This is a genomic window from Trinickia camelliae (assembly GCF_053525655.1).
In genome coordinates, this window is sequence record NZ_JBCHAA010000014.1 from 170,158 (window position 1) to 226,692 (window position 56,535).

Sequence of the window (56,535 nt, forward strand, 5' to 3'; positions counted from 1 at the left end):
CGCCGCCGCGCGCACGACGGGCTTCGCGCGGAACGCGACCGACAAGCCGCCTTCCGCCATCATCTTCAAGTCGTTCGAGCCGTCGCCCATCACGATCGCTTGCGTCGGCGCGATGCCGAGCTTCGCGCAGGTCTCGCGCAGCGTGCGCGCCTTGACGTCGGCATTGACGATCTCGCCGAGCACGTTCCCGGTCAGCTTGCCGTCGACGATTTCGAGTGTGTTCGCGTTCGTGAAGTCGAGATCGAGGCGCGCTTTGAGCTTCTCGGTGAAGAACGTGAAGCCGCCCGACACCAGCAGTGTGCGCAACCCCGCGGCCTTCGCGCCCGCCAGCATCGCCTCGGCGCCCGGCGACAGCTGCAGCCGCTCGTCATAAACGCGTTCCAGCGCGCTCGCGTCGAGCCCCTTCAAGAGCGCCACACGCCGCGTCAGGCTTTCGTTGAAATCCTTGATTTCGCCGCGCATCGAGGCTTCGGTGATCGCGGCGACTTCGGCTTTCAGCCCGCAAAAATCGGCGATCTCGTCGATGCACTCGATCGTGATGAGCGTCGAATCCATGTCCATTGCGACGAGCCCGAAATCGCGCAGCGTCTTGCCCGGCTCGACGAACGCGTAATCGAGCGCGTGCGTGCCGCAATAGACTTCGAGGTCCCCGCGCTGGGCCGGGTCGGCGCCTTCGATGCGAAGGGCGCAGTCGTCGATGGACGTGGGGCCGGTGCCGCGCGCGAGCGCGACGAGCGGTTTGACGTGGGCGGCGGCTATGGGCGCGGGGCTTTGGATGACGAGGTTCATGAGGCGCGTGGGGGCGGAGGGCGCGAGCGGCGCGTGGAAAATCCGGCTATTGTAGCGGGTCGGTGTACTGCGGAGACCGCCGATGTGTCCCGAACCCCAAGCGCCGGCGTCCGGCCCTGCAAGCGAACTGGCGCGCGATTTCGATTTGCGTCGTCTGAACGCGGCGTTCTACGCCGATCCGTATCCCGTCTACGACGCGCTGCGCACCTTCGCGCCCATCAAGCGCATGCCCGACGGCTCGCTATTTCTCACACGTTACCGCGACGTGCAGGCCGTCTACCGCGACCCGAAGACGTTCAGCTCCGACAAAACCGTCGAATTCAAGCCGAAGTACGGCGACTCGCCGCTCTACGAGCATCACACGACCAGCCTCGTCTTCAACGATCCGCCGCTGCATACGCGCGTGCGCAAGCTGATCGCCGGTGCGCTGACGGCGCGCGCGATCGCGGCGATGGAGCCGGATCTCGTGCGGCTCGTCGATGGTTTGCTCGACCAGGCGGCGGGCCGCGGCGCCTTGGATCTGATCTCGGACTTCGCCGCTGCGATTCCCGTGGAGATCATCGGCAATCTGCTCGCCGTGCCGCACGACGAACGCGCGCCGCTGCGCGACTGGTCGCTCGCCATCCTCGGCGCGCTCGAACCGGCGCCGAGCGCCGCGCAACTCGAACGCGGCAACCGCGCGGTGACGGAGTTCGTCGCTTATCTGCAGGGCCTGGTGGCGCGCCGCCGCAGTGCGCCCGGCGACCCGCAGCACGATGTGCTGACGCGTCTCATCGTCGGCGAGGTGGACGGGGAGCGATTGTCGGAGACGGAGCTGCTGCAGAACTGCGTCTTCATTCTCAACGCGGGGCATGAGACGACCACCAATCTGATCGGCAACGGGCTCGTGACGCTCGCGCAATGGCCCGATGAGCGAGCGTTGCTGCTGCGCGAGCCGGGGCTGATCGAATCGGCGGTCGAAGAATGTCTGCGCTTCGAGAGCTCAAATCAGCTCGGCAACCGGATCGCGACCGCCGACACGACACTCGGTGACGTATCGCTCGCGCGCGGCACGCTGATCACACTGTGCATCGGCGCGGCGAATCGCGACCCGGAGCAGTTCGAAGCGCCGGAGCGTTTCTCGATTCGCCGCACGCCGAATCGGCATCTCGCGTTCGGATTCGGCATTCATCAATGCGCGGGGCTGTCGCTCGCGAGGCTCGAAGCGCGTATCGCGATCGGGCGGTTCGTCGAACGTTTTCCTGCGTATCGGATCGAGGGCGAGCCAGTGCGAGGTGGGCGCGTGCGCTTTCGCGGGTACACGGCGGTGCGGTGCGAGGTGCGTTGACGTCGCGGTACGAAGCTACTCGGCTGCGCCCGTGCTCGGCAAATCCCAATACGGCGGATCGCCGAAATGCGCCGCCAGAAAATCGATAAACGCCGTCGTCTTGGTCGGCACGAACGCGCGCGTCGGATAGACCGCCCAGATCGCCACCGTTTCCGCGAGCGGATAGCTGTCGAGCACGGTCACGAGCTTGCCGCTCGCCAGATGGCCGGCGACGTCCCACGTCGATTTGATGGCGATGCCGAAACCGGCGAGCAGGGCGTCGCGGATCACCTCGCCGTTGTCGGTGGCGAGCCGCCCGCCGGCGCGGACGCTGACCGGTCCCGCCGGCGTCATGAACGACCAGTCGCGCTGGCCCGACAGCACGATACATTCGTGTCGCGCGAGTTCCTCCGGATGATGCGGGACGCCATGCGCTTCCAGATACGCGGGCGCGCAGCAGATCACGCGCCGGTTCACCGCGAGCTTGCGCGCGACCAGCGACGAATCCTTGAGCGCGCCGATGCGGATCGCCACGTCGATGCCTTCGTCGACGAGATCCACGATCCGGTCCGACATCCTCAAATCGACCGAGACGCCTGAAAAGCGCCGCAGGAACTCGGGGATCACGGGCGAGATATGCTGGCGCCCGAACGACGACGTCATCGAGACGCGCAGCCGTCCCTGGGGCTCGTCGCGCGCGTGGCCGACCGACGCGCGAGCGGCATCGGCCGCATCGAGTAGCGCTTGCGCGTGCTTGATGAACGCCTCGCCTTCTTGCGTGAGGCTCACGCGCCGCGTCGTCCGATGCAGCAGGCGCGCGCCGAGCAGCCTCTCGAGATTGGCGAGCCGGGCGCTCGCGACCGCCGCCGACAAGCCAAACTCCCTCCCGGCCGCGGAGACGTTGGCAAGCAAAGCTGCCCGCAGGAACAGCGCGACGTCGAGCAAATCGAGGCGGCTGCCGGTCCCCGCTGGGACGGCTGGAAGCGACGGTGTTTCCATTCTTCTGAAAATCAAGAAAATGTTTCAGTGATTATGGCGGTTTTCTCAGATGGCGGGTCGCTTTACGATGAACTCAAATCAGCTCGCCGAGCTCGATAGCAAACCGAAAACCCATCTGGAGCCGCTATGAAAGCCGTTGGCCTTTACCGTTATCTGCCGATCGACCACCCGGAAGCCCTCATCGACGTCGAGATCGACAAGCCGCAGCCGACCGGCCGCGACCTGCTCGTCAAAATCGAGGCGATCTCCGTCAATCCGGTCGACTACAAGGTGCGCTCGCCGAAGGACACCGTCGAAGCCGCGCCGCGCGTGCTCGGCTGGGACGCCGCGGGCATCGTCGAGGCGGTCGGCCCGGATGTCACCCTGTTCAAGGCGGGCGACCCCGTGTTCTACGCGGGCAGCATCACGCGGCCGGGCGCGAACAGCGAATACCACCTCGTCGACGAGCGCATCGTCGGCCGCAAGCCGGCGTCGCTTGATTTCGCTCAGGCCGCCGCGTTGCCGCTCACGGCGATCACCGCCTGGGAAGCGCTGTTCGACCGGCTGCGCGTGTCACCGCAGGGCGCGGACGCGGGCAAGTCGGTGCTGATCGTGGGCGGCGCGGGCGGCGTCGGCTCGATCGGCATTCAGCTCGCGAAGCAGTTGGCGAAGCTAACCGTGATCGCGACGGCCTCGCGCCCCGAATCGGCGAAGTGGGCGCGCGAGCTCGGCGCCGATCACATCGTCGACCACTTCGGCGATATCCCCGCGCAATTGAAGGAAGCGGGTTTCGCCGAGGTCGACTACGTGCTGATCTTCAACGACACCGATAAGCATTTCCCGGCGGCGGCACAAGCGATCCGCGCGCAAGGCGGCATCTGCACGATCGTCGAGAACGACAAGCCGATCGCGGTGGAGCTGCTGAAATTGAAGAGCGCGGCGTTTCACTGGGAATTCATGTTCACGCGTTCGATGTTCGGCACGCCCGACATGATCGAGCAGCACAAGCTTCTGACCGAAGTTGCACGGCTCGTCGATGCTGGGGCGCTGCGCACGACGGTCGGTAAAAATCTCGGAGCGATCAACGCTGACAATGTGCGGCGCGCGCATCAAATGCTCGAAGAAGGGCGCGCGATCGGCAAGCTGGTGCTGAGCGGGTTTTGAGGCTGCGTTTTGACCCCGTGTTTTGACGCAACCGCAAGCGGGGTAATACCCGATCACCAACCGGCGCGGCAAGGGCCGGTTGGCGTTAGACTTTAAAGGCATCATGCATCCGGCTCGCGCGGCCTGCGTCGCGTGTCGCGGGGCCGCACAACGAGGAGGTCACAGCATGAGCCGTCGCCACAAACCCTTCGCCGTCTACGCTTCCCGTTCCGCTGCTGTTGCCGTTGCCGCCCTGGCTGCGGGACTGTTCGCCGCAGCCGCCTACGCGGCGCCTCCGATCACCGTCACGTCGCAAGTGCCGTTCGACGGACCGATCCAATACACCGTCAAGGTCACGTCCAAGCAATTCGGCAACTCGCAGGAGACGCGCACGATCAGCTCCGGCCAGACCGACGACTTCAACTGGAAGACCGTGCCGCCTGGCGGCCCCGTCGCGGTCGTCGAGCAGTGTCCGGACTACGCGTCGCTGCCGCTCGATGCGAACGGCGCGATGATCCGGCAGACGCAGATCCGCTTCGCGCCCGTCGTCGCGCCGGACGGCACGGCGACCGTGCAGATGAGCTTCCAGGCGCTGACGCCGCACGGCATGGCTGCCGTCAAGTCAGGCGGGAAAGATATCCAGTGTCCGAAGAACGCGTCCCTCGCGCAGATCGTGCGATTCACGATGCCGACCAACGGCAGCGTGAAGACGCTCACGTTGAGCGACGGCTCGACGGTATCGGTGTCCGCCAAGCGCTGAAGCGTCGAAGAGGAAACGCGCGCAGCGCGCTAGCGCCGCGCGCTGCGCTCGACGAGCCGCGACGCCAGAAACCGGTGCTCCGGCGAAAAGAGCCGCCGGTAGGTGAGCAGCACGGCGCCCACCGTGCCGAGCGCCGATGATGCCGCGATCAGGAACATGATCACGATCTGATATCTCACGGCCTGCAGCGGCGACTGCCCGGCGAGCACCTGGCCGGTCATCATCCCCGGCAGGCTCACGACGCCGACCACGGCCATCTGATTCAACGTCGGAATCATGCCTGCGCGCACGGCCTGCTTCGCGGGCCCTTGCGCGGCTTCCCAGCGCGTGGCGCCTAGCGCGAGCGCCATGTCGACGCGATCGCGCCGCGCCGTCAATTCCTCCGTCATCCGCTCGATGCCGAGCGACACGCCGGTGAGCGTGTTGCCGAGCACCATGCCGAGAATGGGGATCGCGTACTGCGGCTCGTACCACGGATGGATGCGGATCACGACGAAGAGTCCGACAGCGGCGACGAGCCAGGAGCTGACCCAGATCGACATGATGCTGTCCGCGAGCTGGCCGCGATAGGTGCGCGCGCCGCGCTGCGAGCCGGCGAAGCCCGCGATGATCGTCATCAGCGCCATCAGCGGCAGCACGACGTACCAGCGCGCATTCGCGAACACCCAGCTGAGCACATAGCCGATCGCGAGGAGCTGCACGACGGTGCGCACCGCGGCCCAGGCGAGCTTGCGCCCGAGATCGAGCGACAGCGCGACCGACACCGCCCCGTTCACGACGATCAAGAGCGCCGCGATCGCGACATGCCAAAGGCTCAGGTCCTGCAGCACGTTGTTCATCGCACGGTCTCCGTCAGCGCGCCAAGCTGGCCCGCGCGCATCGACAGGGCGCGCTCGCACATGCGTTCCGCCTGCGCCGGATCGTGCGAGACCCATAGATAGGCGCGCGCGTCGCGCGCGGCCTCGAACCAGCGCGTGACGAGCCGTTCGATCTCGAGCGACGCCTGCGGGTCGAGCGACGCAGTCGGCTCGTCGAGCAGCAGCACTTCAGGTTCGAGCTGCAGCACGCGGATCAGCGCGGTGATCTGCGCTTCGCCGCCCGACAGTTCGCTGGCCTGCTTGTCGAGGAAGTCGGCGGCGCGGCCGGCCTGCGTGGCGAGCGTCGCGGCCCGCGCGCGGTCGAAGCGCGCGTCGCGGTAGGCTGCGAGGGTGTACGGATAGCGCAAGTTGTCTTCGACGGTGCCGTCGAGCAGCGCCGGCCGCTGACGGATATAGGCGACGCTGCGCCGGTAGCGTGGAATCGCCGAGCGCTCGATGCGCTTGCCCTGCCACGCGACATAACCGGCCGCGAGCGGATCGAGGAGCGCCAGCGCGCGCAAGAACACGCTTTTGCCCGACCCGGACGGCCCGTTGATCGCGACGCGCTCGCCGGCATAAAGCGCGAAGTCGGTTGGCGTGAGCAATGTTTGTCCGCGCTGCGAATCGCGCCGGACGATGCCGTGTGCTTCGACGAGAGCAGAAGGCGTCATGGATGTGGGGATGCTTGATGAATGGCAACGGCAGCGAACGGCGCGAGGGCCGTTTCGTTGCGGCGGTGCGTCATAATATGCGCCCTTGGCCGGGCACGCTCGCTGCGGCTCTGCATGTGAACCCAAATTGAGATGGGCGTCAATCGAGCCCCAACCCGCTCATGTCCTCAGAAAAGAAAGAAGACGGCACAAGCGCCGCAGTGGCGTCGCGCAGCGTTCCGCGAACGCTTGGCAAGATCATTGCGTGGCTGCTCGCGATCGTCGTTGTTGTCATTGGCGCGACGGTCATTTTTGCGGTGACCTTCGACTGGAATCGCGCGCGTCCGTGGATCGACGACAAGGTGACCCAGGCAATCGGGCGGCCGTTCGCGATCAACGGCGATCTGCGCATCGGCTGGCAGCGTCCGGCCAGCGAGACGGGCTGGCGCGGCTGGGTGCCGTGGCCGCGCTTCACCGCGCAGAACATCACGGTCGGCAACCCGGACTGGGCCAAGTCGCCGCACTTCGCGACCCTCGACCAGATCGGCTTCGAAGTCGAAGTGCTGCCGCTCCTCACGCATACGATCGTGATTCCGTCGATCGATCTCGTGAATCCGTCGATCGACGTCGAGCGGCTCGCCGACGGACGCAACAACTGGACGTTCAAGCTCGCGTCGTCCGACGGGCCGAGCACGTGGACCTTGCAGTTGCGCGACCTCGCGTTCGCGAAGGGCAGCGTTGCGGTGGCGGACGCGCAGAATCAAGTCGATATGCAGATCGGCATCGATACGCTCGGGCAGGCTGTTCCGCTTGGGGACGTGTTGAAGGAGCAGGAAGCGTCGTCGCGGACAGCGTCGGCGCAGGCGGTCGGGCAGCGCGGCGCGCAACAGCTGGCGGCGCAGGCGAGCGCGGCAGCGGCCGCGCAGGCGGCGTCGGGCGCGTCGGGTATGTCCGAAGCGGCAGCGGGTTCCGGCGCGATCATCCCCCCGGCGTCCGGCGCTGCCGCCAACGGACAACCCGCGCTCACGTACGCACTCGGCTGGACCGCGAAGGGCACTTACAAGGGCACCGCGATCTCGGGCTCCGGCAAGCTCGGCAGCGTGCTCGCGGTGCAGGGCAGCGACCGGCCATTCCCGCTGCAAGCGGATGTGCGTATCGGCGACACGCATCTCGCGCTCGTTGGCACGCTGACCGACCCGACGCACCTCGCCGCGCTCGACCTGCGGCTTTGGCTCGCGGGCGTGAGCCTCTCGCACCTGTATTCGATCACCGGCGTCACGCTGCCGCGGACGCCACCCTATGCGACCGATGGGCGCCTCATCGGCCGCCTCAAGGCGGGCGGCAGCGAATTCACGTACGAGAATTTCACGGGGCGCGTGGGCGGCAGCGACATCAACGGCTCGATCACGTACACGGGCCGCGAACCGCGGCCCATGCTTTCGGGCGAACTGGTCTCGAACGTGCTGCAGTTCTCGGACCTGGCGCCGATCATCGGTGCGGACACGAACGCGAGCAAGGCCAAGAGCGGCGACACCTCGAGACAGCCGGCGAACCGCGTGTTGCCCGTCGAGCCGTTCCAGACCGACCGCTGGAAAGCGATCGACGCCGACGTGAAGTTCACCGGCAAGCGCATCGTCAAGAACGCGGATCTGCCGATCACCGACCTGTATACGCACGTCGTGATGCAGGACGGCGTGCTGTCGCTCGAGCCGCTCAATTTCGGCGTGGCGGGCGGCACGTTGTCCTCGACCATCCATCTCGACGGCAGCGCTGCGCCCCTCAAGGGACGCTTTACGACTTCCGCGCGGCACCTGAAGCTCAAGCAGCTTTTCCCGAGCGTGAAGACGATGCAATCGGCGCTCGGCGAGGTCAACGGCGACGCGGCGCTGTCGGCCACCGGCAACTCGCCGGCGGCGCTCGCCGCGACCTCCAACGGCGAAGTGAAGGCGGTGGTGACCCAGGGCACCATCAGCCGGTTTCTCATGGAGGCGGCGGGGCTCAACGTCGCCAATGTCGTCTACGAGAAAATGTTCGGTAGCCAGGACGTGAAGATCAACTGCGCGGTGGCCGATTTCGTCGCGACCGACGGCGTGCTCGATTCGCGCACGTTCGCGCTCGATACCGACGACGCCATCATCAATATCGACGGCCATGTCGACCTGCGCGACGAGTCGATGAATCTGGGCATCCATCCGCACACGAAGGGCTTTCGCGTCTTCACGCTACGCTCGCCGCTTTACGTGAAGGGCACGTTCAAGGACCCGCACGTCGGCGTGGACGCGGGGGCGCTCGCGCTGCGCGCGGGGGCGATGGTGGGGCTCGGCCTCATCAACCCGTTCGCGGCGCTGATCCCGCTGATCGCTCCGAGCAACAACCAGCCGCTGCCTTGCAACGACTTGCTCTCGCAGATGAAAGCGGCGCCGAGTGCGCCGCCGCCCGGCAAAAAAGAGCCGAGCAAGCCGCCGCTCGCCGCTTCCGGCGCGCAGGCGGGCGCCGCGGGCAGCGCGCGCACGGCGCCGCCCGCCGCGGGCTCGTTGAGCCCGGCCGAAGCCGCCCAGTACAAGGGAAGCTGACGCGCGCGCCGTTTCACGCAGCGAGCATTGGGTGCCGAAGGCGCCAAAGCCGACGCCGCCGTCACGCGCTTGCCTCATCGCGTCGCCAAATTGACAGGCGTGTGGCCGGCCCGGCATCGGCCGTGGCGCCCATTCGCGCCAAAAACTTGCTAAAATACCCGGTTTTTCGCCGATCTATCATTCAAAGGGACGCGCCGTGCTGTCTACTGCCAATATCACCATGCAATTCGGGCCTAAGCCCCTCTTCGAGAATATCTCGGTCAAATTCGGGGGAGGGAATCGCTACGGTCTGATCGGTGCGAACGGCTGCGGCAAGTCGACCTTCATGAAGATCCTGGGTAGCGACCTCGATCCGAGCTCGGGCAACGTGATGCTCGAGCCGAACATCCGCTTGGGCAAATTGCGCCAGGACCAGTTCGCCTACGAAGACGTGCGCGTGCTCGATGTCGTGATGATGGGCCACGCCGAAATGTGGGCCGCGATGAGCGAGCGCGACGCGATCTATGCAAACCCCGACGCCACCGACGACGACTACATGCACGCCGCCGAGCTCGAAGCGAAGTTCGCCGAATACGGCGGCTACACGGCCGAAGCGCGCGCGGGCGAACTGCTGCTCGGCATCGGCATCCGCATTGAAGATCACAACGGTCCGATGAGCAACGTCGCCCCTGGCTGGAAGCTGCGCGTGCTGCTCGCTCAGGCGCTGTTCTCGAACCCCGACGTGCTGCTGCTCGACGAGCCGACCAACAACCTCGACATCAACTCGATCCGTTGGCTGGAAGACATCCTCAACCAGTACAACTCGACGATGATCATCATCTCGCACGATCGTCACTTTCTGAACCAGGTCTGCACGCACATGGCGGACATGGATTACGGCACGCTGAAGGTCTACCCGGGCAACTACGACGACTACATGCTCGCGTCGACCCAGGCCCGCGAGCGCCAGGCCGCCGCGAACGCGAAGGCGAAGGAACGTGTCGCCGACCTGCAGGACTTCGTGCGCCGCTTCTCGGCGAACAAGTCGAAGGCCCGCCAGGCCACGAGCCGCTTGAAGATGATCGACAAGATCAAGATCGAGGAATTCAAGCCGTCGTCGCGGCAGAACCCGTTCATCCGCTTCGAGTACGAGAAAAAGCTGCACAACATCGCGGTGGTCGCCGAAGCCATCACGAAGCAGTACGACCGCACGATCTTCAAGAACTTCAGCATCAGCGTGCAGCCGGGCGAGCGCATCGCGATCATCGGCGAGAACGGCGCGGGCAAGACCACGTTGCTGCGCTCGCTGCAGGGCGGTGTGGCGGTGGACGGCGGCACGGTCAAGTGGGCCGAGAACGCGAACGTCGGCTACATGCCGCAAGACACCTACGAAGAATTTCCGAAGGACGTCACGCTCACCGACTGGATCGACGATTACCGCAAGGACGGCGACGACGAGCAGATGGTGCGCGGCACGCTGGGCCGCTTGCTCTTCAACGCCGACGACATCAAGAAGTCGGTCAAGGTGCTCTCGGGCGGCGAGAAGGGCCGCATGATCTGGGGCAAGCTGATGCTCGGCCGCCATAACGTGCTCTTGATGGACGAGCCGACCAACCACATGGACATGGAATCGATCGAGTCGCTGCAGATCGCGCTCGAGAAGTACGAAGGCACGCTGATCTTCGTGTCGCATGATCGCGAGTTCGTGAGCGGGTTGGCGAACCGGATCATTGAAGTGCGGACGGATGGGACGCTGTATGACTTCGGTGGGAATTACGAGGATTTCCTGGCGAGCCAGGGTGTGGAGTAATTTCGGTTCCCGCCTGAAGTCAGCTGACTGACCCAAATCAAAACGGCGCTTGCGATACATCGCAAGCGCCGTTTTTCTTGATCTTGCGCAAAATGCGCCCCGCATGAACCCCGATCATCTGGCCTTTACATCGCTATATCAAATTGAGGCCATCGATGATCTCCAGTTCTTCGTTCCCCCCGCTCAAGATTCGCGGCCGTACGCTGCTGCCCATCGTGCAGGGCGGCATGGGCGTCGGCGTGTCCGCGCATCGTCTGGCCGGCAGCGTCGCGCGCGAAGGCGCGCTCGGCACGATCTCCAGCATCGATTTGCGCCATCATCACGCCGACCTCATCGAGATGTGCAAGGCCAAGCCCGAACGCGAGACGCTCGAGCAAGCGAACCTGATTGCGCTCGAGCGTGAGATTCGCGCGGCGAAAGCGCTCGCCGAAGGGCACGGCATGATTGCCGTCAACGTGATGAAGGCCGTACGCTCCCACGCGGACTACGTCCGCACCGCCTGCGAGCACGGCGCCGATGCGATCGTGATGGGCGCGGGCCTGCCGCTCGATCTGCCCGATCTGACGCAGGGACACGATATCGCGCTGATCCCGATCCTGTCAGACAGCCGAGGCATCGCGCTCGTGCTCAAGAAGTGGATGAAGAAGAACCGCTTGCCCGACGCCATCGTGATCGAGCATCCGGCGTATGCGGGCGGCCACCTTGGCGTGACCGATCTCGCCGACATGAACGACGCGCGCTTCGGTTTCGCGCGCGTGATCGAAGAAACGACACAGACGATCGAATCGCTCGGCCTTTCGCGCGCGGACATTCCGCTCATCGTCGCCGGCGGCATCAACAGCCATGAAGCGTTGCGCGCGTGCCTCGCGGCCGGCGCAAACGGCGTGCAGCTCGGCACGCCGTTCGCCGTGACGGAGGAGGGCGATGCGCATCCGAACTTCAAGCGCGTGCTCGCCGACGCAACGCCCGAGGACATCGTCGAATTCGTGAGCGTCACCGGCCTGCCGGCGCGCGCGGTGAAGACGCCGTGGCTCGATCGCTATCTGCGCAACGAGGCGCGCATCCGTAACAAAATCGGCTTGGTCAAGAACTCATGTCCGACCGCGCTCGAATGTTTGTCGGTGTGCGGCTTGCGCGACGGGATCGAGAAGTTCGGCCACTTCTGCATCGATACTCGCCTCGCGGCGGCGCTGCGCGGCGACGTCAACAACGGCTTGTTCTTCCGCGGACGCGAGGCCTTGCCGTTCGGTCGCGCGATTCGCAGCGTGCGTGATCTGTTGGAACTGCTAATGACCGGCGTTGCGCGGCCGGTCGTCGAAAACCGTTGCGCGTACGCACTGAGCTAAGTTGAGTTCATCCGGTTGAGTTGATCGAGGTCAATGCGCGCGCGACGCATCATGACGCGCTTGACCAAGATCAACGTGACCTCTCCGTTCTGTCAGGACAATTCACTCAATCTCAATACGACAACGGAGAAGAAGTCATGAACAAGTGGTTACGCGCCGCGTTGTGCGCAGCCTGTGTCGTCGCAGCACCGGCGATCGCCAATGCCGCGTCGAATGGCGATGGCATCTATCAGGGCGATATCCTCGCGCGCGTGCGCGGCATCAGCATCCAGCCGAACATCAGCAAGAGCGATGCGATGGAGGGCCTCGGCGTCGGCGTGAACAACGCGATCGTTCCTGAAGTCGACTTCACCTACATGATTCGCGATGCGATCGGCGTCGAGCTGATTCTCGGCACCTCGCGACACCAGTTGACCTCGACGGCGCTCGGCAATCTGGGCGGCGTGAACGTCCTGCCGCCGACGCTTCTGCTGCAATATCACTTCAATCATGCGGGCAAGATTCGTCCGTATCTCGGTGCGGGTCTGAACTACACGTATTTCTATAACGACGGGCTCCACGTCGGCGATCAAGGCATTCAAGTGACGCGCAGCAGCTTCGGCCCGGCACTGCAGGCCGGTGTCGATGTCCAGGTCGCGAAGAACCTGTTCGTCAATCTGGACGTCAAGAAGATCTGGATGCGCACCAATGCGACGCTCGGCGAGACGAACCTCGGCACGCTGCATATCGATCCGGTGATCGTCGGCGTTGGCGTCGGCATGAAGTTCTAAACGAAACGCAGCGGCACCTGGCGCAGAGGAGACCATACCATCTGTCATACGTCGCGAAAGCGCATCGATATTCGATGCTTTCGCGACACGCGGTGCCCGCAATAAGAAAGCCCCGCGCGTCGGCCATCAACAGCCGGTGCGCGGGGCTTCGTTTTTCTCACGCCAAATTTCAGAGCTTGTCGTACTGAAACCGCATGGCCGTGCCTTCGCGCTCGATGCGCTCCCACACCGCGCGCTTTTCTTCGTCGCTCAGGAAAACCCAGTTCGACACTTCGGCGGCGGTGCGCCCGCATCCTTTGCAGACTTCGTCGAAGAGCGTCGAGCAGACGCCGATGCACGGGCTATCGGGCAGGGCATGGAGGTTGGATGGCATCGAGGACCTTTCATTCGAGACCGGAGACCGGGAAGACCGCCATGTTATCGCAAGCGCGGCAGCGGCCGGCAGCGACTGGTGGCAATGAAAGCGAACCGAAGGTATCGGGCGAATTTCGTGGCGCCCGGCGTCCGTCTCAGGCCCGGCTGGCGTCCCATTCCGCCCCAAATTGTGGCTTCTTGACCCGATGTCTTTTTTGGACGGTAGACAGTCGGCGATAACCCGATAAAATTGCGCCGGTTTCGCCTTGGAGCGAGGCGCCAAGCGTGCGTAAGAAGTCTGTTGGGCGATCGCGGCTGCCAGACGCTGTACCCTTTGCGCGACAACTTGGCGTTTTTTGCAAAAAGCACGATATTTAATGGTAGTTTTCCAGGTTTCAAAGGGGGGCTGCCCGCTTGGCGCTTGGTCAGTGATAGCCATGAGCGGTAGGCACAAAGCGGCAGCACGGGCAAGGGTGTGGGTTCGACCCGGTTCGATCGCAATGGAGAAGCGAATGAAAGTAAAAATGGCGGCACAACTGGCGGCAGTGGCGTTGTGCGCGACCGCGGCCTTGACGGCAAGCGCGAAGGATACGCAACTGAACGTGTACAACTGGTCGGACTACATCGCCAAGGACACGATTCCGAACTTCGAGAAGCAAACCGGCATCAAGGTCAAATACGACAACTACGACAGCGACGACACGCTGCAAGCCAAACTCCTGACCGGCAACTCGGGCTACGACATCGTCGTGCCGACAAGCAACTACGCGGGCAAGCAGATCGCCGCGAACATCTTCCAGCCGCTCGACAAATCGAAGCTGCCCAACCTCAAGTATCTCGATCCGTCGCTGATGGCGCTCGTCGCCGGCGCGGACCCGGGCAACAAGTACGTGGTGCCCTGGGCGTACGGCACGACCGGCCTCGGCTACAACGTGACGAAGGCACAGCAGATCCTTGGCAAGGACGTCGCCCTCGACAACTGGGACATCCTGTTCAAGCCGGAAAACATTTCGAAGCTGAAGACCTGCGGCGTCTCGGTGCTCGACGCGCCGGACCAGGTCTTCTCGGCCGCGCTGCACTACATCGGCAAAGACCCGAACAGCACGAACCCTGACGACTATCGCGCGGCGCTCGCGATGATGAAGAAAATCCGTCCGTACATCACGCAATTCAACTCGTCGGGCTACATCAATGACCTGGTCGGCGGCGACATCTGCTTCGCGTACGGCTGGTCGGGCGACGTCGTGATCGCGAAGCACCGCGCTGTCGAGGCGAAGAAGGCGTACAAGGTCGAGTACTACATTCCGAAGGGCGGCGCGCCGGTCTGGTTCGACGTGATGGCGATTCCGAAGGACGCCGCGCACAAGGACGCCGCGCTCCAGTGGATCAACTACATCGAAACGCCGCAAGTCCACGCGGCCATCACGAACGCGGTGTACTACCCGAGCGTGAACACGGAAGCGCGCAAGTACGTCGACAAGGACGTCGCGAACGATCCGGCCGTGTACCCGAGCCCGGACGTCATCAAGACGCTGTTCCTGCTGAAACCGCTGCCGCCGGAAATCCAGCGGCTCGAAACGCGGCTGTGGACGGAATTCAAGTCGGGCCGCTAAGCGTTACGCCGTAAATCGGCATGTAGTCATGAAGCCCTCGGTGCCGACCGGGGGCTTTGTTCGTCAAACGTCTGGAGTGAAGCAGCAGATCATGAGTGACCAATCGAGCGCGCTGGCAGGGACCGGCACGCCGTCCTTCGCCAAATCTCCCGCCCCGGTGGCGGCGGACAACTTCGTGCAGATCGTCGACGTCGTGAAGAAGTTCGGCGAGACGTTCGCTGTCAAGAACGTCAATTTGTCGGTTCAGAAAGGGGAGCTGTTCGCGCTGCTCGGCAGCTCGGGCTGCGGCAAGTCGACCCTGCTGCGCATGCTCGCGGGCCTGGAGACGGCCACCTCGGGCAAGATCCTGATCGACGGCGAGGATCTCGCGCAGATGCCGCCGTACCGCCGGCCGGTCAACATGATGTTCCAGTCTTATGCGCTCTTTCCGCACATGACGGTCGAAGCGAACGTCGCGTTCGGCTTGAAGCAGGAAGGCGTGCCGAAGGCGGAGTTGAAGGACCGCGTGCAGAGCGCGCTCGATCTCGTGCAGATGGGCCGCTTCGCCAAGCGCAAGCCGCATCAGCTTTCGGGCGGGCAGCAGCAGCGCGTCGCGCTTGCGCGCTCGCTCGTCAAGCGCCCGAAGCTGCTGCTGCTCGACGAGCCGATGTCCGCGCTCGACAAGCAAATCCGCCAGCGCACGCAGATCGAGCTCGTCAACATTCTCAACAAGGTCGGCGTCACCTGCATGATGGTCACGCACGATCAGGAAGAGGCGATGACGATGGCGGACCGCCTCGCGGTCATGAGCGAAGGGGAGATCGTCCAGCTCGGCACGCCGCACGAAGTCTACGAATTCCCGAACTCACGCTTCTCGGCCGAATTCATCGGCTCGACGAATCTGTTCGACGGCCATGTCGTCGAGGACGAGCCGGATCACGTGTTCGTCGAGACCACCGAGCTGTCGACGCGTCTTTACGTGAACCACGGCATCACCGGTCCGCTCGGCATGCCCGTCACGATCTCGGTGCGCCCGGAGCGCATCGCGCTCACGCGCAAGCCGCCTGAGGGCGCGTTCAACTGGGGGCACGGCACGATCTCGAACGTCGCGTACATGGGCGGCTACTCGCTCTATCACGTGAAGCTCGACTCGGGCAAAACCGTGATCGCCAACGTGTCGAGCCTCGCGCTCACCGAAATCGAATCGCCCACTTGGGGCGATGAAATCTACGTGCGCTGGAGCGCCTCGGCAGGTGTGGTGTTGACGGCATGAAAAGCACTCTGAATTCACTGCTGATGTGGCCGACGCGGCGCTTCAAGCTGACGGGCAGCACGGCCGTCGTGGCAGGGCCGTTCATCTGGCTGCTGCTGTTTTTCTTCGTGCCGTTCCTGCTTGTCCTCAAGATCAGCTTCGCCGAACTGCAGCTCGGGATTCCGCCTTATACGGAGCTCGTCGCGATCCAGAACGGCGTCGTGCAGATTTCGCTCAACGTCGCGCACTACGCGTTCCTGCTGAGCGACAGCCTCTACTTCGCGACCTACGTGAATTCGGTCGTCGTGGCGGCGATCACGACGCTCCTGTGTCTGCTGCTCGGCTATCCGATGGCGTACTACATCGCCCGCTCGAATCCGTCGACGCGCAACGTCCTGATGATGGCCGTGATGCTGCCGTTCTGGACGTCGTTCCTGATTCGCGTGTACGCATGGATCGGCATCCTGAAGAACAACGGGTTGCTGAACAACTTCCTGATGTGGACGGGCATCATCCACCAGCCGATCGAGCTCTATCACACGAATACCGCGGTCTATATCGGCATGGTCTATTCGTATCTGCCGTTTCTCGTGATGCCGCTCTACGCGCACTTGGTGAAGATGGACCTCACGCTGCTCGAGGCCGCCTACGACCTGGGCGCCAAGCCGTGGAAGGCATTCGTGACGATCACGCTGCCGCTCTCGAAGAACGGGATCATCGCGGGGTGTCTCCTCGTGTTCATCCCGGCGGTGGGCGAGTACGTGATTCCGGAACTGCTCGGCGGCGCGAACACGCTGATGATCGGTCGCGTGATGTGGAATGAATTCTTCAACAACGCGGACTGGCCGATGGCTTCGGCGGTGACGTGCGCGATGGTGCTGCTGCTGCTCGTGCCGATGGCGATGTTCCAGCACTTCCAAGCCAAGCAAATGGAAGAACGCCGATGATCAAACCGAATCGCACTCTGCAAGTCGTCGCGCTCGGCATCGGCTTTGCTTTTCTGTATATCCCGATCCTCAGCCTGATCATCTACTCGTTCAACGAGTCGCAGCTCGTCACGGTCTGGACGCGTTTCTCGACGCGGTGGTACGAGGCGCTTCTCGACGACGACGAGTTGATCGCGGCGGCGTGGCTGTCGCTGCGCATCGGACTCTTGACGGCGTTCGCGTCGGTGATCATCGGCACGTGGGCCGGTTTCGTGCTTGCGCGCATGGGGCGCTTTCGCGGCTTCACGCTCTACACGGGCATGATCAACGCGCCGCTTGTGATTCCCGAGGTGATCCAGGGCATTTCGCTGCTGCTGCTCTTCATCGAAATGGGCAAGTGGCTTGGGTGGCCCGAAGGCCGAGGCATCGTCACGATCTGGATCGGACACGTGATGCTCTGTATCTCGTACGTCGCGATCATCGTGCAGTCGCGCGTGCGGGACCTGAATCCGTCGCTGGAAGAGGCCGCGCTCGATCTCGGCGCCACGCCGCTCAAGGTGTTCTTCGCGATCACGCTGCCGCTGATCTCGCAGGCGCTCGTGTCCGGGTGGCTGTTGTCGTTCACGCTGTCGATCGACGATCTGGTGCTGTCGGCGTTCTTGTCGGGGCCGGGGTCGACGACGCTGCCGCTCGTCGTGTTCTCGCGCGTGCGGTTGGGGCTCAATCCCGAGATGAATGCGCTCGCGACGCTGTTCATCGTCGTCGTGACGGTCGGCGTGGTGGGTATCAACTACTACATGCTGCGCGCGGAGAAACGGCGCATGGCCGAAGAGCGGGCCTTGGCGCAACTCGAAGTCGCATGACGGGCGGCTTGCTTCTGATCTGACCATCGGTTGTCATGGCGGGCTGGCTGCCGCTTTCGGCGTGTTCGTCGAAAGCGGCAGCGTCAAGGTTTCCGCAACGTCCCCAACAGCTTCAATTTTTCGCCAGACTCTTACCTGCATCGGCGTTGCTCGCGGGCGGCTGGCCCATCGCTTGGAACAGCGCGGCCGTGTCGCTTAAGCGCGCGCTCATATAGCGAATTTCGTCGAGCCGCGCGTTCTGATATTGCTGCTCGCCCGAGCGCGCCGTCGAAATCGGCACGGCGCCGAGCCGGTAGCGGGCGGCGGTTTCGTCGTAGGCTTGCCGCGCGGCGCGGGCCGCCGCGCTCGACGCATCGAGCGCCTGCGCATCGTGTTCGAGCGACGCGAGCGTATCCGCCACGTTTTCGAACGCCGACAGCACCGTCTGCTTGTACTGCAGCACCGCGGCGTCGTAGGCGTCGACGGCGGCGCGCCGCTGCGCGAGCAGGGCGCCGCCGTGGAAGATCGGCTGCGTGAGCGACCCGCCGAGGCTCCAGATCGCCCCCGCGCCCGAGAGCGCGACCGGCCAGCTGAACCCGCCTTGCCCCATCGACGCCGTCAGCGACAAGCTCGGGAACATCTGCGCCGTCGCTACGCCGACATCGGCGGCGGCGCCTTTGAGCGCCGCGTCGGCCGCCTGGATGTCGGGCCGCGTGCGCAGCAGATCCGACGGCACGACGACCGGCACCTGGTCGGGCAAGGAGAGGCTCGCGAGGTCGAGATCGGGCGGCGCGGCATCAGGCGTGCGGCCGAGCAGCACGGCGAGCGCGTGACGCGTCGTGGCCAACTGCTGACGCAGTCCGGGCAGGGTAGCGGCCAAAGAAGAAGCGCTTTGCTGGACGTTCAGCGCGTCGGCATGCGCGAGCGAGCCTAGCTCGTAGCGCCGTTGCGCATCCTGCGCCTGTTCGTTCGCTAGGTCGACGAGCCGTTCAGTGGTGTCGATCTGCGCATGCAGCGCGGCGGCGTTGATCGCGGCAGTCACGATGTTGGCCGCGAGCGCGCGTCGCGCGGCATCGAGCTGATATGCCTGCTGATCCACGCGCGCACCCAGCGCCGCGTTCGCCAAGCGCGCCGCGCCGAAGATATCGAACGTGTAGTGCGTCTGGATCTGCCCGGCGAACACGTTGTAGAGAAACGTCTGCGGACCGGCTTCGGGAATCGCAAGCGCGCGCTGGCGCGTGGCTTGTCCGCCGAGATCGATCTGCGGCAGCAGCGAGCTGCCGATCTGCGCGCGAAGCTGCTCGTGCGCGGAGGCGAGCAGCTTGTCGGTGGCGGCGAGCGTGGGACTGTTGCGCAGGCCCTCGTCGACGAGCGCATCGAGCGCGTCCGATTGGTACAGGCGCCACCAGTCGGGCACGGGCTGCGCGCCCGTTTCGAAATGCTGCGCGACGCCCTGAGCCGCGACCGTCTGCGCGGGCTGCGCTTCGGCACCGTAGTGCGCAGGCGAGGGCATGGCGGGCGGTTCGCCGGAAGGGCCGAACGAGCAGGCTGCAAGGGCGAGCACGGCGGCTGATGTTACGGCTCGAATATTTCCCATGATCAATTCCCCGTGTGCGCGGTGGGCGACGTGGGCGGATCGCGTTCGTCGCGCCGCACCCGGAACGAAGCCGCATACAACGCGGGCAAATAAAAGAGCGTGAGCACGGTCGCGCTCGTGATGCCGCCCATCAGGGCGGTCGCCATTGGGCCGAAGAAGTTCGAGCGCAACAGCGGAATCAGCGCGAGCACAGCGGCCGCGGCGGTCAGCGTGATCGGCCGGAAGCGCCGCACCGTCGCGCCGACGATCGCGTCGAAACGCTTGTGGCCCGCGGCGATGTCCTGCTCGATCTGATCGACGAGGATCACCGAGTTGCGCATGATGATCCCGAACATTGCGATCACGCCGAGCATCGCGACGAAGCCGAACGGCTGGCCGAAGAGCAGCAGCGTGCCGACCACGCCGATGAGCCCGAGCGGCGCGGTCAGCACGACCATCATCACGCGCGCGAAGCTCTGCAGCTGGATCATCAGGAGCGTCAGTACGGCGATTACCATCAGCGGCATCTGCGCGTTGATCGACGTTTGTCCCTTGGCGCTTTCCTCGACTGAGCCGCCGAGCTCGATGCGGTAGCCGAGCGGCAGCGAGGCGCGCACCGGCGCGAGCGCGTGGTCGAGGCTCTTCGTCACGTCGATGCCTTGCGCTTTGCCCAGCACGTCGGACTGCACCGTGATCGTCGGCTGGCGATCGCGCTCCCAAATCACGCCGTATTCGAGGTCGTTGCGAAGGTGGCCGAGCGAGCCGAGCGGCACCGGGCCGTTCGGCGTGGGCATCGCGAGGTTCACGATATGCGACGGGTCGACGCGCTCGCGCTTCGGCGCGCGCAAGTCGACGCTGATCAGCTTGTCGCGCTCGCGGTACTGCGTGACCGTGTAGCCCGAGAGCGTCATGGCTAGGAAGCTCGAGACGTCTTCGGATGTCACGCCCACTTCGCGCGCCTTCTTCTGATCGATCTCGAAGCGCACCGAGCGCTCGGCGGGTTCGTCCCAGTCGAACTGGACGCCTGTCGTGCGATTGTCCGCGCGCATGGTCGCCGCGACCTTCTCGGCAATCGAGCGCACCGTGGCGATATCGTCGCCGCTCACGCGGAACTGCACCGGGTAGCCGACCGGCGGACCGTTTTCGAGCCGCGACAAGCGCGTGCGGATGGCCGGGAAGTTGTCGCGCAGCGTCGTACCGAGCCAGCGCGCGAGCTTCTCGCGATCCTCGACGGTCTTCGCGGTGATCACGAACTGCGCGAAGTTCGGCTGCGTGAGCTGCTGATCGAGCGGCAAGTAGAAACGCGGCGCGCCGGTGCCGACGAAGTCGACGAAGTGATCGATCTCGGGGCGTCCTTTGAGCGTCGTCTCGATCCGCTGGGCTTGGCGCAGCGTCGCATCGAAGGAGGCGCCTTCGGGCAGCCGCACGTCGATGAGCAATTCGGGGCGGTCCGAACTCGGGAAGAACTGCTGCGGCACGAGCGAGAAGCCGGCGAGCGCGACGATGAAGAGCGTGACCGTGATCGCGAGCACCACGAAGCGCCGCTCGATGCACCACGTGATCCAGCCGCGCAGACGCCTGTAAAAGCGTGTGTCGTAGATGTCGTGCTCGTGGTCGTCGGGCTCATGCGCGGCTTTCTTGCGCTCGGGCAGCAGGTGAAAGCCCAACAGCGGGATCAGCACGACGGCCGCGAACCACGAGGCGATCAGCGCGATCGCCGACACCTCGAAGATCGAGCGTGTGTACTCGCCCGTGCTCGATTTGGCGAGCGCGATCGGCAGGAAGCCCGACACCGTGACGAGCGTGCCCGTCAGCATCGGAAACGCGGTGCTGGTGTAGGCGTAGGCTGCGGCGCGCGTGCGTTTCCAGCCTTGTTCGAGCTTCACGGCCATCATCTCGACGGCGATGATCGCATCGTCGACCAAGAGGCCGAGCGCGAGCACGAGCGTGCCGAGCGAGACCTTGTGCAGCCCGATATCGAACATGGACATGCAAAGCGCGGTGACGGCGAGCACGACCGGAATCGAAATGACGACGACCATCCCGGTCCGCACGCCCAACGACACGAGGCTCACGATCAGCACGATCCCCACCGCCTCGGCGACCGCTTCGAGAAAGTCGTCGACCGAGTTCGAGACCGCGTGCGGCATGCTCGACACCTCGACGAGCTTGAGCCCCGCCGGCAGATGCGCGCGCAGTTCGGAGGCTTGCGCGTCGAGCGCCTTGCCGAGCCGGATCACGTCGCCGCCCGGCTGCATCGTGAGGCCGATGCCGAGCACCGGCTTGCCTTCGAAGCGCATTTGCGTCGAGAGCGGGTCGTCGTAGCCGCGCTTGATCGTTGCGATGTCGCCGAGACGGAACGAGCGGCCGTTGATCGTGATGAGCGTGTCGGCGAGCGCGTTGACGTCCTTGAACTGGCCGCTCGGGCGCACGAACACGCGGTCGTCGTAGGTCGTGAGCGTGCCCGCGGGCGCTACGGCGTTCTGCGCGTTGATCGCTTGCGCGAGCTGCTGCGGCGAGATGTTCAGGCGCGTCAGCTGCGTGTTGGTGACTTCGATGTAGATGTGCTGGTTCGGATCGCCGAAATAGTCGACCTTCGCGACGCCCGGCACGCGCAGGAACACCGTGCGCAGTTCGTCCGCGTAGTCGTGCAGTTGCGCGGCCGAGAAGCCGTCGCCTTCGAGCGTGTAGATGTTGGTGTAGACGTCGCCGAACTCGTCGTTGAAGTACGGTCCCTGGACGCCGGCGGGCAAGGTCGCGGCGATGTCGCCCACTTTCTTGCGCACCTGGTACCAGGTGTCGGGCACGTCCTTGGCGGGCGCCGAATCCTTCATGTTGAAGAAGATCAGCGATTCGCCCGGGCGCGAGTAGCTGCGCAGAAAGTCGATGTTCGGCGTTTCCTGCAGCTTGCGGCCGATGCGGTCGGTGATCTGATCCTGCATCTGGCGCGCGGTGGCGCCGGGCCAGAAGGTCTGGATCACCATCACGCGGAACGTGAACGGCGGGTCTTCCGATTGCGCGAGCCGCGTATAGGCGAGGATGCCGAACAAGGTCGCGAGTGTGATCAGGAAGATCACGAGCGCTTGATGCCTGAGCGCCCACGCCGATAGATTGAAGCGGCCTTCTTCGTCGCTCGCGTGCGAGCGCGGGCCGGCCCGCTCGTCCGGGCCTTCGCGATCCACGGTGCTCATGATGCGAAGTCCTCGGGGTGGAGCGGCGCCATCACGCGCACTTTTTCTCCGGCGCTGACCGTGTGCACGCCTTGCAGCACGACGCGGTCGCCGTCGTTCAAGCCTGCGGACACGGAGACAGTGCGTTCGTCGTAATGCGCGACTTGCACGCGGCGCAGTTCGAGCGTGCCGCTGCTCGACGCGCCGTCGCCTGGACGAACGATCCACACGGCCGGATCGGTGCCGTCGTGAAAGAGGGCGGTGGCGGGCAGCGTGTAGGGATGCGAGTCGTTCGTCACGCCGTCGAAGGCGACGTCGGCGGTCATGCCGAGCCGCACATCGGGGCTCGGCGCTTCGAGCGTGAGTTTCGTTCGATAGGTGCGGCTTTGCGGATCGGCGGCGGGCGACACTTCGCGCACACGCGCGGTGAAGCGCTTGCCGGGCAGCGCGGGCAGCGTGATCGCCGCCGTGCGGCCGACCGCGAGCGCAGCGAGCGCGCTCTCCGGCGCGTCGCAGACGATGTCGATATCCCCCGACCACGCGAGATGGTAGACGGCCTGACCCGATGTCACGTTCTGCCCCGTGTCCGCGTCCTCGGCGGTGATGAAGCCCGCGTGATCCGCGGTGAGCGTCGCGTACTGCAACTGGTTCTTCGCGAGCGCGAGCTGCTGCTGCGCTTGATCGCGCTGCCCCAAGGCGGACGTGTACGCATTTTGTGTTTGCTCGAGCTGGGCGGGCGCGATCAGCTTTTCCTGCGCCTGCGCGGTGTCGCGGTCGAGCTGCTGCTTGGCGTAGACGAGCTGGTGCTGCGCGGCGTCGAGTTGCGCCTGCGTGTTCGCGACGTTCTTCTGCAGATCTTCCGGATCGAGGCGGGCGACGATCTGGCCCGCCTTCACGGTGTCGCCGAGACGCACCTGCCGCTCGACGATCTTGCCGGCGACGCGAAACGAGAGCGGTGTCGAGTAGCGCGCATCGACTTCGCCGGGCAGCGACGCCAGCGCCGGGCGTCCATCCGGATGCACGGCGACGGCGACGACCGGACGCGGCGCCGGCGCGGCGGCTTCCTTCTGATGGCATCCGGCGAGCACCATCGTCCCGCACAGCGCGAGCACCGCGCCTCCTGCACGAATACGGCTGACGAAAGAACGGCCAGTACGACTAAGACGAAACGGGCGGATTGGCATGCGCGCCGCGGGTGATGCGCAAAGACTGGGACGATTCACAGTGACACCATGGCTTACAAAACGAAAGCGATGCGAACGGATTCGGCAAGCGGCGGGGCTGTGCCGAAGAGGCTTGCAGTAAGCGTTTCAAACGCCGCTCGCCTCTTGTCTCTAAATACAAAGTGGATTCTAATACACACTTGTATCTGAATGCAAAGCTGAATCCGCCTGGCGCCGATGTAAAATTTGCCCCATGACACGAAAACGATTGACCCGCGAACAGAGCAAGGACCAGACGCGCCAGCGTCTGCTCGATGCTGCCTTGACCATCTTCACGAAGAAGGGGTACGTCGCCGCGAGCGTGGAAGATATTGCCGCCGCGGCCGGTTACACGCGTGGCGCGTTCTATTCGAATTTCCGCGGCAAGCCGGAGGTGCTGCTGGAACTGCTGAGACTCGATCACGAGCGCATGCAGTCGGAGCTGCAGGACATCTTTGTGGAAGGCGCGACGCGCGAGCAGATGGAAGCGAACGTGCTGACCTATTACAGCCGGATGTTTCGCGACAACAAGTGCTTCCTGCTATGGGGCGAGGCGAAGCTGCAAGCGAGCCGCGACGCGAAGTTCCGCACGCGCTTCAACGCGTTCATGCATGAGAAGCGCGAAGAGATGGCGGGTTATATCCGCATGTTCTCGGAGCGAGTGGGCACGCCGCTGCCGTTGCCGGCCGAGATGCTGGCAATCGGGCTCATCGGCTTGTGCGACGGCGTGCAATCGCTATATTTGTCCGATCCGCAGCACGTGACGCTCGAGTTGACGGAGTCGGTCCTGGCCGGGTTCTTCGCGAGAGTGGTGTTCGGCCGTAATCCCGATTAAGCGCGCCTTGAACGGCGCATCAGACGCTGACACCAGGACCATAGTTGCTGCCGATCAGCCGCGTCACCGAGTCGATATCCGGATAGTCCTGCTCGGGCAGCCCATCGAGAATCGACAGCAGCTCGTTGCTAGCGCCCGCATCGCGAGCGATCTCCACAAGCTGGTCCTTGTTGGCCGGGTACGGTACGGCGCGCAGCACGTCCGTGATCTGCAGGTCGATCGCTTCAGTCGGGATGTTCGATTTGGTCATATCGTGCGTTCCATCCTCTTTGATCGTGCCAGCAAACGCTTCAGGTCTGCGCCTGCCGTTCATGCGCGGCGAACTTGTGCGCGAGCCCGGTCGGCTTCGGCAGCGTGATGCGGGCCCAGCCGTCCGGCCGGATCGCGACGGCCCTCACGCTGGGAGCGGGAGGCGCGACGGGGGCGGCGTTGGCGCGTAAGGCATGCGCGGCGTCACGTGCGGTCAGGCTGTCGAGTGCGGTCGTGTGTTGGGGCGCCGCGAAGCTTGATGCCGAGAGCAATGCCATGGCTGTCACTGTCGAGATTTTCATCGCTCGACCTCCTTCTCTATGCGCCACCGCCGGTGCCACACCGGCAGCATACGCCGTGCCTAACGTCCAACGCAGGTCTACCGCAGCACCGCAAAACGCGCCCACGGCCACGACGGCCGGTCGCGCATATAACCGTTGAGCCAGTTCCATTGCGGATGCCGTTTCATGAACGCTTGCGCGTCGAACGGCCGCCCGCATGGATGTCCCCAGCGCGCCCAGAAGGCCAGGTCGCGCGCCATTTCGCTATCGACCACCTTGCCGTCGTTCGCGCCCCAAGGGTTGAACGGCCCTTGGTCCGAGCCGCCGAAGCGCGCATCGTCGAGTTCGAGGTGCCCGCAAATCGTGCGCGAGCACGGGTTGTCGGCGCGATCGAGATAGACGTCGTGATGGTCGGCCATCATCTCCTTGGCGAGATCGATGTCGATCTTGCCGTGATGCATTTCCGCCAGCTGCATGAAGCGCAGGCGCCGCGCGCCGTTCTTGCGCACGTCCGTGTAATCCTCCCCCTCGCCGATGCATTCCTGATTGCGGATCTTCAGATCCGTCGCGGTGTTGTAGCCGCTATAGAAGCCGTCCTTCGTGCTTTCGAATCCGGAGTAGTGCAGGCCGAGTTCGTAGCGCGCGATTTCGCCCGTCTTCCAGTCGCCGAGCAGCCAGCTGTTCGCGTAGCCGCCGTTGTTCGAGATCGCGAACATCTCGCACCAGTCGCCGATACTGTTCGCGTATTGCGTCGCGCGGCGCGAGCGGTAGAACTCGGGGGCGCCCGCGGCGTTGTAGCCGGCGAAGTTCGAGATCGTCGTCTCGGTGATCATCAGGCCGGCCGACGTGATCCAGAAATCGGTGAGGCTCGATATACAGCCCGGCAACCCCTGCATCAGAATGCGGTGGCCCGACTCGGGAACGATGTCGAACACGACGTTGAACGCGTCGCCCGCGGCGTAGCGGTCCCAGGAGTTGTGCGCCATCACGATGCGGCCGTCGCGCGTCGCGCTGCCGGTGGCGATGAACGCGCTGCAATGATGCCCGCGCCGGCCGCGCCACGGCTTGAGCCCCAGGCGCGGGTCGCGCGCGGCGGCTTGGCTCGGCCACCAGCTTTGCAGCAAGTCCATGTAGCCGTTCCAGGCCAGCACTTCCTCGAAGCGCAGTTTCGCGCCGTCGGCGATGCCTTGGATTTCGTCGGCGAATTCGGTGTCGAGCTTGGGCGCGAATTGCGCGACCGCGGCTTTCGTGAAGGTTTCGAAATCTTCGCCTGTGTCCCAGCGCGCCAAATACTTGGCCGTGTGGATCGCGTTCCGTATCTCGGCGGCGAGGAGCTGGCCGTGCTGTTCGCCACGGTCGTAGGGCTCGCCTTCGATATGGACAAAGATCCAGCCCGCGTGATCGCGCCGCACGGCATCGAGGGAAGGTTCGCTCATCTTCGCTCCGACGAGATGATTGACTGGCAGCGCGCGCAGCGCCAGGCAAGGTCTGGGGCGCTCTGAATCAATTGTAGAAAATATGCCACGCTTTGCCATCGCGCGCAGCGGGGATGGCGAGGTCTTGGCGGCGCCAGATGCGGCGCCGCGTCTGGCTGGATCCGGCCTGGAGCGTTTCGGCCGGGCGGGTGGTCGAAAGCGGCGAGCGCCGCCTGTGCGAGAGCCTCAGAACGCCGGATTCATCCGACGGTAGGCATCGAGCAGCGCCGTCTTGTAGACCGCGCCGACCAGCTTCGGCTCCGACGCGCTTTCGATCACCGGCAGCCGCTCTCCTTGGAACGCCATGAAATGCTGCAGCGCGACGCCGATCGGCATGTCGGGCGTGAGCACGTCGAATTGCTGCTGGAGGTAATCGGCGGCGGTGCGCTCGGCGGTGTCGCGTTTGTCGAGCAGATCGGAGGTGATGTCCTTCAGCGCGACGACGCCGAGGAAGCACCCGGCATCGTTGGTGACGTACAGGTACTTCACCGGGTATTCGAGGAAGATGCGCGTCATGTGGTCCACGCTCGCGGTGAGCGTCACGACGGTGTCGGCCGGCTTGACGAGTTCGCGCAACAGCAGCGAGCGCAGCCGCATGCGTTCCTGCTCGTCTTCGAGGCGGCGCAGCGTGATCTCGTACATCGACGTCTTGCCGATTGCGCGCGCCACGAAGTACGCGACGACGCACGAAAGCATCAGCGGCAGCACGACCTGATAGCTGAGCGTCATCTCGAAGATCATCAGGATCGCCATCAGCGGCGCCTGCGTCGCCCCGGCGAGGAAGGCGCCCATGCCGACCATCGCGTAGGCGTAGGGCGCGGACGTGGCGTGCGGGAAGAGCGTGTGAACGGCGATACCGAAGAGCGAACCGAAGGTCGCGCCGACGAAGAGCGTCGGCGTGAACACGCCGCCGACCGCGCCCGAGCCGACGGTCGCGGCCGTCGCGATCAGCTTGAAGGCGAGCACGGTGACGAGCGCGGTCCAGGTCCACGGCGAATGAAGGATGTGGTTGACGACGCTATAGCCGTTGCCCCACACCTCGGGCACCCAGATCGAGATCACGCCGACCACGAGACCGCCTAGCGCGAGCCGGAACGGCAGCGGCACGGGCAGGCGTTTGAACTGCTTCTTGGTGGCGTCGAGCAGATGCAGGAACTGCGGCGCGGCCGCGCCGCACAGCAAGCCGAGCGCCACGAACAGCACCACTTCGACGCCCGTGATCGCCGGGAACACCGGCATTTCATACGGCGGCTTGTAGCCCGCGAACTCCCGCATCGTGATGTTGGCGACGACCGATGAGACGACGATCGGCCCGAAGCTCTCCATCGCGATCGAGCCGAGCACGATCTCGGTGACGAAGAACGCGCCGGCGATCGGCGCGCTATAGGCCGACGTGATGCCGGCCGCCGCGCCGCATGCGACCAGCAGGCGCAGCCGGGCGGGATCGAAGTGCACGACGCGTCCTACGGCCGAAGCGGCGAGCGCGGCCAATTGCACCATCGACCCTTCGCGCCCGATCGATCCGCCGAAGCCGATCGTGAACAGCGACGAGATGCTGCGCCACAGGCTCTGCCAGACCGGCACCACGCCTTCGCCGATCGCGATCGCTTCCATGTAGTCGGAGTTCGCTTTCTTGTCGGCGCCGCGGCGCGCGATCAAGAGCGCACAGCCGGCCAGGAGGCCGCCCGCGGCCGGCAGCCAGACGCGCACGGTCCACGGCAGTTCGCGCGCCATCTCGACGAAGCTGCCGACCTTGCCGACGAAAAGCCATTGAAAGAAATCGATGCCCTGGCGAAACGCGATGGTCGCCAAGGCGCCCAGCACGCCGACGATCACGGACCAGACGAGCATGGTGTGCGCGTCGGAAAGACGGAACAGTTCTTTGGCGCGGGTGCGCAGACGGAGCAGGAATGAAAGCACGGCTTGAGGCTGGGATCGTTATGGTTTCCGGGGCGAGCGCAAGGATAGCACCGGGCTTGGGTCTGAATGCGGCATCGGCGTTTTCTCCGTTCGGGCAGAGGCGGCTGGGCGGGCTTGGGCGAGCCTGGGTGGACCTTGACCGCGTCCGGTCAGCGGGCGGCTTTGTCGAGTTCCGGGTAGTGGCGGAAGATGCACGCCTCGTTGTGCGACAGCCTCCGTTCGGACGCGAGATACGCGGCGATGTTCGGACGCGCCATCACGGCGTCGTGCAGGGCGGCGAGGCGCGGATAGTGCTCGCCGAAATGCTTGGTCGCGCGAGGAAACGCGTAGAGCAGCCCGTCGATCAATTGGAACATCGACAAATCCACGTAGGACAGCGCGTTGCCCACCATGTGGCGGTCGCCCTGCGGATTCAGCTTGAGCACGCGCTCGAAGTAGCGCATGAACTTCGGGATGCGGTGGTCGATGAATTCGGTCGCGCGCACCTTGGCGGCGTCCTTTTGTTCTTCGTAATACTGGCCGTTCGAGAGCGGATGATGCGTGTCGTGGGCTTCGGTGACCATGTCCGCGATCGTGAGCTGCAGGCCATGCGCGACGAAGCGCGACTCGTCCTGCGGCGCGAGGCCGAGCTTCGGGCCGAGGTAGAGCAGGATGTTCGCGACGTGCGGGACGATCAGGTCGCCGTCTTTCAGAAAGGGCGGGGCGAACGGCGGGTACGGATCGGTCTTGCTGTCCAGGATCGATAGCATGTCGCCGGTGCCGTCGTCCTCGCGCGCGATGTCGACGTAAGGAGCTTGCGCCTCTTCGAGCGCGAGCCGCACGAATTCGCCGCGGCCTTGCAGACCGTCCCAGTAATAGAGTTCGTAAGCCATCTTTGTCCTCGCTGAAGTCTGCGATGTCTTGCACCGCGGGTTCACATCGAACAACGGCAAGTATGAGCGTTCGAGACGGCGGGTGCCGACGCAAGGGCGCTCGCCGGAGCGCCGGCCCCCACAAACACGCATGCCCCGCTCGAGGCGGGGCACTTCAAGGCGGGGGGCAGCCGGCGCTGCATCGTCGATCGCTTAGGCGAACAAGCGTTCCACCGCCCAGGTGATGCCCAGTCCGCCGACGAGCAGCCACACGTACAGGATGAAGCCGGTCAGCAAGGCGCGCGGGCCCGCTTCCCGAATCTGCGACACGCGGGTTTCGATGCCCAGCGCGGTCATCGCCATCGTCAGTGCAAAGGTGTCGATCAGGTTGACCGTATGCGTGGCGGCCTCCGGCAGCACGTGCAGCGAGTTCACGACGACACAGGCCAAAAACCCGATCGCGAACCAGGGCACGGCGAGCTTGCGCGGCTTGGCGGAGTGGCTGGCGTGGTGCGACGCTTCATGCGCGGCCGGCTTCTTCGCCCGGCTGATCCACACGCCGAGCGCGAGCAGCACCGGCACGAGCAGCATGACGCGGGTCATCTTGACGATCGTCGCGATATGGGTCGCTTCGCCGCTCACGTTGCTGGCCGCGCCAACCACCTGTCCGACCTCGTGGATCGTGCCGCCGAAAAAGAGGCCGACGCCGAGCGTGTCGAGATGCAGCCAGCCCGCGCGATACAGGACCGGGTAGAGGAACATCGACAGCGTGCCGAACAGCACGACGCTGCCTACGGCCATGGCGCTCTTGTGCGGCTTCGATTGCAGCGTCGATTCGAACGCGAGCACGGCGGCGGCGCCGCAGATCGCGCTGCCGGCGGCAGTGAGGATGGCGGTGTCGCGGTCGAGCTTCATGAGCTTCATGCCGGCCCAGGTGCCGATCGCGAGCGTGCTGACGACGATCACCGCGGATTCGACGAAGCCGGGAAGGCCGACTTGCGCGATTTCCTGCAGGCTCACACGCAGTCCGAAGAACGCGACCGCGATGCGCAGCAGCTTGCGCGCCGAGAAGTTGACGCCGGCCGCCCAGCTGGCGGGCATACCGTCGCGCAACACGTTGCCGTAGATCGCGCCGCCGACGATGCCGACAATCAGGGGGCTCATGCCGAGTCCGGCGATGGCGGGAAGCGATGCGAGGCTGGTCACGGCCGCGGCGAACAGCGCGACGAACAGGATGCCGTTGAGCTGACCGCGCGTCGATGATTCTTGCGCGGCGAGTGGTGCGGAGAGATGGGGAGTGGACATGATTTGTTGTGAGTCCGGTCGATTTCGATGGGCTAATCCTAGATTGGTTATATCGATATGAAAAATCGTCATTTGTGACGTAAAATATCGGAATAGCCGATGGTTAATCGAAATGACCCCTGACCAGCTTATAACGTTCGCCGCCGTCGCCGAGCATCTGAACATCAGCCGCGCGGCCGTGGCGCTGCATCTGTCGCAGCCGGCGGTGTCCGGGCAGTTGCGCCAGTTGCAGGAGGAATTCGGCGAGCCGCTGTATCAGCGCGACGGCCGGGGGATTCGCCTCACGCCAAGCGGCGCGCAGCTCGCCGAATACGCTCAGCGGCTGCGCGATACCTACCGTCAGGCCCATGCGTATCGCGACGCATTGCGCGGCTTCGAGCGCGGCGTGCTGCGCGTCGGCGCGAGCACCACGCTCGCGAGCTATCTGCTGCCGTACCTGATCGCCGAGTTTCAGCGGCGCTTTCCCGAGATCGCGATCCAGACGGCCGGCGGCAATACGACCGATATCGTCCACTCGCTCGCCTCGCTCGATATCGCGATGATCGAAGGGCCGGTCGGCGCCGATCTGCCGCCGGGCACGGGGGTGCATTCGTGGCGCGAGGACGAGATCGTCGCGATCGTGCCGCGCGAGCATCCGTTGGCGCAGCGTGAGGCGGCTCCGTCGGAGGCGGGCGCGCCGGCGCTGTCGGCGACTTTCGACGAGCTGGCGGCCTTTCCGCTCGTGCTACGCGAAGAGGGCTCAGGCGTACGTCAGCTCGTCGAGCGCGCGTTTTCGCGGCATGGTCTGCCGATGCGCGTGGCGCTCGAAGTCGCGGGCGTGGAAGGCGTGAAAGAGGCGGTGCGGGCGGGGATGGGCATCGGCTTCGTGTCGGCAATGTCGATGCGGCACGAGGACAACGCGCTCGCCCGCGTCTCAATTGGCCCGGCGCCGCTGACCCGGCGCTTTTCGATCCTGGTGCCGCACGAAAATGCGCCATCGCGGGTCGCCGAGCGGTTTCTGGAACTGTGCCTCGCGGGTGCGGCCTGAAGAACCGGGCTAGGGATTTCCACTATGGCGCGGCAGCGCGCGGGCGGCGCAATATCCGCTCATCAAGCGCATCGGCGCTTTTTTAAAGCTTACTTATGGAACCGGTTCCAAAGCGCGATTCAGCGCGAAATCAGGGCCAACTCGGCAACGCGGAAGTCGTCATCGTCGCGAGTGCGTTCGGCGTCGACGTCATCTTGCGCGACGGTCATTTCGCGTGGCTGGCTACGGCGGCGGAGGCCGGGGCGGCTGGTTTCGAAGTGCGTCGCGAATTGTTCCGTTCCGACGCCGAGGCGTCGATCGATGCGCTCGCAGGGCTCGGCCACGAGATCGAGCGGCTCGGCATGTGGCCGGTCTACTCGTCGCCGGACTCGCTCTATCGCGATGACGGCTCGCTCGACCGCGCGGCGCTCGCCGCCGCGATGGCCGAGGCCGACGCGCTCGGCGCGCGCTTCGTCAAGCTGCAGCTCGGCGCGTTTGACGGACGTGCCGATGGCGACGGCATTCGCCACGCCGTCGCCGAGGGCCGGGCGCGCCTCGTCGTCGAAAACGGCCAGTTGCGCGAGGGCGGATTGTTGAGCCAGTTCGTCGAACTGTTCGCGGCCCTCGAACGCGAAAGCGCCGCCGGCCTGCTCGGCATGGCCTTCGACATTGGCAATTGGCAGTGGCCCGGTGAAGACCCGCTGCGTGCGGCGCAGGCATTGGCGCCGCACGTCGAGTACATCCATTGCAAGGCCGTCACGAGCGAGGGCGCGCGCCGCTTTGCCGTCGCGCCTGCGGCCGACGACGCGTCGTGCGCCCGGATTCTTTCGGTGTTGCCGCGTCACGTGCCGCGCGGCATCGAGTTTCCGTTCGATCGAGAGCGCGTCGCCATCGACGCCAGGCAGCGCGTCGCGTGGCTCGCCGCCACATGAAGTCAGCCGCCTTGGGGCGCAGTCCCAGTCAAACCCGTATTCAGAAGGAATTGGCATGTCCACCCAGCTCGATGTCTTGACGTATGGCGAAGCGATGGCGATGTTCGTCGCGAACGAAACCGGACCGCTCGCCGGCGTCGGTCAGTTCACGAAGCGCATCGCCGGCGCCGACCTGAACGTCGCGATCGGCTTGTCGCGCCTCGGCTTCAAGGTCGGCTGGATGAGCCGCGTGGGGCGGGATTCGTTCGGCCAGTACGTGCTCGACACGCTTGCCAAGGAGGGGATCGACGCGGGCCGCGTCACGGTCGATGCGCGCTATCCGACCGGCTTCCAACTGAAATCGAAGCACGACGACGGGAGCGACCCGGCCGTCGAGTATTTCCGCAAGGGCTCGGCGGCGAGCCATCTGTCGCTCGACGACTACGCCGCCGACTACGCGCTCGGCGCGCGCCACCTGCATTTGACGGGCGTCGCCCCCGCGATCTCGGCGTCGTCATGCGAGTTGGCGTTCCATCTGGCGCGAGAAATGCGCGCGGCGGGCAAGACGATCTCGTTCGATCCGAATCTGCGGCCGACCTTGTGGCCGTCGCGCGAGGCGATGACCGCGTCGCTCAATGCGCTCGCGGCGCTCGCCGACTGGGTGCTGCCCGGCATCGGCGAAGGCCGCACGCTGACCGGCTATGACAAGCCCGAGGACATCGCGCGTTTCTATCTCGATGCCGGCGCGCGCGGCGTGATCGTCAAGCTCGGTGCTGATGGCGCGTACTTTCGCACCGGCGACCACGATGGCGTGATTCCGGCGCAACCGGTGGCGAAGGTCGTCGACACGGTTGGGGCCGGTGACGGATTTGCGGTCGGCGTCGTCAGCGCGCTGCTCGAAGGCCTTACGCTGCCCGCCGCGGTGGCGCGCGGCAATCGGATCGGCGCGCTCGCGATTCAGGTGATCGGCGATTCCGAAGGCTTGCCGACACGTACGGAATTGGCGAGGCTCGAGCGCTTGGAGCGGCTTGGCGATGGCAACGCGCGCGCCGCGACCGATGCATTGGTTTGAAGACAAACGCAACACCGACCGATAACCCCAACAAGATGCCGGCGGCGTCGGCGCGACCACACCGGTTCGCCTGCGCTTGACCACACGGCACGATTCAGGAGTCAAAGGAGACATCCATGCCCGAAGCCCTAGCCCCCCGCCGCTGGTGGGCGATCATGCCGATCGTTTTCATCACCTACAGCCTCGCCTATCTCGACCGCGCGAACTTCGGCTTCGCATCGGCGGCCGGCATCAATCAGGATCTCGGCATCAGCAAAGGGCTCGCCTCGCTGATCGGCGCGCTGTTCTTTCTCGGCTATTTCTTCTTCCAGATTCCCGGCGCGATCTACGCCGAGCGGCGCAGCGTGAAGAAGCTCGTCTTTGTGAGCCTGATCCTGTGGGGCGCGTGCGCGGCGCTGACGGGCGTCGTCAGCAACATTCCGTCGCTGATGGCGCTGCGCTTCGTGCTCGGCGTCGTCGAGGCGGCCGTGCTGCCCGCGATGCTGATCTTCCTTTCCAACTGGTTCACGAAGAGCGAACGCTCGCGCGCGAATACGTTCCTGATCCTCGGCAATCCGGTGACGGTGTTGTGGATGTCGATCGTGTCGGGCTATCTCGTGCATGCGTTCGGCTGGCGCAATATGTTCATCGCGGAAGGCGTGCCGGCGATCGTCTGGGCCGTGTGCTGGTGGTTCATCGTCAAGGACAAGCCGGCGCAGGTGTCGTGGCTGTCCGACTCCGAGAAGCGCGCGCTCGACGCCGTCCTCGCCGCCGAACAAGCCGCGATCAAGCCAATGCGCAATTACCGCGAGGCGTTCAAGTCGCCCGCCGTCATCAAGCTGTGCGCGCAGTATTTCTGCTGGAGCATCGGTGTGTACGGCTTCGTGCTGTGGCTGCCGTCGATCCTGAAGAACGGTTCGTCGCTCGGCATGGTCGAGACCGGCTGGCTTTCCGCACTGCCGTATCTCGGCGCGACGATCGCGATGATCGCCGCGTCGTGGGCCTCGGACAAGCTCGATGTGCGCAAGGCGTTCGTCTGGCCGTTCCTGCTCGTCGGAGCGGTTGCGTTCGCCGCGTCGTACGCAATCGGCTCGACGCACTTCTGGACCTCGTACGCGCTGCTCGTGATCGCGGGCGCCGCGATGTACGCGCCGTACGGCCCGTTCTTCGCGATCGTGCCGGAGCTGCTGCCCAAGAACGTCGCGGGCGGCGCGATGGCGCTCATCAACAGCATGGGCGCACTCGGCTCGTTCGTCGGCTCGTATGTCGTCGGCTATCTGAACGGCGCGACAGGGTCGCCCGCGGCCTCGTATGCGTTCATGAGCGTCGCGCTCGTGGCCGCGGTGATCCTGACGCTTGCCGTGAAAGCGCAGGGCGCACCGGCGCCTGTGCTGGCCGCTCATCTGCCTGGGAAGTGAACTCGAGAAACACGCGAAAAGGATATCGATGAAACCGAAAATCATCGCCTACAAGGCGCTGCCGGACGACGTGCTCGCCTATCTGCGCGAACACGCCGAGGTGGTCACGCTCGACGACGCCGCGGCATCATCTCCCGATACGCTCGCCGCCGCGCTCAAAGACGCCGACGGCGCGATCGGCTCCAGCGTGAAGGTGACGCCCGCGATGCTCGAAGGCGCGACGCGGCTCAAGGCGCTGTCGACGATCTCGGTCGGCTTCGACCAGTTCGACGTCGACGACCTCACGCGGCGCGGCATCCTGCTCGCGCACACGCCGGACGTGCTGACCGAATCGACCGCCGACACGGTGTTCGCGCTGATCCTCGCGAGCGCGCGGCGCGTGGTCGAGCTGGCGGACTGGGTCAGGGCGGGGCAATGGACGAAGAGCGTCGGCGAGGCGCAGTTCGGCGTCGAAGTGCAGGGCAAGACGCTTGGCATCGTCGGCCTTGGGCGCATCGGCGGCGCGCTCGCGCGACGCGCGGCGCTCGGCTTCAACATGCGCGTGCTGTACACGAACCGCACTCCGAACGAAGCGGCCGAGCGCGCGTATGGTGCCAAGCGCGTCGAGCTGACCGACTTGCTGCGCGAGTCCGATTTCGTGTGCCTGCAAGTGCCGCTCACACCCGAGACCCGTCATCTGATCGGCGCCGCCGAACTGAAGACAATGAAGCCGGGCGCGATTCTGATCAACGGATCGCGCGGACCGACCGTCGACGAAGCCGCGCTGATCGACGCGTTGCGCGACGGCACGATTCTCGGCGCGGGGCTCGACGTGTTCGAGCGCGAACCGCTGCCGGCCGACTCGCCGTTGCTGCAAATGAAAAATGTCGTCGCGTTGCCGCACATCGGTTCGGCGACCCACGAGACCCGTCACGCGATGGCGCGCTGCGCGGCCGAAAACCTCGTCGCGGCATTGGCGGGCACGCTCTCGCGCAATATCGTCAACCGCGAGGTGCTAGAGCGACGCTAAGCGGGTGCTTAAGTGGTGTAGGCCAGCAGCGTACGCTATGATGCGCGCTCTGATGCAGTTCAAAAGCGCGCCTTGAGCGCGCTTTTGTCTATTTCGGCGCATAGTTGGCGCATGCTGCGGGCGATCCTCGCGTAACTGCGCCACCGCGCCGTGTTCGTTTTGGATGACGAGGAGTTTTCGGTTGGCTGACGTATTTCCGCACCTCTCTGATCGCAGCCGCACGGCCCGCCCGTGCGCTTGCCGCCGCGCCGCTCAAGAGGCCGCTCGATGAGCTACGTGCGTACGGGAGCGCCACGCCGCGCGACGATCAGCGACGTCGCACGCGAAGCAGGCACGGGCAAGACGAGCGTGTCGCGCTATCTGAACGGCGAGACCAATGTGCTGTCGCTCGATCTGCGCGAACGGATCGAAGCAGCGATCAAGCGGCTCGACTACCAGCCGAATCAGATGGCGCGCGGCTTGAAACGCGGGCGCAACCGCCTGATCGGCATGCTCGTCGCCGACCTGACGAACCCCTATACGGTCGAAGTGCTGCAAGGCGTCGAAGCGGCGTGCCAGGCGCTCGGCTACATGCCGCTGATCTGCCACGCGGCGAACGAAGTCGAAATGGAGCGGCGCTACCTGCAGCTCCTGACGACGTACCGCGTCGAAGGCGTGATCGTCAACGCCCTGGGCGTCAAGGACGAGACGCTCAAGCCGCTCGGCGAGGGCAGGATTCCGGCCGTGCTCGTCGACCGCAAGGTGGTGGGGCTCGATGCCGATATCGTCGGGCTCGACAATGCCGAAGCGGTTCGGGCCGGCGCGCAGCATTTGCTCGAGCGCGGCTTCGACGAGATCCACTTCGTTGTGCAGCCGTTCGAGCAGGTCAGTTCGCGGCGCGTGCGCGAGGCCGCGTTTCGCGAGGCGATCGGCAATGCGGTACGCGCGGCCACTGCGGATGGCGCCGACGGCCTCGATATCGCGCCGCGCCTCAAAGGCGAAACGGTCGTGCTCGATCTCGCCGATCCCGAGGCCGTGATGCGCACGCACGCCGCGCTCGATCGCCGCATCGACGCCGCCATCGACGGCTCGGGCAAGCGCATTGCGCTGTTCGCGGCGAACGCGCCGGTCGCCTTGTCGCTCGCGCTGCATCTGAACTCGCACTATGGCGCGCGCTGGCAGGACCGCGTCGCGCTGATGTCGGTCGACGATCCCGAATGGGCCGAACTGACGGGCATCACGACGATCCGTCAGCCGACCTATGCGATCGGCTACCGCGCGGTCGAATTCCTGCACGAGCGCATCGATGGCGTGGCTTCGCCCATCCGCGAAGCGATGCTGCCGGGCGAATTGTTCGTTCGGGGTTCGACGGCGCGGTAAGCTCGACACCCGCTCGACACCCTTATCAACACCAAGGACGTTCATGGTTGCACCGCTTACGCTCATCTGCCTCACGCTCGCGACGCTGTTCGTCGCGGCCTTGCCCATCGTGCTCTATTGGCGGCTGCGGCGGCCGCTGGCGTTCGACAAGCGCTACGCGATCGCCGGCATCGGGGTGTTCGCGCTGTTCGCGATGGTGATCGAGCGCGCGCTCAACACCTATCTGCTGAGCCGCAATCCGATGACGGCGATGTGGCTCATGAACCCGGTCGTGTTCGTCGCTTATGGCGCGCTGATCGCGGGCGTCTGCGAGGAAGCGGGGCGCTGGCTCGGCATGCGCTGGATCATCAGGAAGAGCGGCGCGGTGCCGGATTCCGACAGCCCGGCGCTCAGCTACGGCCTGGGTCACGGCGGGGCGGAGGCCTGGCTCGTCGGCGTGATGATCCAGCTGCAATGGATCGTGTACGCGATGCTCGCGAGTCACGGCAAGCTCGATCCCGGCATGACGAGCCTGCCCGATGAAACGGTGATGCGGATTCACTTGTTGCTGTCGACGCTGTCGGTGCCGATGGCGTTGATCTTCGTGCTGGAACGCACGGCGGCGCTCGTGTTTCAGATCGGCCTGTCGGTGTTGATGTGGCGCGGCCTGCGGGCCGGCTGGCGCGGCATCCTGCCGCTCGCGATCGTCGTGCATGCGCTGATCGACGTGCCTGCCGCGCTGTTTCAGGCAGGCAAGCTGCCGCTTCTCGTGGTGGACGGCGCCTACGCGCTGGCCGCGATCGTCGTGGTCGGCGTGCTGATCAAGATTTTTCGGGGCCCGGCGCAAGGCAATGCGCGCGCGGCGGCGAAGCCGGTTTGACGCGTGCCCCGGCCCGCGATCGACCGACTACTCAAGCGAACACTCAAGCGATAACGAAGACGACGATGGACGAAGCCTATCAATACGAATGCGCGAGTGCCGACTTCGAGGAACTGGCGCGTGTCGTCAGCGACCTGTTTCCCGAGCAGACGCGCTTTGTCGAGCAGCCCGCTGCCGACGGCACGCCGACGCTGTCGATCCAATGGGTCGCGATGCGCTTCGGCTCGACGGCCAAGCGCATCGCGATGGAAGTGCGTTTCGCACCGCTCGCGCTCGCGCGCTATCGCGCGACGCCGCCGCGCGCGCGTGGTCGCAGCTTCGCGGTGTTACGCGCGTACGTGGAAGCGATGCTCGGCTCGCTCGAAGAGCAGTATGCGGAAGGCAAAGAGGTACCGCGCGAAGTGACGATCGAACTGGCGGACGAGTTCGCGTAATGCTCGAGGCGTCGCGCGCGCTGTGCCTGACGGCGCCCTTAATCCACGATCAATCCGCGCGCCGATAGACCTTCGCGAAGCGCTGCGCCTGCACCACGCCGTAGTCGCCGGGAGCGTACTGCATGACCCAATCGCCCGCGGTGCCGCGCAGCACATCGCCGGCGGCCGAGCGCGCGATCGAGAACGGCGCATCCATCTGCTTGGCGAGCACCACCGACGGACGATTGCGATATGCGCCCGGTTCGCCATGCGCGAGCGACGGCGCGGCGGGCAGGTACTTCGCATCGAAGCGCTCGCGCGACACCACCCAGCGGTCGCCGGTCGAGCCCGTGATCAGCGCGTCGCCGCTCGCGTAGCGGTTCGGCCCTTCGAGGCTCATCAGTTCGCCCGCGCCGGAAGCGAATTCGACGGCGACGGTTTCGTCCTTGATATAGCGCTGCGCACTGGGATCGTGGCGCAAGTCGACGTCTTTCAGTTCGATCATCGGAAACGGAAGTAAGGGGAGAGTGTCGGGGCGAGAGATTAGCACGCACTCGCGGTATGATGCGCGCTCCCGTTGAAGCCCTGAAACCGCGACGATCGCTGCGGAACCTACCGATGGTCCACCTGAATCTGTCCGATGGCATTCTGAGTCCGAGCCTGCAGGGGCTCGGCCTTGCCGCCTTGCTGGGCGTGCTGGCCGCGCTGGTGCTTGGAGGCATGGTCAAAGGCATCGTCAGCATCGGCGTGCCGCTCGTCGCGATGCCGATCCTGAGTCAATTCCTGCCGATCAAGGATGCGGTGCTGCTGCTGTCGATGCCGATCATTCTCGGCAACATCCCGCAGGCGCTGGAAGGCGGCGAGACGCTTCCGACCGTGCGCAAGATCGCCGCGCCGCTCGTCGGCACCGTGCTTGGCAATGTGGTCGGGGTGACGCTGCTGATTTCGCTCGCGCCGCATCGCGCTCAGGCCATCGCGGGCGTGCTGCTGATGATTGCCGCGCTGCTGTTGCTCGCGTCGCCGCGGCTCACGCTGTCGCCTAGGTGGGCCAAGCCCGCGGGGCTCGCCATCGGCTTCGGCGCGGCCGTAATGGAAAGCATTGCGTCGGTGCCGGGCCCGCTGCTCGCGATGTACCTGATCGCAACCGGGGCCACCGGCAGGGCGTTTACGAAGCAGATCGCGATCATTCTGGTCGTCTCGATCGTCACGCTAGTCGTGGCGTTCGGCGGCGGCTTGCATGCAAGCTGGCTCGATCTCGCGATTTCGGCGGTCGCGAGCGTGCCCGTCATCGCCGGCATCGTGCTCGCGCGGCCATTGCGCGACCGGCTGCCGCCCACCGCATTTCGAAGCGTGGTGCTCGTGTTCGTCGTGGCGGCCGCCGTGCAGATGATCTGGAAATCGGGCGTGCTGTAAGGAGATGTGAAAACGCCCGCCGAAAGGGGCGGGCGTTTGCAATGCATCAGCGCCTTCAGAACGTTATTACTGTGCGGCGTCGTCCGCTTTCGCCGGCTTCATAGCGTGGCCCTTCTTGCCGCCATGCTCCTTGCCGTGCTCACGGAACGTCTCGTCGGCCAGCTTCTTCTGATCCGGCGAGAACGAGGCGTAGAGCGGCTCGAACGCGGCGACGAGCTTGGTCATGCCGTCGGCATGCGCCTGTGCGATTTGCGTGTACTGCTTCATGTCGTCGAGCGCCGACAGGTCCTTGTCAGCCATGCGCTCACGGTACAGGTTGCCCATCGTCTCGCCGTTCTGGCGCATCACATCGGCAAACTGCTTCCACTGCGTTTCCTGAGCCGGCGTGATCTTCAATTCCGAGTGCAGCGTCGCAATGCGTTGTTCGGTCCGAGCCTCATGTGCGGCCGCTCCTGACGCGGCAACCGGCGCTGCGGTGGGTGCCGAAGCTTGCGCGAAAGCGCCGCTCATGGCGAACGTGGAGGCGAGGATAACCAGTGCTTTTTTCATTGAAACTCCTACTTGACGTGTGGGATGGAACCCCGGCGAAGCGGTGCGTTGCCGTTTGGCACAGCCTTTCGCACCGGGTCCTTCGCCGATCGCGATATTTGTATCACGATATCTCCCCAATACGGCCGGATTGCGACAACTGCTTACAACCGAAACGAATTACAACTGAAACAAAGCGGACCGCCACGGTTGATCGGCTCGCCGGCATGAAAATGACGTGACCGCCACCGAAGTTGTGCGGCCGGAATCGACTTTCTTGAAGGAAATTGAAAGCGTAGAAGGGTGCCGGCGCCTCCCGGCGAGGTGCCTGCTTTTATATTACAGTGGTCATCTTTCGGCGCGCGAACCCCGTTCGCGCAAACCAGCAAGTGAGAGGAACGACGATGCGGATTCTCGTAGTGGGCGCCGGCGCGACCGGCGGGTATTTCGGCGGTCGGATGGCGTTGGCCGGTCAGGACGTGACGTTTCTCGTGCGCGAGAAGCGTGCCGAGGAGCTGAAGCGCTCCGGGCTCGTCATCAAGAGCCCGAAGGGCGACGCCACGCTCGCGAATGTGCAGACCGTGCTCGCCGATCGCATCGACGCGCCTTACGATCTCGTGCTGCTCAGCTGCAAAGCCTACGATCTCGACAACGCCATCGAGTCGTTTGCGCCGGCCGTCGGAGCGTCGACAGTCATCCTCCCGCTGCTCAACGGCATGCGCCATCTGGACGTGTTGCGCGAACGCTTCGGCGCGTCGAGCGTCTTGGGCGGCATCTGCCTGATCTCGGCGACGCTCGATGCGAACCGCGCAATCGTGCAGATGACCGACATGCACGCGATCGGCTTCGGCGAACTCGACGGCACGCGCTCCGAGCGCGTCGAAGCCATCGCGAAGGCACTCGGCGCGGGCGGCTTCGACGTCGACGCGAGCGAGACCATCGTTCAGCAGATGTGGGAGAAGTGGGTCTTCCTCGCGACGCTCGCGGCGAGCACCTGCCTGTTCCGCGCGACCATCGGCGATATCCTGAACGCACCCGATGGCCATGCCGCGATCGCCGCGGTCTTCGCCGAATGCAGTGCGATCGCGCAGGCGAACGGCTATCCGATGCGCGCCCCGTTTGCCGAGCGCACGAAGGGGATGCTGTTCGGGACGGGGTCGCTGTTGTCGGCGTCGATGATGCGCGATATCGAGAACGGTCAGCGCACCGAGGGCGATCACGTGCTCGGCGATTTGCTGGCCTGTGCCGATGGCGCTTCGCAAGCTCGAGACGGGCTGTCGGTGCTGCGCATCGCGTACAACCACGTGAAGGCGTATGAAGCGCGGCGCGCACGCACGGGCGCCGCAGCGTCGTAATGCCGGGCGATAATCCGGCTTTTCCTACGACAAGCTCCGCTTAACCACCGATGAGACCTCCGCGCCTCGACCAGCTCGACGAACTCGACCGCAACCTCGTTGCCTTGCTCCAGGCCAACGCACGCGAAAGCGTCGCGAATCTCGCGCGCCAGTTGGACGTCGCGCGGACCACCGTGATCGCGCGCATCGAGCGGCTCGAGCGCACGAACGTGATCGCGGGCTACAGCGTGCGGCTCGGCCAGGACGTGCTCGATGCGAGCATCTACGCGTACGTCGGCATCATCCTCGCGCCGAAGTTCGGGCCCGATGTGTTGAAGCGCCTCTCGAAGATGCCGGAGGTGCAACTGCTGTGCGCGGTCAGCGGCGAGTTCGACTACGTCGCCTGGCTGCGCGCCGACTCGCCCGATCGGTTGAACGACTTGCTCGATCAGATCGGCGGACTTGAAGGCGTCGAGCGCACGACGACGTCGATCATTCTCGCGCGCAAGATCGACCGCGGAATGATCGGCGGATAGACGTCGGCTAGGCGTTGATCGCGGCCCGGCGCGAGCTCGCCGCACCGTCCGCGTTTGCACAATTTTTACGCATTTTCGACGGAATGACGAACTTCATCGTCATTCCGTCGAAGTTCATGGTCAGAGCGCAGCATTTTGCGTCTATAAACTGTTTTTGCGCATCCCTACACTGTGTGCAGAGTTTTCACCCGCCGCTTTTAGCCGCAGCCGGCGGAAACCATTCACGACACACACAGAACAATCAGGAGAAGCGCATGAAAGTTGCCATCGTCGGTGCCGGTTTGATCGGCCACACCATTGCCCACATGCTTCGGGAGACGGGCGACTACGAAGTCGTCGCATTCGATCGCGATCCGCAGGCGCTTGCCAAGCTGTCCGCCCAAGGCATTCCCACTGAACGCGTCGACTCGGCCGATGCAACCGCGCTGCAGAACGCGGTTCAAGGCTTCGACGCGCTCGTCAACGCGCTGCCGTACTACCTTGCCGTCAACGTGGCAGCCGCAGCGAAGTCCGCAGGCGTGCACTATTTCGACCTCACCGAAGACGTGCGTGCGACCAACGCGATCCGCAGCCTGGCCGACGGCGCAACGCACGCATTCATGCCGCAGTGCGGCCTCGCGCCGGGCTTCATCGGCATCGCCGCGCATGAACTGGCGAACCGCTTCTCGGAGATCCGCGAAGTGAAGATGCGCGTCGGCGCGCTGCCCGAGTTTCCGACCAACGCGCTCAAGTACAACCTGACCTGGAGCGTCGACGGCCTCATCAACGAATACTGCCAGCCGTGCGAGGCGATCCGCGACGGCCGCACGCAATGGGTGCAGCCGCTCGAAGGGCTCGAGCACTTCTCGCTCGACGGCATCGAGTACGAAGCGTTCAATACGTCGGGCGGTCTCGGCACGCTGTGCGAGACGCTGTCGGGCCGCGTCGAATCGCTCGACTACAAGTCGGTCCGCTATCCGGGCCACCGCGCGCTGATCCAGTTCCTGCTCGAGGAGCTGCGTCTCGCCAGCGACCGCGACACGCTCAAGTCGATCATGCGCCGCTCGGTGCCGTCGACTGCGCAGGACGTCGTGCTGATCTTCGTCACCGTGACGGGCATGCGCGACGGCCAGCTCGTGCAGGACGTGTTCACGCGCAAGATCTTCGCGAAGACCGTGTACGGCGTGCCGATGAGCGCGATTCAGATCACCACGGCGGGCGCGATGTGCGCGGTGCTCGACCTGTTCCGCGAAAAGAAGCTGCCGCAAAGCGGTTTCGTGCGTCAGGAGCAAGTGTCGCTCGCCGACTTCCTCGGCAATCGCTTCGGCAAGCTGTACGACGGCGCGAGCACGCTCCATGAAGCCGCGAAGTTCGAGGCGGCGGAAGCGGCTTGAGGAGGAGCGCTTGGGAAGAGCAGCTTAAGAGGCTGTGTGCTGGTGCTATCTGAGAGAAGGGCGCGCGCCGGGTTCGGCTGAAAGGCAGGAGCCGCGCGCGCCACGAAAAGAAGAAGTCGGCCACGTATTCGTTATCGAGTACGTGGCCGTTGCCGTTTACTGCACGATCTCCCGCAACAGCGCATCGAAATCGGCCGTGCTCGGCGCGGTGTTGTCGAACATGATGAGCCCGTCGCGCGCCGTGCCGCTTGGCACGAAGCGGCGCTGCCGGTACTCGTCCCAATGCGCGAGCTTGTACGCATCGTTCGGATTGGCGCGCGCGACGATGCGCGCATGCGCGGTCTCTTCCGAGGTGAGCACCCAGACGATGCGGATCACGACGTCGTCCGCGACGCCGAGCCATTGACGGTCGAAGAGCCGGCGGTCGCGAATCTCGCGTGACAGCGGCCCGATCACGACCGTGCTGATGCCGAGTTCGAGATTTTCGCGCGCGGTGTCGATGAGACCCCGGTACTCGGGGTCGCGCAGATGCTGGAGAAAGAGCGGGCTGTCGCGGTCGTTCGCGTCGCCCGTCAGCGCCTGCATCGCGGCGGCGCTGTAGTGGCCGTAGAGCGTGTCTTTGTCGAGCAGGCAGAACGCGCTGCCCGTCGCGCGCATCAGCGGCCCGATCAGGCGTTTGGCGATCGTCGTCTTGCCCGTGCCCGCGTGGCCGCAAAGGAAAACCAGATAGGTCACGAATGCTTGTCCTTGGAGTCGCTTGCCTGAACATCGGCGCCTGCGGCGGCATCGTGTACGAAGGTGTCGTTCGCATCGAGCCACATCACGTTGATGATGCCGAAGCCGAGTGCGACGCCGATGCCGAGTATCCAGGCGAAATACCACATGGCGCTCTCCTTGATGGGGTCGTTTTCGATCATGATCAAGATCGCCTGGCCGCGCAATAGGGAAAGGTCTAGGCGGTCTGTGCTCGAAGACGGACGCACGCGCGCGTGTCGAGCCGCTACACTCTCTCGCATTCGATGCGAACGACGGGGGCGGCATGCGCAGGCAAACGGCAAAGCAGGCGAGGGCGGCGTTGCGTCCGGGCGCTGCGGGTGCGATCGCGGCGGTTATCTTCGCTACTTCGGTCGCAGCCTCGACGCTCCTATCAGGTTGCGAGGCGACGCCGGCGGCGCCCGTCGCATTCAAGCCGGTGCCGGCCGAACGCATCCTCAAACCGGATCTCACCCAGCCGGCCGCCGACAAAGTCGCCGTCGACGTGCGCCGCGAGCGCACCGATAACGTGATCGTGCGGTTTCGCGACGCGCTCGTTTATGTCGACGGGGCGCAAGTCACCAATCTGCAGAACGGCGAGCATGTCGTGTTTTATCTGAGCCCGGGCGCGCACCGGCTCGCGGTGTCGACCCAGTTCGATCCGGTGATCGAGATTCGCTTTACCGTCGATGCTCGTTATACGAACGTCGCGAGCGTGGCGTTCGACAAGGACCATCGCATCGGCTTGCGGCGTGTGCCGCATTAGCGAGCCGGCTCCGCGGTGATCCGCGGCGAATATAGGCGCGAGCGTGATCGGGCATTCTGACGCGCCGGCGTGCGTCTGAACGCGGCTCGCGGCGCCTTTGCGTTAACATGCGGCCGCTCGCCGTGCGAACGCCTATCTACAAGGAGGGTCATCCGATGAACTCAGCCGGTTACGCAAAACAACAGCTCATCGAGCGTTTCGAACTGATCCCGCATCCCGAAGGCGGCCATTACCGCGAGACGCATCGCGATCCCGCACGCGTCGCGAGAATCCTGAGCACGGACGACGCTCAGCGCATCGTGACGAGCGAGGCTTCGCGCTCGGCATCGACCTGCATCTACTACATGCTCTGCGACGGCGCGTATTCGGCTTGGCACCGCATCCGCTCGGATGAGGTCTGGCATTTCTACGCGGGTGACCCGCTCGATGTGCACGTGCTCGATGCCGCCGGGCAACTCGTCACGCACCGCCTGGGCAACGCGCTGCTTCGCGACGACGCGGTTTTTCAGGCCGTCGTGCCGGCTGGCTGTTGGTTTGCCGCGGAATGTCCCGCTCTCGGCGATGAGGCGAAGGCGACCGGTTTCGCGCTGGTCGGGTGCACGGTGGCGCCGGGATTCGAGTTCAGCGAGTTCGAGCTCGCCGATGCCGAAGCGCTGGCCGCCGCGCACCCGAGCCACACAGCACTGATCCGGCGCCTCGCACCGCGCGCGCCGTGACTATTTTGGATTGAAGGTAACAAAGCATGCTGATCAACTGCGCCGCTTACCAGGACGGCCAAAAACTCGCAGACATCGATATCGCCGATATCGGCAGCTACGTATCGCGCCCGGAATGCTTCGTCTGGGTCGCGCTGAAAGATCCGGAGCCCGAAGAGCTCACGCAAATGCAGCGTCAGTTCGGTTTGCACGAACTCGCGATCGAGGATGCGCGCCACGGGCACCAGCGTCCGAAAGTCGACGAATATGGCGATTCATTGTTCGCCGTGCTGCATACGCTTGATTTGGAAGACGACGAATTGACGGTCGGCGAGATCAACGTGTTCGTCGGCGAAAACTATGTGCTGTCGGTGCGCAACGGCTGCAAGGAAGGGTTCGTCGACGTGCGCGCGCGTTGCGAGCGTGAGCCGCATCTGTTGAAGGAGGGCTCGGCATTCGTGCTGTATGCGCTGACGGATGCCGTGGTCGACCGCTACTTCCCGATCCTGGAAACGCTCGGCGCAGAACTCGAAGCCATTGAAGACCGTATCTTCGGCAAGCTGAGCCTGCGCGAATCGCGCGCGCTGATCGAAGATCTGTACCTGCTGAAGCGCCGTCTAGTGATTTTGCACAACCACGTGGCGCCGCTCCTCGAGCCGCTTTCGAAGCTGGTCGGCGGGCGCATTCCGCGCTTGTGCGAGGGCATGCAGCATTACTTTCGCGACGTGTACGACCATTTGCAGCGCATCGTCAAAACGATCGATGGACGGCGCGAGATGGTCGTCACCGCGATCCAGGTCAACCTCGGCATGATCTCGCTCGCCGAGGGCGAGGTCACGAAGCGCCTCGGTTCATTCGCCGCACTGTTCGCGGTGCCGACGATGATCGCCGGCATCTACGGGATGAACTTTCAGAGCATCCCCGAGCTGAGCTGGAAGTACGGCTATCACACGTGCCTGGCGGTGATGCTGGGCGTCGATGTGCTGCTTTGGTGGCGTTTCAGGAAGGCCGGGTGGCTTTGATCCGCTAACGCACCAAGGGCACCCAGGGCGCCTAACGCACCGGCGTTGTCGCGTCCTCGCCGACAACGGTCGTCCACTGCCGCACTTTCCAGCTCGTGACCAGCCCGTTACGGACGTACGGATCGCGAGTCACGAACGCTTCGGCGACCTCAGCCGATTCCCCCTCGAACAGCAATACCGCACCGTCTACCGGATCGGCCAGCGCCCCGGCGAGCAGCAGCTCGCCGCGTTCCACGGCCTGCCATGCGAGCTCGAGGTGTTCCGCACGATATTGGCCGCGACGTTCCAGATAGTCAGCTGAGACCTCGTACATCAGCAGGAAATGCATGGGTTGTCTCCCGGTTAAATGCGGTGATAGCTCGTCAAGAGGCTGTTAGGGATTTCTATATATTACTGGTCGCTTGGCACCATCAACCGTTACTTCGGTTAAGCGGGTCGTTGCCGCGGGTGTCGATGCGACGCTGCTCGCGCGAAGGCCGCGCGGGCGGATTCACGACTCCGATCCCACCTGCAACACCGCATCCCGCTTATCGAGCAAGTGCTGCCGCAGAATTTCGGCGAGCCGCTTGCCGTCGCGCGTTTCGAGCGCCTTCAGCATTTCCTCGTGGTCGTGCACCGCACTGTCCCACTTCTGCGCATGAAAATTCGAACGAAAGCGCAGCGCTTGCAGCCGACGGTTGATCGACATGTAGGTCTGACGCAGTACCGTGTTGCGCGCCGCTTCGTTGATCCGGTTGTGAATCTCCTGATTGCGGCTGTAGTACCCCGGCAAGTCGTTTTGTGCACGGCACGCGAGCATCGCGTAGTGCAGCGCCTTGATCTCCGCCAGTTCGGCCGGCGTAATGCGCTGGGCCGCCAGTTCGCCTGAGAACGCCTCCAAGCCGCTCATCACCTCGAACGTCTCCCAGATCTCGGCGTCGGTCATCTTCGACACCGTCGCGCCGCGGTTCTGCGAGATCTCGATCAATCCTTCAGCCGCTAGCACCTTGAGTGCTTCCCGCAGTGGCGTGCGTGAAATGCCGAGCCGCTCGCACAACTCTCGTTCGTTGAGCTTCGTACCCGGGGTGAGCACGCCTTCGACGATGAATTCGCGCAGATGATCGACCACGGTGTCGTGCAGGCGCTGCCGCTCGACTTTCGGAAGGAGTCCGAGCGGTGGAGCGGCTTCGGAGTTGGGCGATTGCATGCAAAATCCTTTATCTAATATTCCCTACATTTTACAGCAGGCCCCATTTCCCGCGCGGAAACCCGCGTCGGGATTACCCTGAGCCGATATCTCAAATTTTCCTTTCCTCGCCTTGATGTCGCTGATAAAGTATTTTGCATGCAAAATTCAATCGTGCTTCATGTGAGGAGAAGAAGGTGCTGACACTCGATTTCCATCCAGCTGGCCGTCATTTTTTGCAAATTCCGGGTCCGAGCCCGGTGCCCGACCGCATCCTGCGGGCGATGAGCTACCCGACCATCGACCATCGCGGTCCCGAGTTCGGCGCGCTCGGGCTGCAGGTGCTTTCGGGCATCAAGAAGATCTTCAAGACGCAACACCCTGTGGTGATCTATCCGGCATCGGGCACGGGTGCTTGGGAAGCGGCGCTCTCGAACACGCTGAGCCCGGGCGACACCGTTCTCATGTACGAGACCGGGCACTTCGCGACGCTCTGGAAAAAGATGGCGGAGAAGCTCGATCTCAAGCCCGAGTTCCTCGGCTTGCCGGGCATCGAGGGATGGCGGCGTGGCGTCGACGCCGCGCGGATCGAAGCGCGACTACGAGCGGACGCCGCGCACACGATCAAGGCGGTGTGCGTCGTGCACAACGAGACGTCGACTGGCGTCACGTCGAACATCGCGGCGGTGCGGCAAGCGATCGATGCGGCGGGACACCCGGCGCTGCTGTTGGTCGACACGATCTCGGGTCTCGCGTCGGCCGATTACCGGCATGACGAGTGGGGCGTGGACGTGACGGTCTCCGGCTCGCAGAAGGGCCTGATGCTGCCGCCCGGCATCAGCTTCAACGCGCTCTCGCCGAAGGCGATCGAAGCGAGCAAGACAGCGAAGCTGCCGCGCAGCTTCTGGGATTGGAGCGAGATCGTCGAGATGAACAAGACCGGCTATTGGCCGTACACGCCGAACACGAATCTGCTGTATGGGCTCGCGGAATCGATCGAGATGATTCTTGGCGAAGGGCTCGACAACGTGTTCGCGCGTCATCAGCGCCTCGCCGAAGCGTGCCGCCGCGCGGTGCGCGCGTGGGGGCTCGAGATTCAGTGCGTGGATCCCGCGGTTTACAGCCCGGTGCTGACCGGCGTGATGACGCCCGAGGGCATCGATGCGGACGCGGTGCGCAAGACGATCTACGAACGATTCGACATGTCGCTCGGCACGGGTCTCGGCAAGCTGAAGGGGCGCATGTTCCGCATCGGCCATCTCGGCGACTGTAACGACCTTACGTTGATGGCGACGCTGTCCGGCTGCGAGATGGGCTTGAAGATTGCTGGGGTGCCGTTGGCCGCAAGCGGCGTGGTCGCGGCGATGGATTACCTCGGATCGAACGCTGCGAAGCCGAATCTGAAAGCGGCTGCTTAAGCCATGCGAGAGCCGGGGCGTTCGGTTGCCCCGGACGCTCCGGCCGACACGCTAAATCGCTGACTCAGGCCGACTCACTGTGGGCCTGGAGTGGCGCTAAAGCGCCAACTCCCATCGACTCACTGTGGGCTTGGAGTAAGCGCTAAAGCGCTAACTCCAAGCAACCACAGCATGGGGTGGGAGTAGGCGCTAAAGCGCCAAGGCCCACCGACTCGCTGTCGGGCCTGGAGTAAGCGCTGAAGCGCTAACTCCAGACAACCACAGCATGGGATGGGAGTAGGCGCTAAAGCGCCAACTCCCATCGACACCGGAGACAAACGATGAAACGCATTCGTGCGAGCAGTATCGTGTTGTTGATGTTGTGTGTGATGTATTTCATTACGTATCTGGATCGCGTGAACGTCAGCACTGCGGCGGCCGGGTTCGGCAAGGAGTTCAGTCTCTCGAAGACGGAGATCGGGCTCGTCTTCTCCGCGTTTGCGTATCCGTATCTAGTGTTCCAGATCATCGGCGGCTGGGTCAGCGACCGCTTCGGCGCGCGCAAGACGCTGATCTTCTGCGGTGCGCTGTGGGCATCCGCGACGGTGCTGACCGGCTTCGCGGGCGGCCTCGTCTCGCTCTTGGCCGCGCGCGTGCTCCTCGGTTTCGGCGAGGGCGCGACGTTCCCGGCGGCGACTGCGGCGATGTCGCGCTGGGTCGCGAAGGAAAAGCGCGGCTTTGCGCAAGGCATTACACATGCGGCGTCGCGCGTGGGCAATGCGGCGGCGCCCGCGGCAGTTGTCTTCGTGATGGCGACGTATGGATGGCGCGAATCGTTCTATGCCTGCGCGGCGCTGAGCTTCATTTGGGTGGTCGTCTGGGCGATGACGTTCACCGAATACCCGAAGGATCATCCGCGCATCACGCGGCAGGAACTTGCCGTGCTGCCCGCCCCGAAACCGAAGGCGGCGGCCGTGCCTTGGGCCAAGCTCTTCAAGCGCATGGCGCCCGTCACCATCGTCTATTTCTGCTATGGCTGGACGCTGTGGCTTTTCTTGAGCTGGATTCCGCAGTACTTCCTGCACAGCTACCACCTGAATCTGCAAAAGTCGGCGCTGTTCGCCTCGAGCGTGTTCTTCGCCGGCGTACTCGGCGACACGCTCGGCGGCATCGTCACCGACAAGATCCTCACGCGCACCGGCAGCCTGAAGCGCGCACGCAGCTGGATGGTCGCGATCTGCATGATGCTGACGCTGCTGTCGTTGATTCCGCTCTTTCTGTCGCACGACCTGTATGTATCGCTCGCTTCGCTGTCGGCGGGATTCTTCTTCTCGGAGATGACGATCGGGCCGATGTGGGCGATTCCGATGGACATCGCGCCCGAACATTCGGGCACTGCCAGCGGGATGATGAATACGGGCTCGGCGCTTGCAGCGATTCTGTCGCCGGTATTGTCCGGATTCCTGATCGACAAGTTTGGCAGTTGGGAGCTGCCGTTCGTAGGCAGCGCGCTGCTGATGGGCATTGGCGTCGTGCTCGCGTTGCGGATGCAGCCGGAGAGCAAGTTTGCCGTCGAGCCGGCGGGGCCGGTTGGTGAGCTTCACGCGTAGCGGGCTAACGCGCAACTCCTGAACCTTCAGCGCTAGTAGGAGTGTCATGAAACAGCATGTTGCTTCTCTTGTGGCTCAACCGATCAAACTGGTTCCGTCCGCCGCGCGGCATGGCGGAACGCTCGCCGCCAAACTCGCGAACGAACTGCGCGGCGACGTCTACTTCGATGCCGCGAGCCGCGGACGGTATGCCACCGATGCCTCGATCTATCAAATCATGCCGATCGGCGTCGCCGTGCCGCGCGACCAGGCCGATGCGCTCGTCGCGCTGGAAATCGCGCGAGACCTGAAAGTACCGGTTCTCGCGCGCGGGGCCGGTACGAGCCAATGCGGGCAGACGGTCGCCGAGGCGCTCGTCATCGACAACAGCAAATGGCTCAACGCGGTCGTCGATTTCGATGCGGCCGCGCGCACGGTGACAGTCGAGCCGGGGCTCGTGCTCGATCACCTGAACGCATGGCTCAAGCCTCACGGGCTGTGGTTTCCGGTCGATGTTTCGACGGGCGCGCAATGCACGATCGGCGGCATGGCGGGCAACAACTCGTGCGGCTCGCGCTCGATCGAGTACGGCAACATGGTGCACAACGTGCTCTCGATCGATGCGGTGCTCGCGGACGGCTCGCAGCACCGGTTCGGTCCGATGGCCGAGGCGAGCGGCGCGCCGCGCATGCAAGAGATCGTCGCCGCGCTCATGCGCATTGCGACGAGCCACCGGCAGGAAATCGCCGAGAGGATGCCGAAGGTGCTGCGGCGAGTCGCCGGATACAACATCGATCTGTTCGACTGCCAAAATCCAAGGGCCTATACCGATGACGGCTCGGCGAATCTCGCGCACCTGCTCGTCGGCTCGGAGGGCACGCTGGCCTACAGTCGCCAGTTGAAGCTGAAGCTCGCGCCGCTGCCCGCGCACAAAGTGCTTGGTGTCGTGAACTTTCCGACGTTCTACCAGGCGATGAACTTGACGCAGCACATCGTCAAGCTCGGGCCGACGGCGGTCGAACTGGTCGATCGCACGATGATCGATCTCGCGATCGGCAATCCGGCGTTTCGTCCCGTGATCGAAAGCGCGCTGACCGGCGATCCGCAAGCCATCCTGCTCGTGGAATTCGCCGGCGAGGACCGCGATACGCTGCTTGCGCAGCTCGACAGGCTCGCCGAGTTGATGGGTGACCTTGGTATACAAAATTCGGTAGTCAAAATACCGAATGCCGGCGCGCAAAAGGCGCTGTGGGAAGTGCGCAAGGCGGGCCTGAACATCATGATGAGCATGCGCGGTGACGGCAAGCCGGTGTCGTTCATCGAAGATTGCGCAGTGCCGCTCGAGCATCTGGCCGAGTACACGAGCCGCTTGACCGAGGTCTTCCACAAGCACGGCACGGAAGGCACCTGGTATGCGCACGCAAGTGTGGGGACGCTGCACGTGCGGCCGATTCTCGACATGCGTCGCGACGGCGCGCGGAAAATGCGCGCGATTGCCGAAGAGGCGGCCTCGCTCGTGCGCGAATACAAGGGCGCCTATTCGGGCGAGCACGGCGACGGATTGTGTCGCGGCGAATGGGTGGCGTGGCAATACGGTCCGCGCATCAACGAGGCGTTTCGCGAGATCAAGCGGCTCTTCGATCCGGAGAATCGCTTCAACCCGGACAAGATCGTGAACCCGCCGAAGATGGACGATGCCGCGAATTTTCGTTTCGCGCCGGGCTATCGCGAAGCGCCGCTCAAGCCGGCGCTCGACTGGTCCGCATGGAACGTGGAGCGCGATCCTCTGACAGGCGAGGAAAGTCCGCCGGGGACGGGCGGCGACCTGTCGGCGGGGCTCGCGAAAGCGGTCGAGATGTGCAACAACAACGGGCATTGCCGCAAGTTCGACGCGGGCACGATGTGTCCGAGCTATCGCGTGACGAAGGACGAGCAGCATGTCACGCGCGGCCGTGCGAATACGCTGCGGCTCGCCATCTCGGGTCAGCTTGGGCAGGACGGGCTCGCAAGCGCCGAGGTCAAGGACGTGCTCGATCTGTGCGTGTCGTGCAAAGGCTGCAAGCGCGATTGTCCGACCGGCGTCGACATGGCGCGCATCAAGATCGAAGCGCGCGCCGCGTGGACGCGCAAGCACGGCATGCGGCTGCGCGAGAAGATGGTGGCGTTCATGCCGCGCTATGCGCCGCTCGCGAGCCGTTTCGGTGCGGCGATCGGGTTGGCTGAATCCGTGCCGGGTGTGTCGACGCTGGTGAAACGCGCGCTCGGGTTCGCACCGCAACGCTCGTTGCCGCGTTTTGCAAAGCCGTTCTTAAAGAACGCCAAAGCGAACGCGCAAGCGTCACGGCCGTTACGCGAAGACGGCAAGGACGTGCTGCTTTTCGTCGATACGTTCAACAACTACATGGAGCCCGAGAATGCGCGGGCCGCGCAACGGGTGCTCGAAGCCGCCGGCTATACGGTGCACTTGAGCGCAAGCGGCGACGGCAAGCCGCTTTGCTGCGGACGCACGTTCCTCGCGGCGGGACTCGTCGATGAAGCGAAGGCCGAAGCACGCCGCGCGCTGGATACGCTCAAGCCTTTCATCGAACGAGGTGTGCCGGTCGTTGGCCTGGAGCCGTCTTGCCTGCTGTCGCTGCGCGACGAGTTTCTCGGCTATGGATATGGCGGCGAAGCCAGGCGTCTTGCTGACCATGCCTTTCTTTTCGAGGAGTTTCTGGTTCGCGAGCAAAAGGCGGGGCGGCTAGAACTCAATCTGAAGGCGCTCGACACCCATCGGGCTCTCGTGCACGGTCACTGCCATCAAAAAGCGTTCGATGCATTCAGTCCCGTGCAGACCGTGCTCAAGTGGATTCCGGGACTCGATGTCTCGACGGTCGAGTCGTCGTGTTGCGGCATGGCGGGCAGCTTCGGCTACGAGGCCGAGCACTACGCAACTTCGATGGCGATGGGCGAGCTGTCGCTGTTGCCGGCGGTGCGCAAGGCCGATGCTGACGTGCTGATCGTCGCCGACGGAACGAGTTGCCGACATCAGATTCACGACGGGGCGAAGCGGGAGGCCATTCACGCGGCGCGGGTTCTCGAAGCGGCGTTGAAGGAGGAGGTCGCGCAGCGGTCGTGATTCGACGTATCAGCTGAGTGTCCTGGCGGCGATGTGGCGGCTTGTCCGCGACATCGCCGCTTTTTTATGCTTCGCACGGTCTCGGCATCGCTATCCATATCGAGCGATCCGTAGCGCATATCAGAGCTCGAACATAATATTCGAACTCTGATAATATTCGACCTGAACCTGCCGCAAAATCGCGGCGTAAGGAGGTTGAATCGATGAACCGATGTCTGTTTCTCGCCGGCGCCACGGGCGCCATTGGCCGGCGTGTCGCGCCACTTTTCATTGCCGACGGATGGCGCGTGTTCGGCACGACCCGTTCGCAAGCGAAAGCCGCCGAGTTGCGGGCGATGGGTGTGGAGCCTGTCGTCGTTGACGTATTCGATGCGGTAGCGCTTGGCGAAGCGGTGAAGGATGCGCGCCCCGATGTGGTCATGCACCAGCTCACCGACTTGCCGCCCGGCCTCGATCCCGCGCAGATGGAAGCGGCCCTCGTGCGCAACGCGCGCATTCGCGATGAAGGCACGCGCAATCTGATCGACGCCGCCCTTCGCGCAGGCGTCAAGAAACTGGTCGCGCAGAGCATCGCCTTCGCTTACGCCGAAGGTCCGCTGCCGCATCATGAAACCGATCCGCTGAACGTCGATGGGGAAGGACTCTGGGGCGTTTCGGCACGTGCGGTCGCCAGCCTCGAAACGCACGTGCTCGAAGCGCCGCTAGGCGGCATCGTGCTGCGTTATGGGTGGCTCTACGGCCCGGGCACGGGCTTCGATACCGCCACGGGCGCAGGGCCGGTCCACGTCGACGCGGCGGCTTACGCGGCGTATCGCGCCGTCGCGGCGGGCGTACCTGGCATCTACAACATCGCCGAAGACGATGGCGCCCTGTGCAGCGACAAGGCAAAAGAATGGCTCGGCTGGAATGCGGGCTGGAGGGTCGGACAATGACACACGCCATCGAAGCGAAAGCGCACGCGGTCGACATTCGCCACGTCGACACTCCGGAGGAGGTAGCGCTTTGCTACGCGTTGATGCGGCAGTTGCGCCCGCATCTTGCCTCAGAGCGTGAATTTGTCGAACGCTGGCAGCGTCAATCCTCGGACGGCTATCGCTTGCTCGCGATATGGCAAGGCACGCAGCCGGTCGCGCTCGCGGGCTTTCGAGTGCAGGAGAATCTGATTCATGGCCGCTTCTTCTACGTGGACGATCTCGTCACCGACGAATCGCAGCGCGGCGCGGGGCATGGGCAGCTGATGATGGATCGCCTGAAATTCGAGGCGCGCTCGCTCGATTGCGCGAAACTCGTGCTTGATACGGCGCTCGCCAATTCGCTCGGCCAGCGTTTCTATTTCCGCCAGGGGCTGCTCAGCAGGGCTCTGCGTTTCTATTTCGATCTTTGATTGCAAAGGGTAAGAGGGGTAAGAGCATGAGCGTTTTGTTGCATATCAGTACGAGCACGCGCGGTGACGGATCGCATAGCCGCCGGGTCGGGCGTGCGCTCGTCGAAGCATTGCGGCGCGCGGCGGACGTCACCCTAGTCACGCGCGACCTGGCGCGCGAGCCGGTGCCGCACGCGGATGCGGCGTATGTCGACGCGATGCTGATGCCGCAAGCGGAGCGGGGCGCCGACGAGGCCGCGGCGCTTACGCTGTCCGAGACCTTGATCGAGGAACTCGAAGCCGCCGATGCCCTCGTGATCGACACCCCCATGCACAACTTCACGGTGCCTTCGGTGCTCAAGGCGTGGGTGGATCACGTCGTGCGTGTCGGACGCACTTTCAACGTCACGCCGAACGGCAAAGTGGGATTGCTGCGCGATCGTCCGGTGTACGTCGTCATCGCTTGCGGCGGTTCGGTGGCGGCGTCCGCCACGCACGTCGACGCCGATGCGACGACGAGCACCGGCTCGCATCGAGGGCAAACGGATTTCATCACACCGTATCTGCGCTACGTGTTCGCGACGATCGGTATCACCGAAGTGCGCACGCTGCGGTTGGAGGCGTTGCTCCGTTCGGACGAGGAGTTCGCGCACGCCGAAGCGTTCA

At 64.5% G+C, this 56,535-nt stretch carries 53 protein-coding genes (2 of these 53 cut by a window edge); 33 read left to right on the forward strand and 20 right to left on the reverse strand.

Features of this window, described 5'->3' with window-relative positions:
• On the reverse strand, positions 1-789 hold the 5' portion of the coding sequence (serB, locus tag AAHK20_RS22780; RefSeq protein ID WP_449183761.1) for a phosphoserine phosphatase SerB. 51 nt of this gene lie to the left of the window's left edge; the window shows 789 of its 840 coding nt (coding positions 1-789); its start codon is at positions 787-789; its stop codon lies beyond the left edge, outside the window.
• Between the two features lie 82 nt (positions 790-871).
• Here serB and AAHK20_RS22785 point away from each other — a divergent pair, with 82 nt between their 5' ends.
• Complete coding sequence (locus tag AAHK20_RS22785) at positions 872-2,116, forward strand: cytochrome P450 (protein ID WP_449183762.1); 1,245 nt, start codon at positions 872-874, stop codon at positions 2,114-2,116.
• A gap of 15 nt (positions 2,117-2,131) precedes the next feature.
• On the opposite strand, the gene AAHK20_RS22790 is transcribed toward AAHK20_RS22785, so the two are convergent.
• Positions 2,132-3,094, reverse strand: coding sequence for a LysR family transcriptional regulator (locus AAHK20_RS22790; protein WP_449183763.1), 963 nt, complete (start codon positions 3,092-3,094; stop codon positions 2,132-2,134).
• A gap of 126 nt (positions 3,095-3,220) precedes the next feature.
• Between AAHK20_RS22790 and AAHK20_RS22795 the strand changes: the two genes are divergently transcribed.
• Complete coding sequence (locus tag AAHK20_RS22795) at positions 3,221-4,237, forward strand: zinc-binding alcohol dehydrogenase family protein (protein WP_449183764.1); 1,017 nt, start codon at positions 3,221-3,223, stop codon at positions 4,235-4,237.
• A gap of 166 nt (positions 4,238-4,403) precedes the next feature.
• Complete coding sequence (locus AAHK20_RS22800) at positions 4,404-4,976, forward strand: DUF6013 family protein (RefSeq protein ID WP_449183765.1); 573 nt, start codon at positions 4,404-4,406, stop codon at positions 4,974-4,976.
• A 29-nt stretch (positions 4,977-5,005) separates the two neighbouring features.
• On the opposite strand, the gene AAHK20_RS22805 is transcribed toward AAHK20_RS22800, so the two are convergent.
• Positions 5,006-5,815 (reverse strand): ABC transporter permease, encoded by an 810-nt coding sequence (locus AAHK20_RS22805; protein WP_449183766.1) that lies wholly within the window; start codon positions 5,813-5,815, stop codon positions 5,006-5,008.
• Positions 5,812-6,504, reverse strand: coding sequence for an ABC transporter ATP-binding protein (locus AAHK20_RS22810; protein ID WP_449183767.1), 693 nt, complete (start codon positions 6,502-6,504; stop codon positions 5,812-5,814). The genes AAHK20_RS22805 and AAHK20_RS22810 overlap by 4 nt, the downstream gene beginning before the upstream one ends.
• A gap of 161 nt (positions 6,505-6,665) precedes the next feature.
• Between AAHK20_RS22810 and AAHK20_RS22815 the strand changes: the two genes are divergently transcribed.
• The 4 genes from AAHK20_RS22815 to AAHK20_RS22830 all read left to right on the forward strand — a co-directional run bounded on the left by AAHK20_RS22815 (position 6,666) and on the right by AAHK20_RS22830 (position 12,961).
• Positions 6,666-9,056, forward strand: coding sequence for an AsmA family protein (locus AAHK20_RS22815; protein ID WP_449183768.1), 2,391 nt, complete (start codon positions 6,666-6,668; stop codon positions 9,054-9,056).
• Positions 9,057-9,252: 196 nt separating this feature from the next.
• Positions 9,253-10,845, forward strand: a complete 1,593-nt coding sequence (locus tag AAHK20_RS22820) for an ABC-F family ATPase (RefSeq protein WP_449183769.1) — start codon at positions 9,253-9,255, stop codon at positions 10,843-10,845.
• Positions 10,846-11,000: 155 nt separating this feature from the next.
• Complete coding sequence (locus AAHK20_RS22825; RefSeq protein WP_449183770.1) at positions 11,001-12,191, forward strand: NAD(P)H-dependent flavin oxidoreductase; 1,191 nt, start codon at positions 11,001-11,003, stop codon at positions 12,189-12,191.
• 137 nt (positions 12,192-12,328) lie between these two features.
• On the forward strand, positions 12,329-12,961 hold the full coding sequence (locus tag AAHK20_RS22830; protein WP_449183771.1) for an OmpW/AlkL family protein: 633 nt from the start codon (positions 12,329-12,331) through the stop codon (positions 12,959-12,961).
• A gap of 169 nt (positions 12,962-13,130) precedes the next feature.
• On the opposite strand, the gene AAHK20_RS22835 is transcribed toward AAHK20_RS22830, so the two are convergent.
• Positions 13,131-13,334 (reverse strand): DUF1289 domain-containing protein, encoded by a 204-nt coding sequence (locus AAHK20_RS22835; RefSeq protein ID WP_137332345.1) that lies wholly within the window; start codon positions 13,332-13,334, stop codon positions 13,131-13,133.
• Between the two features lie 493 nt (positions 13,335-13,827).
• On the opposite strand from AAHK20_RS22835, the gene AAHK20_RS22840 reads away from it, so the two are divergent.
• The 4 genes from AAHK20_RS22840 (at position 13,828) to AAHK20_RS22855 (ending at position 17,948) form a co-directional block, all read left to right on the forward strand.
• Complete coding sequence (locus AAHK20_RS22840) at positions 13,828-14,928, forward strand: polyamine ABC transporter substrate-binding protein (protein ID WP_449183772.1); 1,101 nt, start codon at positions 13,828-13,830, stop codon at positions 14,926-14,928.
• 91 nt (positions 14,929-15,019) lie between these two features.
• Positions 15,020-16,180 carry an ABC transporter ATP-binding protein gene (locus AAHK20_RS22845; RefSeq protein WP_449183773.1) on the forward strand — a complete coding sequence of 387 codons (1,161 nt, stop codon included), beginning with the start codon at positions 15,020-15,022 and terminating at the stop codon, positions 16,178-16,180.
• Positions 16,177-17,106 (forward strand): ABC transporter permease subunit, encoded by a 930-nt coding sequence (locus AAHK20_RS22850; protein WP_449183774.1) that lies wholly within the window; start codon positions 16,177-16,179, stop codon positions 17,104-17,106. The genes AAHK20_RS22845 and AAHK20_RS22850 overlap by 4 nt, the downstream gene beginning before the upstream one ends.
• The gene (locus tag AAHK20_RS22855; protein WP_449183829.1) at positions 17,106-17,948 is read left to right on the forward strand and encodes an ABC transporter permease subunit; all 843 of its coding nucleotides are present in this window, start codon (positions 17,106-17,108) and stop codon (positions 17,946-17,948) included. Before AAHK20_RS22850 ends, AAHK20_RS22855 begins: the two co-directional genes overlap by 1 nt.
• A gap of 112 nt (positions 17,949-18,060) precedes the next feature.
• On the opposite strand, the gene AAHK20_RS22860 is transcribed toward AAHK20_RS22855, so the two are convergent.
• The 3 genes from AAHK20_RS22860 to AAHK20_RS22870 are packed head-to-tail and all read right to left on the reverse strand — an operon-like array spanning position 18,061 to position 23,764.
• A complete protein-coding gene (locus AAHK20_RS22860; protein WP_449183775.1) occupies positions 18,061-19,524 on the reverse strand; it encodes an efflux transporter outer membrane subunit in 1,464 nt (487 codons plus the stop codon).
• Positions 19,525-19,526: 2 nt separating this feature from the next.
• Positions 19,527-22,694: an efflux RND transporter permease subunit gene (locus AAHK20_RS22865; RefSeq protein WP_449183776.1), complete on the reverse strand. Its 3,168-nt coding sequence runs from the start codon at positions 22,692-22,694 to the stop codon at positions 19,527-19,529.
• Positions 22,691-23,764 (reverse strand): efflux RND transporter periplasmic adaptor subunit, encoded by a 1,074-nt coding sequence (locus tag AAHK20_RS22870; RefSeq protein ID WP_449183830.1) that lies wholly within the window; start codon positions 23,762-23,764, stop codon positions 22,691-22,693. Before AAHK20_RS22870 ends, AAHK20_RS22865 begins: the two co-directional genes overlap by 4 nt.
• A 325-nt stretch (positions 23,765-24,089) precedes the next feature.
• On the opposite strand from AAHK20_RS22870, the gene AAHK20_RS22875 reads away from it, so the two are divergent.
• The gene (locus AAHK20_RS22875) at positions 24,090-24,710 is read left to right on the forward strand and encodes a TetR/AcrR family transcriptional regulator (RefSeq protein WP_449183777.1); all 621 of its coding nucleotides are present in this window, start codon (positions 24,090-24,092) and stop codon (positions 24,708-24,710) included.
• 19 nt (positions 24,711-24,729) lie between these two features.
• On the opposite strand, the gene AAHK20_RS22880 is transcribed toward AAHK20_RS22875, so the two are convergent.
• The 6 genes from AAHK20_RS22880 to AAHK20_RS22905 form a co-directional block, all read right to left on the reverse strand.
• Positions 24,730-24,960, reverse strand: coding sequence for a DUF2795 domain-containing protein (locus tag AAHK20_RS22880; RefSeq protein WP_449183778.1), 231 nt, complete (start codon positions 24,958-24,960; stop codon positions 24,730-24,732).
• 40 nt (positions 24,961-25,000) lie between these two features.
• Positions 25,001-25,261, reverse strand: coding sequence for a hypothetical protein (locus AAHK20_RS22885; RefSeq protein ID WP_449183779.1), 261 nt, complete (start codon positions 25,259-25,261; stop codon positions 25,001-25,003).
• 77 nt (positions 25,262-25,338) lie between these two features.
• Complete coding sequence (locus tag AAHK20_RS22890; protein ID WP_449183780.1) at positions 25,339-26,676, reverse strand: C45 family autoproteolytic acyltransferase/hydrolase; 1,338 nt, start codon at positions 26,674-26,676, stop codon at positions 25,339-25,341.
• A gap of 225 nt (positions 26,677-26,901) precedes the next feature.
• Positions 26,902-28,635 (reverse strand): ClcB-like voltage-gated chloride channel protein, encoded by a 1,734-nt coding sequence (locus AAHK20_RS22895; RefSeq protein WP_449183781.1) that lies wholly within the window; start codon positions 28,633-28,635, stop codon positions 26,902-26,904.
• 149 nt (positions 28,636-28,784) lie between these two features.
• A complete protein-coding gene (locus tag AAHK20_RS22900) occupies positions 28,785-29,507 on the reverse strand; it encodes a glutathione S-transferase (protein WP_449183782.1) in 723 nt (240 codons plus the stop codon).
• A gap of 192 nt (positions 29,508-29,699) precedes the next feature.
• Entirely contained in the window at positions 29,700-30,791 is a 1,092-nt protein-coding gene (locus tag AAHK20_RS22905) for a YeiH family protein (protein ID WP_449183783.1), read from the reverse strand.
• Positions 30,792-30,903: 112 nt separating this feature from the next.
• On the opposite strand from AAHK20_RS22905, the gene AAHK20_RS22910 reads away from it, so the two are divergent.
• From AAHK20_RS22910 to AAHK20_RS22945, 8 genes are all read left to right on the forward strand, one after another.
• Positions 30,904-31,818, forward strand: coding sequence for a LysR substrate-binding domain-containing protein (locus tag AAHK20_RS22910; RefSeq protein WP_449183784.1), 915 nt, complete (start codon positions 30,904-30,906; stop codon positions 31,816-31,818).
• Positions 31,819-31,913: 95 nt separating this feature from the next.
• Positions 31,914-32,729 carry a sugar phosphate isomerase/epimerase gene (locus AAHK20_RS22915; protein WP_449183785.1) on the forward strand — a complete coding sequence of 272 codons (816 nt, stop codon included), beginning with the start codon at positions 31,914-31,916 and terminating at the stop codon, positions 32,727-32,729.
• Positions 32,730-32,784: 55 nt separating this feature from the next.
• The gene (locus AAHK20_RS22920) at positions 32,785-33,780 is read left to right on the forward strand and encodes a sugar kinase (protein WP_449183786.1); all 996 of its coding nucleotides are present in this window, start codon (positions 32,785-32,787) and stop codon (positions 33,778-33,780) included.
• Positions 33,781-33,896: 116 nt separating this feature from the next.
• Positions 33,897-35,177, forward strand: a complete 1,281-nt coding sequence (locus AAHK20_RS22925; protein ID WP_449183787.1) for an MFS transporter — start codon at positions 33,897-33,899, stop codon at positions 35,175-35,177.
• 28 nt (positions 35,178-35,205) lie between these two features.
• Positions 35,206-36,186, forward strand: a complete 981-nt coding sequence (locus tag AAHK20_RS22930; RefSeq protein WP_449183788.1) for a 2-hydroxyacid dehydrogenase — start codon at positions 35,206-35,208, stop codon at positions 36,184-36,186.
• Positions 36,187-36,453: 267 nt separating this feature from the next.
• Positions 36,454-37,545, forward strand: a complete 1,092-nt coding sequence (locus AAHK20_RS22935) for a LacI family DNA-binding transcriptional regulator (RefSeq protein WP_449183789.1) — start codon at positions 36,454-36,456, stop codon at positions 37,543-37,545.
• A 43-nt stretch (positions 37,546-37,588) separates the two neighbouring features.
• Complete coding sequence (locus tag AAHK20_RS22940; protein ID WP_449183790.1) at positions 37,589-38,404, forward strand: YhfC family intramembrane metalloprotease; 816 nt, start codon at positions 37,589-37,591, stop codon at positions 38,402-38,404.
• Between the two features lie 65 nt (positions 38,405-38,469).
• Complete coding sequence (locus AAHK20_RS22945; RefSeq protein WP_449183791.1) at positions 38,470-38,838, forward strand: DUF3022 domain-containing protein; 369 nt, start codon at positions 38,470-38,472, stop codon at positions 38,836-38,838.
• A 49-nt stretch (positions 38,839-38,887) separates the two neighbouring features.
• On the opposite strand, the gene AAHK20_RS22950 is transcribed toward AAHK20_RS22945, so the two are convergent.
• Positions 38,888-39,322 carry a PGDYG domain-containing protein gene (locus AAHK20_RS22950; RefSeq protein WP_449183792.1) on the reverse strand — a complete coding sequence of 145 codons (435 nt, stop codon included), beginning with the start codon at positions 39,320-39,322 and terminating at the stop codon, positions 38,888-38,890.
• A 113-nt stretch (positions 39,323-39,435) separates the two neighbouring features.
• Between AAHK20_RS22950 and AAHK20_RS22955 the strand changes: the two genes are divergently transcribed.
• Entirely contained in the window at positions 39,436-40,230 is a 795-nt protein-coding gene (locus AAHK20_RS22955; protein ID WP_449183793.1) for a sulfite exporter TauE/SafE family protein, read from the forward strand.
• Positions 40,231-40,296: 66 nt separating this feature from the next.
• On the opposite strand, the gene AAHK20_RS22960 is transcribed toward AAHK20_RS22955, so the two are convergent.
• Positions 40,297-40,779 carry a Spy/CpxP family protein refolding chaperone gene (locus tag AAHK20_RS22960; RefSeq protein WP_449183794.1) on the reverse strand — a complete coding sequence of 161 codons (483 nt, stop codon included), beginning with the start codon at positions 40,777-40,779 and terminating at the stop codon, positions 40,297-40,299.
• A gap of 383 nt (positions 40,780-41,162) precedes the next feature.
• Between AAHK20_RS22960 and panE the strand changes: the two genes are divergently transcribed.
• The 3 genes from panE (at position 41,163) to AAHK20_RS22975 (ending at position 44,001) form a co-directional block, all read left to right on the forward strand.
• The gene (gene panE, locus AAHK20_RS22965) at positions 41,163-42,113 is read left to right on the forward strand and encodes a 2-dehydropantoate 2-reductase (protein ID WP_449183795.1); all 951 of its coding nucleotides are present in this window, start codon (positions 41,163-41,165) and stop codon (positions 42,111-42,113) included.
• Positions 42,114-42,163: 50 nt separating this feature from the next.
• Positions 42,164-42,628, forward strand: coding sequence for an Lrp/AsnC family transcriptional regulator (locus AAHK20_RS22970; protein ID WP_449183796.1), 465 nt, complete (start codon positions 42,164-42,166; stop codon positions 42,626-42,628).
• Between the two features lie 254 nt (positions 42,629-42,882).
• Entirely contained in the window at positions 42,883-44,001 is a 1,119-nt protein-coding gene (locus AAHK20_RS22975; RefSeq protein WP_449183797.1) for a saccharopine dehydrogenase family protein, read from the forward strand.
• Between the two features lie 156 nt (positions 44,002-44,157).
• On the opposite strand, the gene AAHK20_RS22980 is transcribed toward AAHK20_RS22975, so the two are convergent.
• Both AAHK20_RS22980 and cydX read right to left on the reverse strand, forming a co-directional pair.
• Positions 44,158-44,736 (reverse strand): P-loop nucleotide/nucleoside kinase family protein, encoded by a 579-nt coding sequence (locus AAHK20_RS22980; RefSeq protein ID WP_449183798.1) that lies wholly within the window; start codon positions 44,734-44,736, stop codon positions 44,158-44,160.
• Positions 44,733-44,885, reverse strand: coding sequence for a cytochrome bd-I oxidase subunit CydX (cydX, locus tag AAHK20_RS22985; RefSeq protein ID WP_449183831.1), 153 nt, complete (start codon positions 44,883-44,885; stop codon positions 44,733-44,735). The genes AAHK20_RS22980 and cydX overlap by 4 nt, the downstream gene beginning before the upstream one ends.
• A 155-nt stretch (positions 44,886-45,040) precedes the next feature.
• Here cydX and AAHK20_RS22990 point away from each other — a divergent pair, with 155 nt between their 5' ends.
• The 3 genes from AAHK20_RS22990 to corA all read left to right on the forward strand — a co-directional run bounded on the left by AAHK20_RS22990 (position 45,041) and on the right by corA (position 47,237).
• Positions 45,041-45,520 carry a hypothetical protein gene (locus AAHK20_RS22990; RefSeq protein WP_449183799.1) on the forward strand — a complete coding sequence of 160 codons (480 nt, stop codon included), beginning with the start codon at positions 45,041-45,043 and terminating at the stop codon, positions 45,518-45,520.
• Positions 45,521-45,675: 155 nt separating this feature from the next.
• Entirely contained in the window at positions 45,676-46,236 is a 561-nt protein-coding gene (locus AAHK20_RS22995; RefSeq protein ID WP_449183800.1) for a cupin domain-containing protein, read from the forward strand.
• 26 nt (positions 46,237-46,262) lie between these two features.
• Positions 46,263-47,237, forward strand: coding sequence for a magnesium/cobalt transporter CorA (gene corA, locus AAHK20_RS23000; RefSeq protein WP_449183801.1), 975 nt, complete (start codon positions 46,263-46,265; stop codon positions 47,235-47,237).
• A 31-nt stretch (positions 47,238-47,268) separates the two neighbouring features.
• Here the strand turns inward: corA and AAHK20_RS23005 are convergent, their stop codons facing one another.
• Together AAHK20_RS23005 and AAHK20_RS23010 are read right to left on the reverse strand one after the other, a co-directional pair.
• Complete coding sequence (locus AAHK20_RS23005) at positions 47,269-47,565, reverse strand: YciI-like protein (protein WP_449183802.1); 297 nt, start codon at positions 47,563-47,565, stop codon at positions 47,269-47,271.
• Between the two features lie 162 nt (positions 47,566-47,727).
• On the reverse strand, positions 47,728-48,423 hold the full coding sequence (locus AAHK20_RS23010) for a GntR family transcriptional regulator (RefSeq protein WP_449183803.1): 696 nt from the start codon (positions 48,421-48,423) through the stop codon (positions 47,728-47,730).
• Between the two features lie 176 nt (positions 48,424-48,599).
• Between AAHK20_RS23010 and AAHK20_RS23015 the strand changes: the two genes are divergently transcribed.
• From AAHK20_RS23015 to AAHK20_RS23040, 6 genes are all read left to right on the forward strand, one after another.
• Positions 48,600-49,820: a pyridoxal-phosphate-dependent aminotransferase family protein gene (locus AAHK20_RS23015; RefSeq protein WP_449183804.1), complete on the forward strand. Its 1,221-nt coding sequence runs from the start codon at positions 48,600-48,602 to the stop codon at positions 49,818-49,820.
• A 320-nt stretch (positions 49,821-50,140) separates the two neighbouring features.
• Positions 50,141-51,409 carry an MFS transporter gene (locus AAHK20_RS23020; protein ID WP_449183805.1) on the forward strand — a complete coding sequence of 423 codons (1,269 nt, stop codon included), beginning with the start codon at positions 50,141-50,143 and terminating at the stop codon, positions 51,407-51,409.
• 46 nt (positions 51,410-51,455) lie between these two features.
• On the forward strand, positions 51,456-54,506 hold the full coding sequence (locus AAHK20_RS23025) for an FAD-binding and (Fe-S)-binding domain-containing protein (protein ID WP_449183806.1): 3,051 nt from the start codon (positions 51,456-51,458) through the stop codon (positions 54,504-54,506).
• A 203-nt stretch (positions 54,507-54,709) separates the two neighbouring features.
• Positions 54,710-55,438: an NAD-dependent epimerase/dehydratase family protein gene (locus AAHK20_RS23030; RefSeq protein WP_449183807.1), complete on the forward strand. Its 729-nt coding sequence runs from the start codon at positions 54,710-54,712 to the stop codon at positions 55,436-55,438.
• The gene (locus AAHK20_RS23035) at positions 55,435-55,890 is read left to right on the forward strand and encodes a GNAT family N-acetyltransferase (RefSeq protein ID WP_449183808.1); all 456 of its coding nucleotides are present in this window, start codon (positions 55,435-55,437) and stop codon (positions 55,888-55,890) included. The genes AAHK20_RS23030 and AAHK20_RS23035 overlap by 4 nt, the downstream gene beginning before the upstream one ends.
• Before the next feature lie 26 nt (positions 55,891-55,916).
• Positions 55,917-56,535 carry the 5' portion of an FMN-dependent NADH-azoreductase gene (locus AAHK20_RS23040; protein WP_449183809.1) on the forward strand. It continues 50 nt past the right edge of the window, so the window shows 619 of its 669 coding nt (coding positions 1-619); the start codon lies at positions 55,917-55,919; its stop codon lies beyond the right edge, outside the window.

Bases quoted from the DNA above. Each gene is read 5' to 3' on its own strand.
- AAHK20_RS22785 (WP_449183762.1), top strand. From the start codon at position 872: ATGTGTCCCGAACCCCAAGCGCCGGCGTCCGGCCCTGCAAGCGAACTG.
- AAHK20_RS22790 (WP_449183763.1), bottom strand. From the start codon at position 3,094: ATGGAAACACCGTCGCTTCCAGCCGTCCCAGCGGGGACCGGCAGCCGC.
- AAHK20_RS22795 (WP_449183764.1), top strand. From the start codon at position 3,221: ATGAAAGCCGTTGGCCTTTACCGTTATCTGCCGATCGACCACCCGGAA.
- AAHK20_RS22800 (WP_449183765.1), top strand. From the start codon at position 4,404: ATGAGCCGTCGCCACAAACCCTTCGCCGTCTACGCTTCCCGTTCCGCT.
- AAHK20_RS22805 (WP_449183766.1), bottom strand. From the start codon at position 5,815: ATGAACAACGTGCTGCAGGACCTGAGCCTTTGGCATGTCGCGATCGCG.
- AAHK20_RS22810 (WP_449183767.1), bottom strand. From the start codon at position 6,504: ATGACGCCTTCTGCTCTCGTCGAAGCACACGGCATCGTCCGGCGCGAT.
- AAHK20_RS22815 (WP_449183768.1), top strand. From the start codon at position 6,666: ATGTCCTCAGAAAAGAAAGAAGACGGCACAAGCGCCGCAGTGGCGTCG.
- AAHK20_RS22825 (WP_449183770.1), top strand. From the start codon at position 11,001: ATGATCTCCAGTTCTTCGTTCCCCCCGCTCAAGATTCGCGGCCGTACG.
- AAHK20_RS22830 (WP_449183771.1), top strand. From the start codon at position 12,329: ATGAACAAGTGGTTACGCGCCGCGTTGTGCGCAGCCTGTGTCGTCGCA.
- AAHK20_RS22835 (WP_137332345.1), bottom strand. From the start codon at position 13,334: ATGCCATCCAACCTCCATGCCCTGCCCGATAGCCCGTGCATCGGCGTC.
- AAHK20_RS22840 (WP_449183772.1), top strand. From the start codon at position 13,828: ATGAAAGTAAAAATGGCGGCACAACTGGCGGCAGTGGCGTTGTGCGCG.
- AAHK20_RS22845 (WP_449183773.1), top strand. From the start codon at position 15,020: ATGAGTGACCAATCGAGCGCGCTGGCAGGGACCGGCACGCCGTCCTTC.
- AAHK20_RS22850 (WP_449183774.1), top strand. From the start codon at position 16,177: ATGAAAAGCACTCTGAATTCACTGCTGATGTGGCCGACGCGGCGCTTC.
- AAHK20_RS22860 (WP_449183775.1), bottom strand. From the start codon at position 19,524: ATGGGAAATATTCGAGCCGTAACATCAGCCGCCGTGCTCGCCCTTGCA.
- AAHK20_RS22865 (WP_449183776.1), bottom strand. From the start codon at position 22,694: ATGAGCACCGTGGATCGCGAAGGCCCGGACGAGCGGGCCGGCCCGCGC.
- AAHK20_RS22870 (WP_449183830.1), bottom strand. From the start codon at position 23,764: ATGGTGCTCGCCGGATGCCATCAGAAGGAAGCCGCCGCGCCGGCGCCG.
- AAHK20_RS22875 (WP_449183777.1), top strand. From the start codon at position 24,090: ATGACACGAAAACGATTGACCCGCGAACAGAGCAAGGACCAGACGCGC.
- AAHK20_RS22880 (WP_449183778.1), bottom strand. From the start codon at position 24,960: ATGACCAAATCGAACATCCCGACTGAAGCGATCGACCTGCAGATCACG.
- AAHK20_RS22885 (WP_449183779.1), bottom strand. From the start codon at position 25,261: ATGAAAATCTCGACAGTGACAGCCATGGCATTGCTCTCGGCATCAAGC.
- AAHK20_RS22890 (WP_449183780.1), bottom strand. From the start codon at position 26,676: ATGAGCGAACCTTCCCTCGATGCCGTGCGGCGCGATCACGCGGGCTGG.
- AAHK20_RS22900 (WP_449183782.1), bottom strand. From the start codon at position 29,507: ATGGCTTACGAACTCTATTACTGGGACGGTCTGCAAGGCCGCGGCGAA.
- AAHK20_RS22905 (WP_449183783.1), bottom strand. From the start codon at position 30,791: ATGTCCACTCCCCATCTCTCCGCACCACTCGCCGCGCAAGAATCATCG.
- AAHK20_RS22910 (WP_449183784.1), top strand. From the start codon at position 30,904: ATGACCCCTGACCAGCTTATAACGTTCGCCGCCGTCGCCGAGCATCTG.
- AAHK20_RS22915 (WP_449183785.1), top strand. From the start codon at position 31,914: ATGGAACCGGTTCCAAAGCGCGATTCAGCGCGAAATCAGGGCCAACTC.
- AAHK20_RS22920 (WP_449183786.1), top strand. From the start codon at position 32,785: ATGTCCACCCAGCTCGATGTCTTGACGTATGGCGAAGCGATGGCGATG.
- AAHK20_RS22925 (WP_449183787.1), top strand. From the start codon at position 33,897: ATGCCCGAAGCCCTAGCCCCCCGCCGCTGGTGGGCGATCATGCCGATC.
- AAHK20_RS22930 (WP_449183788.1), top strand. From the start codon at position 35,206: ATGAAACCGAAAATCATCGCCTACAAGGCGCTGCCGGACGACGTGCTC.
- AAHK20_RS22935 (WP_449183789.1), top strand. From the start codon at position 36,454: ATGAGCTACGTGCGTACGGGAGCGCCACGCCGCGCGACGATCAGCGAC.
- AAHK20_RS22940 (WP_449183790.1), top strand. From the start codon at position 37,589: ATGGTTGCACCGCTTACGCTCATCTGCCTCACGCTCGCGACGCTGTTC.
- AAHK20_RS22945 (WP_449183791.1), top strand. From the start codon at position 38,470: ATGGACGAAGCCTATCAATACGAATGCGCGAGTGCCGACTTCGAGGAA.
- AAHK20_RS22950 (WP_449183792.1), bottom strand. From the start codon at position 39,322: ATGATCGAACTGAAAGACGTCGACTTGCGCCACGATCCCAGTGCGCAG.
- AAHK20_RS22955 (WP_449183793.1), top strand. From the start codon at position 39,436: ATGGTCCACCTGAATCTGTCCGATGGCATTCTGAGTCCGAGCCTGCAG.
- AAHK20_RS22960 (WP_449183794.1), bottom strand. From the start codon at position 40,779: ATGAAAAAAGCACTGGTTATCCTCGCCTCCACGTTCGCCATGAGCGGC.
- panE (WP_449183795.1), top strand. From the start codon at position 41,163: ATGCGGATTCTCGTAGTGGGCGCCGGCGCGACCGGCGGGTATTTCGGC.
- AAHK20_RS22970 (WP_449183796.1), top strand. From the start codon at position 42,164: ATGAGACCTCCGCGCCTCGACCAGCTCGACGAACTCGACCGCAACCTC.
- AAHK20_RS22975 (WP_449183797.1), top strand. From the start codon at position 42,883: ATGAAAGTTGCCATCGTCGGTGCCGGTTTGATCGGCCACACCATTGCC.
- cydX (WP_449183831.1), bottom strand. From the start codon at position 44,885: ATGTGGTATTTCGCCTGGATACTCGGCATCGGCGTCGCACTCGGCTTC.
- AAHK20_RS22990 (WP_449183799.1), top strand. From the start codon at position 45,041: ATGCGCAGGCAAACGGCAAAGCAGGCGAGGGCGGCGTTGCGTCCGGGC.
- AAHK20_RS22995 (WP_449183800.1), top strand. From the start codon at position 45,676: ATGAACTCAGCCGGTTACGCAAAACAACAGCTCATCGAGCGTTTCGAA.
- corA (WP_449183801.1), top strand. From the start codon at position 46,263: ATGCTGATCAACTGCGCCGCTTACCAGGACGGCCAAAAACTCGCAGAC.
- AAHK20_RS23005 (WP_449183802.1), bottom strand. From the start codon at position 47,565: ATGCATTTCCTGCTGATGTACGAGGTCTCAGCTGACTATCTGGAACGT.
- AAHK20_RS23010 (WP_449183803.1), bottom strand. From the start codon at position 48,423: ATGCAATCGCCCAACTCCGAAGCCGCTCCACCGCTCGGACTCCTTCCG.
- AAHK20_RS23020 (WP_449183805.1), top strand. From the start codon at position 50,141: ATGAAACGCATTCGTGCGAGCAGTATCGTGTTGTTGATGTTGTGTGTG.
- AAHK20_RS23025 (WP_449183806.1), top strand. From the start codon at position 51,456: ATGAAACAGCATGTTGCTTCTCTTGTGGCTCAACCGATCAAACTGGTT.
- AAHK20_RS23030 (WP_449183807.1), top strand. From the start codon at position 54,710: ATGAACCGATGTCTGTTTCTCGCCGGCGCCACGGGCGCCATTGGCCGG.
- AAHK20_RS23035 (WP_449183808.1), top strand. From the start codon at position 55,435: ATGACACACGCCATCGAAGCGAAAGCGCACGCGGTCGACATTCGCCAC.